The 56489-nt window shown below is 64.2% G+C and carries 57 protein-coding genes, 1 pseudogene and 2 riboswitches (1 of these 60 running past the window's edge); of the genes and pseudogenes, 28 read left to right on the top strand and 30 right to left on the bottom strand.

The genetic code is table 11. From position 1 onward, the window contains the following. From eno to OXR60_RS13365, 24 genes are all read right to left on the bottom strand, one after another. Positions 1 to 858, bottom strand: the 5' portion of a protein-coding gene (gene eno, locus OXR60_RS13480; protein WP_267396433.1) for a phosphopyruvate hydratase. 444 nt of this gene lie to the left of the window's left edge; 858 of the gene's 1302 nt are visible here — the first part of the coding sequence; the start codon lies at positions 856 to 858; its stop codon lies beyond the left edge, outside the window. A 14-nt stretch (positions 859 to 872) separates the two neighbouring features. Further along, positions 873 to 1496: a 2,3-bisphosphoglycerate-dependent phosphoglycerate mutase gene (locus OXR60_RS13475; RefSeq protein ID WP_267396432.1), complete on the bottom strand. Its 624-nt coding sequence runs from the start codon at positions 1494 to 1496 to the stop codon at positions 873 to 875. Between the two features lie 9 nt (positions 1497 to 1505). Further along, positions 1506 to 2321: a universal stress protein gene (locus tag OXR60_RS13470; RefSeq protein ID WP_267396431.1), complete on the bottom strand. Its 816-nt coding sequence runs from the start codon at positions 2319 to 2321 to the stop codon at positions 1506 to 1508. Positions 2322 to 2481: 160 nt separating this feature from the next. Further along, a complete protein-coding gene (locus OXR60_RS13465) occupies positions 2482 to 3060 on the bottom strand; it encodes a histidine phosphatase family protein (protein WP_267396430.1) in 579 nt (192 codons plus the stop codon). Then, positions 3057 to 4886, bottom strand: coding sequence for an alkaline phosphatase family protein (locus OXR60_RS13460; RefSeq protein WP_267396429.1), 1830 nt, complete (start codon positions 4884 to 4886; stop codon positions 3057 to 3059). Before OXR60_RS13460 ends, OXR60_RS13465 begins: the two co-directional genes overlap by 4 nt. A 49-nt stretch (positions 4887 to 4935) precedes the next feature. Further along, on the bottom strand, positions 4936 to 5373 hold the full coding sequence (locus OXR60_RS13455) for an EamA family transporter (RefSeq protein ID WP_267396428.1): 438 nt from the start codon (positions 5371 to 5373) through the stop codon (positions 4936 to 4938). Between the two features lie 8 nt (positions 5374 to 5381). Then, on the bottom strand, positions 5382 to 5804 hold the full coding sequence (locus tag OXR60_RS13450) for a DUF190 domain-containing protein (RefSeq protein ID WP_267396427.1): 423 nt from the start codon (positions 5802 to 5804) through the stop codon (positions 5382 to 5384). Continuing rightward, positions 5804 to 7204, bottom strand: a complete 1401-nt coding sequence (locus OXR60_RS13445) for a voltage-gated chloride channel family protein (protein WP_267396426.1) — start codon at positions 7202 to 7204, stop codon at positions 5804 to 5806. Before OXR60_RS13445 ends, OXR60_RS13450 begins: the two co-directional genes overlap by 1 nt. Before the next feature lie 23 nt (positions 7205 to 7227). Next, positions 7228 to 7305: riboswitch (Fluoride riboswitch) on the bottom strand. 118 nt (positions 7306 to 7423) lie between these two features. After that, positions 7424 to 7624, bottom strand: a complete 201-nt coding sequence (locus OXR60_RS13440; protein ID WP_267396425.1) for a hypothetical protein — start codon at positions 7622 to 7624, stop codon at positions 7424 to 7426. A 407-nt stretch (positions 7625 to 8031) separates the two neighbouring features. Continuing rightward, complete coding sequence (locus OXR60_RS13435) at positions 8032 to 9957, bottom strand: type IV secretory system conjugative DNA transfer family protein (protein ID WP_267396424.1); 1926 nt, start codon at positions 9955 to 9957, stop codon at positions 8032 to 8034. A gap of 12 nt (positions 9958 to 9969) precedes the next feature. Beyond that, complete coding sequence (gene virB11, locus OXR60_RS13430) at positions 9970 to 10992, bottom strand: P-type DNA transfer ATPase VirB11 (RefSeq protein WP_267396423.1); 1023 nt, start codon at positions 10990 to 10992, stop codon at positions 9970 to 9972. Between the two features lie 3 nt (positions 10993 to 10995). Beyond that, positions 10996 to 12312: a type IV secretion system protein VirB10 gene (gene virB10, locus OXR60_RS13425; protein ID WP_267396422.1), complete on the bottom strand. Its 1317-nt coding sequence runs from the start codon at positions 12310 to 12312 to the stop codon at positions 10996 to 10998. Position 12313: 1 nt separating this feature from the next. After that, positions 12314 to 13321 (bottom strand): TrbG/VirB9 family P-type conjugative transfer protein, encoded by a 1008-nt coding sequence (locus OXR60_RS13420; RefSeq protein ID WP_267396421.1) that lies wholly within the window; start codon positions 13319 to 13321, stop codon positions 12314 to 12316. A 1-nt stretch (position 13322) separates the two neighbouring features. Continuing rightward, the gene (locus tag OXR60_RS13415) at positions 13323 to 14000 is read right to left on the bottom strand and encodes a type IV secretion system protein (protein WP_267396420.1); all 678 of its coding nucleotides are present in this window, start codon (positions 13998 to 14000) and stop codon (positions 13323 to 13325) included. Between the two features lie 429 nt (positions 14001 to 14429). Continuing rightward, on the bottom strand, positions 14430 to 15476 hold the full coding sequence (locus OXR60_RS13410) for a type IV secretion system protein (RefSeq protein WP_267396419.1): 1047 nt from the start codon (positions 15474 to 15476) through the stop codon (positions 14430 to 14432). 60 nt (positions 15477 to 15536) lie between these two features. Then, complete coding sequence (locus tag OXR60_RS13405) at positions 15537 to 15746, bottom strand: hypothetical protein (RefSeq protein WP_267396418.1); 210 nt, start codon at positions 15744 to 15746, stop codon at positions 15537 to 15539. 71 nt (positions 15747 to 15817) lie between these two features. After that, positions 15818 to 16540, bottom strand: coding sequence for a type IV secretion system protein (locus OXR60_RS13400; protein ID WP_267396417.1), 723 nt, complete (start codon positions 16538 to 16540; stop codon positions 15818 to 15820). A 1-nt stretch (position 16541) separates the two neighbouring features. Beyond that, positions 16542 to 18908: a VirB4 family type IV secretion/conjugal transfer ATPase gene (locus OXR60_RS13395; protein ID WP_267396416.1), complete on the bottom strand. Its 2367-nt coding sequence runs from the start codon at positions 18906 to 18908 to the stop codon at positions 16542 to 16544. Further along, positions 18901 to 19236, bottom strand: coding sequence for a VirB3 family type IV secretion system protein (locus OXR60_RS13390; RefSeq protein WP_010219630.1), 336 nt, complete (start codon positions 19234 to 19236; stop codon positions 18901 to 18903). The genes OXR60_RS13395 and OXR60_RS13390 overlap by 8 nt, the downstream gene beginning before the upstream one ends. Position 19237: 1 nt before the next feature. Beyond that, the gene (locus OXR60_RS13385; RefSeq protein ID WP_267396415.1) at positions 19238 to 19558 is read right to left on the bottom strand and encodes a TrbC/VirB2 family protein; all 321 of its coding nucleotides are present in this window, start codon (positions 19556 to 19558) and stop codon (positions 19238 to 19240) included. 21 nt (positions 19559 to 19579) lie between these two features. After that, the gene (locus OXR60_RS13380) at positions 19580 to 20944 is read right to left on the bottom strand and encodes an LPD7 domain-containing protein (protein WP_267396414.1); all 1365 of its coding nucleotides are present in this window, start codon (positions 20942 to 20944) and stop codon (positions 19580 to 19582) included. Next, positions 20941 to 21537, bottom strand: a complete 597-nt coding sequence (locus OXR60_RS13375; RefSeq protein ID WP_267396413.1) for a lytic transglycosylase domain-containing protein — start codon at positions 21535 to 21537, stop codon at positions 20941 to 20943. Before OXR60_RS13375 ends, OXR60_RS13380 begins: the two co-directional genes overlap by 4 nt. After that, positions 21534 to 21887, bottom strand: a complete 354-nt coding sequence (locus tag OXR60_RS13370; protein WP_267396412.1) for a hypothetical protein — start codon at positions 21885 to 21887, stop codon at positions 21534 to 21536. The genes OXR60_RS13375 and OXR60_RS13370 overlap by 4 nt, the downstream gene beginning before the upstream one ends. Next, positions 21884 to 22624: a muramidase gene (locus OXR60_RS13365; protein WP_267396411.1), complete on the bottom strand. Its 741-nt coding sequence runs from the start codon at positions 22622 to 22624 to the stop codon at positions 21884 to 21886. Before OXR60_RS13365 ends, OXR60_RS13370 begins: the two co-directional genes overlap by 4 nt. A gap of 310 nt (positions 22625 to 22934) precedes the next feature. On the opposite strand from OXR60_RS13365, the gene OXR60_RS13360 reads away from it, so the two are divergent. Then, complete coding sequence (locus OXR60_RS13360) at positions 22935 to 23576, top strand: helix-turn-helix domain-containing protein (RefSeq protein ID WP_267396410.1); 642 nt, start codon at positions 22935 to 22937, stop codon at positions 23574 to 23576. Positions 23577 to 23863: 287 nt separating this feature from the next. On the opposite strand, the gene OXR60_RS13355 is transcribed toward OXR60_RS13360, so the two are convergent. After that, positions 23864 to 24121 carry a helix-turn-helix transcriptional regulator gene (locus tag OXR60_RS13355; RefSeq protein ID WP_267396409.1) on the bottom strand — a complete coding sequence of 86 codons (258 nt, stop codon included), beginning with the start codon at positions 24119 to 24121 and terminating at the stop codon, positions 23864 to 23866. Positions 24122 to 24523: 402 nt separating this feature from the next. Between OXR60_RS13355 and OXR60_RS13350 the strand changes: the two genes are divergently transcribed. The 13 genes from OXR60_RS13350 (at position 24524) to OXR60_RS13290 (ending at position 39215) form a co-directional block, all read left to right on the top strand. After that, positions 24524 to 25384: a replication initiator protein A gene (locus OXR60_RS13350; RefSeq protein ID WP_267396470.1), complete on the top strand. Its 861-nt coding sequence runs from the start codon at positions 24524 to 24526 to the stop codon at positions 25382 to 25384. A 450-nt stretch (positions 25385 to 25834) separates the two neighbouring features. Continuing rightward, positions 25835 to 26881: a helix-turn-helix domain-containing protein gene (locus tag OXR60_RS13345; RefSeq protein WP_267396408.1), complete on the top strand. Its 1047-nt coding sequence runs from the start codon at positions 25835 to 25837 to the stop codon at positions 26879 to 26881. A gap of 325 nt (positions 26882 to 27206) precedes the next feature. Then, a complete protein-coding gene (locus OXR60_RS13340) occupies positions 27207 to 27854 on the top strand; it encodes a hypothetical protein (RefSeq protein ID WP_267396407.1) in 648 nt (215 codons plus the stop codon). A 51-nt stretch (positions 27855 to 27905) separates the two neighbouring features. Next, the gene (locus tag OXR60_RS13335) at positions 27906 to 28232 is read left to right on the top strand and encodes a single-stranded DNA-binding protein (RefSeq protein WP_267396406.1); all 327 of its coding nucleotides are present in this window, start codon (positions 27906 to 27908) and stop codon (positions 28230 to 28232) included. Between the two features lie 233 nt (positions 28233 to 28465). Beyond that, complete coding sequence (locus OXR60_RS13330; protein ID WP_267396405.1) at positions 28466 to 28693, top strand: hypothetical protein; 228 nt, start codon at positions 28466 to 28468, stop codon at positions 28691 to 28693. 69 nt (positions 28694 to 28762) lie between these two features. After that, entirely contained in the window at positions 28763 to 29206 is a 444-nt protein-coding gene (locus OXR60_RS13325; protein ID WP_267396404.1) for a hypothetical protein, read from the top strand. A 144-nt stretch (positions 29207 to 29350) separates the two neighbouring features. After that, positions 29351 to 30229, top strand: coding sequence for a toprim domain-containing protein (locus tag OXR60_RS13320; protein ID WP_346015435.1), 879 nt, complete (start codon positions 29351 to 29353; stop codon positions 30227 to 30229). Positions 30230 to 30323: 94 nt separating this feature from the next. Then, a complete protein-coding gene (locus tag OXR60_RS13315; protein ID WP_267396402.1) occupies positions 30324 to 30716 on the top strand; it encodes a hypothetical protein in 393 nt (130 codons plus the stop codon). A gap of 8 nt (positions 30717 to 30724) precedes the next feature. After that, entirely contained in the window at positions 30725 to 31267 is a 543-nt protein-coding gene (locus tag OXR60_RS13310) for a hypothetical protein (RefSeq protein ID WP_267396401.1), read from the top strand. Positions 31268 to 31361: 94 nt separating this feature from the next. Beyond that, complete coding sequence (locus OXR60_RS13305) at positions 31362 to 31658, top strand: hypothetical protein (RefSeq protein WP_267396400.1); 297 nt, start codon at positions 31362 to 31364, stop codon at positions 31656 to 31658. A gap of 72 nt (positions 31659 to 31730) precedes the next feature. Next, positions 31731 to 35954: a strawberry notch-like NTP hydrolase domain-containing protein gene (locus tag OXR60_RS13300; protein WP_267396399.1), complete on the top strand. Its 4224-nt coding sequence runs from the start codon at positions 31731 to 31733 to the stop codon at positions 35952 to 35954. Positions 35955 to 36079: 125 nt separating this feature from the next. Beyond that, positions 36080 to 38155, top strand: a complete 2076-nt coding sequence (locus OXR60_RS13295) for a ParB/RepB/Spo0J family partition protein (RefSeq protein ID WP_267396398.1) — start codon at positions 36080 to 36082, stop codon at positions 38153 to 38155. 136 nt (positions 38156 to 38291) lie between these two features. Beyond that, entirely contained in the window at positions 38292 to 39215 is a 924-nt protein-coding gene (locus OXR60_RS13290) for a zincin-like metallopeptidase domain-containing protein (RefSeq protein ID WP_267419142.1), read from the top strand. Between the two features lie 31 nt (positions 39216 to 39246). Here the strand turns inward: OXR60_RS13290 and OXR60_RS13285 are convergent, their stop codons facing one another. Further along, a complete protein-coding gene (locus OXR60_RS13285; protein WP_267396396.1) occupies positions 39247 to 39369 on the bottom strand; it encodes a hypothetical protein in 123 nt (40 codons plus the stop codon). Positions 39370 to 39381: 12 nt separating this feature from the next. Here OXR60_RS13285 and OXR60_RS13280 point away from each other — a divergent pair, with 12 nt between their 5' ends. The 5 genes from OXR60_RS13280 to OXR60_RS13260 all read left to right on the top strand — a co-directional run bounded on the left by OXR60_RS13280 (position 39382) and on the right by OXR60_RS13260 (position 43029). Further along, positions 39382 to 40182: a phosphoadenosine phosphosulfate reductase family protein gene (locus OXR60_RS13280; RefSeq protein ID WP_267396395.1), complete on the top strand. Its 801-nt coding sequence runs from the start codon at positions 39382 to 39384 to the stop codon at positions 40180 to 40182. 495 nt (positions 40183 to 40677) lie between these two features. Further along, on the top strand, positions 40678 to 40989 hold the full coding sequence (locus OXR60_RS13275; RefSeq protein WP_267396394.1) for a hypothetical protein: 312 nt from the start codon (positions 40678 to 40680) through the stop codon (positions 40987 to 40989). Between the two features lie 50 nt (positions 40990 to 41039). Beyond that, positions 41040 to 41528 (top strand): hypothetical protein, encoded by a 489-nt coding sequence (locus tag OXR60_RS13270; protein WP_267396393.1) that lies wholly within the window; start codon positions 41040 to 41042, stop codon positions 41526 to 41528. Between the two features lie 226 nt (positions 41529 to 41754). Continuing rightward, on the top strand, positions 41755 to 42714 hold the full coding sequence (locus OXR60_RS13265) for a DUF2493 domain-containing protein (RefSeq protein ID WP_267396469.1): 960 nt from the start codon (positions 41755 to 41757) through the stop codon (positions 42712 to 42714). A 90-nt stretch (positions 42715 to 42804) separates the two neighbouring features. Then, complete coding sequence (locus tag OXR60_RS13260) at positions 42805 to 43029, top strand: hypothetical protein (RefSeq protein ID WP_267396392.1); 225 nt, start codon at positions 42805 to 42807, stop codon at positions 43027 to 43029. A 206-nt stretch (positions 43030 to 43235) separates the two neighbouring features. Here OXR60_RS13260 and OXR60_RS13255 read toward each other — a convergent pair. Beyond that, positions 43236 to 45650 (bottom strand): annotated as a pseudogene (locus OXR60_RS13255) (Tn3 family transposase); the annotation flags it as partial. A gap of 14 nt (positions 45651 to 45664) precedes the next feature. Between OXR60_RS13255 and OXR60_RS13250 the strand changes: the two are divergent. The 5 genes from OXR60_RS13250 to OXR60_RS13230 all read left to right on the top strand — a co-directional run bounded on the left by OXR60_RS13250 (position 45665) and on the right by OXR60_RS13230 (position 50342). Then, on the top strand, positions 45665 to 46393 hold the full coding sequence (locus OXR60_RS13250; RefSeq protein ID WP_267396391.1) for a malate dehydrogenase: 729 nt from the start codon (positions 45665 to 45667) through the stop codon (positions 46391 to 46393). Between the two features lie 88 nt (positions 46394 to 46481). Continuing rightward, entirely contained in the window at positions 46482 to 47354 is an 873-nt protein-coding gene (locus OXR60_RS13245) for a LysR family transcriptional regulator (protein ID WP_019054677.1), read from the top strand. Beyond that, complete coding sequence (locus OXR60_RS13240) at positions 47351 to 48502, top strand: TDT family transporter (RefSeq protein WP_107955916.1); 1152 nt, start codon at positions 47351 to 47353, stop codon at positions 48500 to 48502. The genes OXR60_RS13245 and OXR60_RS13240 overlap by 4 nt, the downstream gene beginning before the upstream one ends. A 106-nt stretch (positions 48503 to 48608) precedes the next feature. Next, positions 48609 to 49853 (top strand): molybdopterin-dependent oxidoreductase, encoded by a 1245-nt coding sequence (locus tag OXR60_RS13235; RefSeq protein WP_267396390.1) that lies wholly within the window; start codon positions 48609 to 48611, stop codon positions 49851 to 49853. A 12-nt stretch (positions 49854 to 49865) separates the two neighbouring features. Further along, positions 49866 to 50342, top strand: coding sequence for a hypothetical protein (locus OXR60_RS13230; protein ID WP_267396389.1), 477 nt, complete (start codon positions 49866 to 49868; stop codon positions 50340 to 50342). A 9-nt stretch (positions 50343 to 50351) separates the two neighbouring features. On the opposite strand, the gene OXR60_RS13225 is transcribed toward OXR60_RS13230, so the two are convergent. The 3 genes from OXR60_RS13225 to OXR60_RS13215 form a co-directional block, all read right to left on the bottom strand. Continuing rightward, the gene (locus OXR60_RS13225; RefSeq protein ID WP_267396388.1) at positions 50352 to 51716 is read right to left on the bottom strand and encodes a voltage-gated chloride channel family protein; all 1365 of its coding nucleotides are present in this window, start codon (positions 51714 to 51716) and stop codon (positions 50352 to 50354) included. Between the two features lie 23 nt (positions 51717 to 51739). Continuing rightward, positions 51740 to 51816: riboswitch (Fluoride riboswitch) on the bottom strand. A gap of 240 nt (positions 51817 to 52056) precedes the next feature. Beyond that, positions 52057 to 52497 carry a DUF202 domain-containing protein gene (locus OXR60_RS13220; protein WP_267396387.1) on the bottom strand — a complete coding sequence of 147 codons (441 nt, stop codon included), beginning with the start codon at positions 52495 to 52497 and terminating at the stop codon, positions 52057 to 52059. Next, positions 52497 to 53582: a sulfite oxidase gene (locus OXR60_RS13215; protein ID WP_267396386.1), complete on the bottom strand. Its 1086-nt coding sequence runs from the start codon at positions 53580 to 53582 to the stop codon at positions 52497 to 52499. Before OXR60_RS13215 ends, OXR60_RS13220 begins: the two co-directional genes overlap by 1 nt. 500 nt (positions 53583 to 54082) lie before the next feature. Between OXR60_RS13215 and OXR60_RS13210 the strand changes: the two genes are divergently transcribed. The 4 genes from OXR60_RS13210 to OXR60_RS13195 all read left to right on the top strand — a co-directional run bounded on the left by OXR60_RS13210 (position 54083) and on the right by OXR60_RS13195 (position 55836). Then, positions 54083 to 54583 (top strand): hypothetical protein, encoded by a 501-nt coding sequence (locus tag OXR60_RS13210; RefSeq protein WP_267396385.1) that lies wholly within the window; start codon positions 54083 to 54085, stop codon positions 54581 to 54583. 190 nt (positions 54584 to 54773) lie between these two features. Further along, complete coding sequence (locus OXR60_RS13205; protein WP_267396384.1) at positions 54774 to 55049, top strand: hypothetical protein; 276 nt, start codon at positions 54774 to 54776, stop codon at positions 55047 to 55049. Between the two features lie 12 nt (positions 55050 to 55061). Beyond that, positions 55062 to 55355 carry a hypothetical protein gene (locus OXR60_RS13200; RefSeq protein WP_267396383.1) on the top strand — a complete coding sequence of 98 codons (294 nt, stop codon included), beginning with the start codon at positions 55062 to 55064 and terminating at the stop codon, positions 55353 to 55355. Between the two features lie 7 nt (positions 55356 to 55362). Continuing rightward, entirely contained in the window at positions 55363 to 55836 is a 474-nt protein-coding gene (locus OXR60_RS13195; RefSeq protein ID WP_267396382.1) for a DUF6884 domain-containing protein, read from the top strand. Positions 55837 to 56489 lie beyond the last annotated feature (653 nt).

Here is a 56489-nt window from a genome sequence, read left to right as displayed (position 1 = left end):
TACGATCGGATATGCGTCGATCCAGCGCCCATAGAGCAAGAGCAAATCTGCGCGGTCGAGCAGGCCCGTGCCCGACCGCGCCAGATCGTATCGCTCCCCATCCGAGAAAGAAGATGCCGCTGGATCGAGCGCGATGGCGATGTCCGTGCCCGGTCGATAACCCGCAGCTTCGATCGCATCGACGATCAACTCGCAGGCGGCCTCGTTGCTTTTGAGGTTAGGGGCAAATCCGCCTTCGTCGCCGACTGCCGTCTTGAGGCCGCGACCATGGAGGAGGTCGCGCAATGCGGCATAGGTTTCCGCACCATAGCGCATCGCTTCGGCGAAGCTGGAGGCTCCCACCGGAACGATCATGAATTCCTGAAAGTCGAGGCTGCTATCGGCATGCTTGCCACCATTCAGGACGTTCATGCACGGCATCGGAAGGAGGTGATCGGTCGTACCGGCCAGCGTCTCGTAAAGCGGCCGCCCGAGCACCGATGATGCGGCGCGCGCAACCGCCATCGAAACACCCAGAATCGCATTGCCGCCAAGCCGCGCCTTGTTCGGCGTGGCATCGCGTTCGATCATCACCCGGTCGATGTCCGGCTGCGCGCAGACATCCATTCCGATGATCGCGCTGCCGATCTCGCCTTCGACGTTCTGCAGGGCTTGCCGAACACCCTTTCCGGCGAAACGATCGGGGTTGTTGTCGCGGAGCTCGACCGCCTCATGTGCGCCTGTCGACGCACCCGACGGCACCGATGCCGATGCTGTGATGCCGTTGTCCAAGGTCACGGTGACGGACAAAGTCGGATAGCCTCGGGAGTCGAGGATCTCGAGGGCACGGAGGCCGGTGATGTGGCTGCTGGCCGGCATGGTCGGAGTCCTTGTCACTGAAGGATGGCGCGATCGATGATCGCGGTCGTGGAACTAAAATCGTAGAGGATCGCGCCTCCGGTCGGGATATCGAGGGTCTCGACCCGGGCGGCGTCTAGGCCGTCGAGCGCCATGACCAGCGCCCGCAACGCGTTGCCGTGGGAGACGACGAGTGTCGTGCCGCCACTCATCACGGCAGGCAGCATCGTTCGAACGTAATAGGCGAGCACGCGCGCGGCGGTGTCGCGCAGGCTCTCGCCGTGTGGCGGTGCAGCCGCATAGGAGCGTCGCCATTGAAGGACTTGGTCTTCACCGTAGCGATCCGACGCCTCGGTCTTGTTGAGACCGGTGAGCGCACCGTAATCGCGCTCGTTGAGCGACCGGTCTGCCGTGATAGGGACATCTGGTGCGCCCATCACGGCAGTGACGATAGCCGTCGTGTCCGCGCAACGCCGAAGGGTAGAGCGGAAAATCCGTGCCGGCCGAATGCCCTGCGCGATCAGGCGGTGTGCGATCGCCTCGGCCTGACGGTGCCCCAGAGGCGTTAGAGCCGGATCCGCAGAACCGGTAAATCGGTTGGCTGCGTTGGCTTCGCTTTCGCCGTGCCGGACGAGGACCAGACGCGCGTGCGGGAGCATCGTCACCCCTCAGTGCGCCATCAGCAGAGGTATATCGGCAGCGGCGAGGATGTGGCGCGTTGTGCCGCCCATGAACCACTCGATGATCTGGTTGTGCCGATAGGCGCCGGTTACGAGAAGCTCCGCGCCGATCGCCTTCGCCTCGGCGACGAGCTGGGCACCCAGATTGTCGCTAGAGCGCGGGACCACATGCAATTCGTGACCAACACAGATTTCGTCGAGCAAGGCTTCCAAGCCCAGCGCCGGATCGGTTTCTTCGCCGATGCGGATTGCCGTGACACGCCTGGCGACACGAAGCCACGGGGCGGCCTCCTCAATGGCGTGGCGCGCTGTGTCACTGTCGCTGAGCCCGACGGCCATGTGCTCGAAGCCGGTTTGCGCGCCGGCTCTCCACCCAGCCGGGACGATGAGGACGGGCTTGTCGGTCGAAAAAATTGCGGCGTGCAGGGCGTCGCCGCCGTCCATCGTCTGCTCGCGCGCGATGACGATCAGCGCATCGACATTTGCGGCCTCCTGTTTGACCGTCGCTTCTTCGGTGCCGACGATCGAGCGCCAGGCGACCTCGGGTGTGTCGTCGCTGGCACCTGCGGTCCAGGCAACGAAGGCGGCCCGCGCCGCATCCGCACGCTCTTGGGCTGTCCCCTCGTCGCGCACGCGTAGGCGTTGAAAGTCGATCTCCTCGCTCGCAACCGCGATCTGCTCGGGATCGACGACGACATTGAGCGCCTCGATCGATGGCTCGCCAAGAGATCTGGCGGCGAGAACCGCCGCATCGAGGCAGGCGGCAGCGCTGTCGGCACCGACAATCACGGCAAGCAGTTTCATGGCATCGTCTCCCGGGCGGGGGTGAAGGCGTGTGTGAAGTTTCCGGATTGCTGGGCACCGGATCGTTTGAACCCTTGCGACGGCGCAGGGTGGCTCTTCCCCGCCCATCCCATCCAGGCACCCTGTTTTGGGTATTCGAGGTATCGCGTCACGGTGCGCATCATGACTGGTTCCACGACCGAACGACCGGCTCGTCGCTATCATGCTCGTACCCGAGGACGCTGATGCTGGCCGTATCGAGCAGGAAATAGGCAGCGGCCCCGACAGGTAAGCCGAGCCAACGCGCTGCCAGCACACGGAGAATATGAGCACTCGAGAAGATCAGGACATCGGCGTTGCGCCCACGCAGCGATGCGATAACGCGATCGGCTCGGGCGGCGACCGCCTCCGGGGTCTCTCCTTGCGGGCAGCCATCGCGGAACAGCTTCCAGTCCGGACGATCGGCGAGGATCTCCTTCGTGGTTCGTCCCTCGTAGGCGCCGTAATCCCATTCCACGAGATCGTCGGCGGGCACCAGGCGGTTTGCGAAACCGGCCAATTCCCCGGTGCGGCGCGCCCGTATCGAAGGGCTCGACCAGACGGCAGCAAAGTCCAGATCGGGCAGACGTTCGGCTATTCGTTGCGCCGCGGCTTCGCCTGCCTCGGTCAGCGGGATGTCACTTCGTCCGGTATGCTGCCGCAAAACGCTCCACGCGGTTTCACCGTGACGGACGAGCCAAATCTGTGGGAGCCGGTTCATCGCCGCATCGCCTTTTCACCCGATGGGAAGGAAGCTGTTCCGATACCTAGCGTCCGATCGGGGAAGCCGCCGGCATCGAGATAGCGGATGCCGCCCAGCTGCTGATATTGCAGGACGGTCACGAGGCCGTTGGCAGCAGGCTGCGAGCGCTCTTCGCGACCCTCGTAGCGCGGGACCGTTCCTCCCGGCATCGCCTCACGCAGTACCCGGCCGGTGAGATGGCCGCGCGGGGTGGGGGTGAGGTTGAGCAACGCCATCATGGTGCGGCCCACGTCGACATTGCTGACCGGTGCCGGATCGACAAAGCCGCGCTTGAAATCCGGCCCGGTCGCTGCGGTAAAGTTCAACGTGTCACCGCGGCCGAAGCTGCCGTGCATGCCCTGACCCTGCTGGAGGGTCGTATCGGAGACCTCGATCTGGCAGTTCGTCGCAATCGCGCAACCGATGCTGGCGGATCGGAAGTTGACGACGATCGACGGCACCGGCGGCAGTGCCGCGCCCTTCAGATTGATCGCGGAAAGCGGCAGTGTTCCGGCGATCGCTCCCAAGCGGTCATCGACGAAGATGCCGCTGACATAGTCCTGATCCAGCAGTGCGGAAACGACCCGCGCCGCGAGGGCAGGATCGCGAGTCGGTAGATAGAGGAGGTCAGACCCGCCATTTGCCGCCACCACTATGTCAGGTCTCGTCGCATCGGCGCCGAGCAGCGCGTTGCCGCGACTCGGATGCTTGCCGTCCGCCACCCGCGTGTTGCCCGCTTCCGGATCGAAGACGGGCATGTTCAAGGCGGACGCTAGGTCGAGCGCGAGGAAGCCGGGCGGCAGGAAACCTTCGGGAACATCTGCATACTGCCCGCGTGCTGCGGAGCTGGTGCGGCTTTGTTTGGAGATCGTCGAGAAGCCGTGATCCGACGTGACGATGATATCGGTCGTCTCCGCAAGGCCCAGACGATCGAGTGCCGCGCGCAGCTTCGCCAGATCGTCGTCGACGTTGCGGATCGCCGCGAAGGTCGTGGGACCGTTGATGCCCGGCGTCAGCCGATTGAGGCTGTCGCCCTGATTGTGCTGCGTGCCATCGGGATCGCGCGACCAGAACACCATGGCGAACGGCCGGTGCTGCTTTCGGAAGGCCGGCAAAGCAACTTGGGTCGCGACGTCGATGAAATAGTCCTGCTGCGCGCGATTGGCACTCGTCGTTCCGGGGGTTCGGGCATCCCCGGACCGTCCGTTACTGCCGCGGTCGGGTGCTTGCAGCGCGAGCCCTGCCTGCGTGAGGCGAGCGGCGACGTCAGCAGACAGCGGAATCCCGCCAGGACGCCCGGTTGAATCGTCGATGATGAGTGTGGTGGCTCCGTCGCGTGCACGATGATCCTGGATCAATGCGGGACCGAGCTTGCCGATCGCGGCCGTGCCGTACCCTGCATGCCGCGCCGCTTCGAGAACGGTGGTCTCGTTGAGGTAATTGCCGCCGAAATGCTCATCGACCTCGCCCAGAACAGCGTCGTTCTCGAGGAAGGGCGTCACGCTGCCGGCGGCTGCCGCAATCGGCGCACGGGTCCATATCGTGTTGCTGAAGTCTCCGGTGTCGCCGAGCTGGTGACCGGTTGCGAGCGCCGACGCATTGGCGGTGGTGAACGTCGGGAAGACCGAGTGGCTGTTGGGAAAATAGGTGCCGGTGTCCCGCAATTGCGCGAGCGTCGGTGCGCTTTGGGGGGTGACGATCTTGCCTCGCAGGCCATCGATCACGACAAGAATGACATTGTGGGGCGCCGGGTGGCGCTTCGGCGTGCGCGCCTGAACCGCAGGCGAGGCGGTGAGAACCAGCATCGCAGAGAGTGTCGCAAGGAGGCGCATTGATGGGCTCCGGGTTCGAGGTTCAGGCAAGGGCGACGAGCACGGCTCCGGCGCCGATCAAGACGATCCCAAGCCAGCCGCGGGTGGAAAGATGCTCCCCGAGAAACGCCACGCCGAGCACCGCGACGAGGACGACGCTCAGCTTGTCGATCGGTGCGACGCGGGCGGCATCGCCGATCTTCAAGGCGCGGAAATAGCAAAGCCAGGAGGCACCCGTCGCAAGACCCGACAGGGCAAGGAACAGCCAGCTTCGCGGACTGATCGCATCGAGCGGCTGGAACTTGCCCGTGACCGCGAGAAGGACGGTGAGCACGGCAACGATCACCAGCGTCCGAAAGAGCGTGGCCAGATCGGAGTCGATCCCTTCGACGCCGATCTTGGCGAAAATCGCCGTCATCGCGGCGAAGCCGGCAGAGCCCAATGCCCAGAAAAGCCAGGACGCTGAAGCGGCGCCTTCCATCCTCGTGCTCACTCCGGCTCTGCCGCGAGGATCGCGGGCGCTGCATCTTCGTGACGGATACCGCTAGGGCCGATGCTCCAGTGTTCGAGATGCTTGTAGACAATGACCTTGCCGCCAAGGATCTCGCCATGTGCTTCGCAGAAGCGTTCCAGTTCGTGGCGCTGACCGATCAACTCGACGCACATGGTCAGGTGCGGATCAGCAATTTCGGAACCGTTCTCGCGCACCGGACCGTGGTTGCTGTAGCCGTAGTGCGTGTTGTGAGCGACCGCGTTCATGATGCCGTCGCGCTTCGCTTGCGCAACCAACTCGCGGTAGAGCGGCTTGCGCGACCAGAAACTGCGCGATCCGGTCGCGATCTTGTCGGATGGCTTCAGATAAATGCGGATCATGCCGATCTCGCTCGGCGTGACCTTATGCTGTTGAGGCATCAGTCGTGCTCCTTGGTGATGACAGGGGTCGGGGATGGACGGGGGCCGCGCCGTGACGCGCGAGCGTCGCGCAGGGTCGCAGCCCCGGTATGGGCGCGAGACACGCGCTTCGGCACCGCGATCCGCTGCGACAGGTAGATGCCGTTATGGCCCGAGCAGATGTAGGCGATGAAACAGGCAACCGCGATCGGGACGGCGTGGGCCGCTCCGAACAGTTCGATCCCCATGATCGTGCAGGCGAGCGGCGTATTGGCCGCGCCAGCGAACACCGCAACGAAGCCCAGTCCCGCAAATAGGTCGAGCGGCGCACCGAGCAGCCAACCGAGCGCATTACCGAGCGCTGCGCCGATGAAAAATAGTGGCGTCACCTCGCCGCCCTTGAAGCCCGCGCTGAGCGTCACGACCGTGAACAGCATCTTCAGCGCCCAGCTCCACCGATCGGCGGGGCCGGTGAAAAAGCCGGCGATCGTGGGATCACCGGGAATGGCCGACCACACGCCCAGGCCGAGATACGCGCGTGTACCGACGATCCAGACCAGCGCGATGACCAGAACGCCACCCAGCGCTGCGCGCGCGGGGCCGTAGGGAATACGGCGCTTCAGTAATCCGCCGAAGGCGTGATTGGCTTCCGCGAACATCAGCCCGGCGAGACCGAACGCAACGCCGGCGATCGCCGCCTTTAAGAGCAACAGCGGCTCGACGAACAAGGCACCGCTCGCGGACGCCACATAGGTGATGTGGTAAGGCGTATGGTGGATGCCCCAGGCATGACACGCCCAATCGCCGACGAGCGCGGCTAACAGACATGGGATAATACCGCCGTATTCGACACGCCCAAGGGCCAACACCTCGAGAGCGAACACCGCCCCCGCGAGCGGCGTCCCGAAGACCGCCCCGAAGCCAGCCGCGACACCCGCCATAAGCAACACCCGGATGCTGGCAGGATCGAGCCGGAAGAGGCTAGCGACCGCGCTGGCGAGACTGCCGCCAAGCTGTACCGCGGTGCCCTCACGTCCCGCGGAACCACCAAAGAGGTGGGTGGCGATCGTTCCGACGAAGACGAGCGGGGCCATGCGCAGCGGGACGCCGCCTCCAGGCTCGTGTATCTGTTCGACGATGAGGTTGTTGCCCGCTTCGACCGAACGGCCGGTATGGTGATAGAGCCATGCGATTGCTGCTCCGCCCACGGGTAGGAGGTACAGCAGCCAGGGATAGTCGAACCGTGCCTGCGTCGCGGCGTCGAGGCTCCATAGAAAGGCAGCGCAGAGCGTTCCAACCAGCGCCGCCATCGGCACGAGGATCAGCGTCCAGCGCAGCACCGACATGGCATGGTCATGGCGATCGCGGAAAAACGCGGCCACATTGAATTCGTCGTAGAGATTGCGAAACGTCGCGCGCACGATTCCTCCTTGCTGCCTTGCGGCGCCGGGTAGGAATCATCGGCCCTTGCGAGGGCGGTTCGGCCAACGTGACCAGGCGGAAATCCATCGCCTTAAGCTGCTCTATGTCGCCGCGGTGCAGCAACGTCAACCAAAGATGTCGCGCATCAATTTGCTACGCCATGCACGGTCGAAGTGACGCGACCTGGAGATATTTCTAAGTCGCGTACACCCCCGCCACTACTGTTCGACCGCCTTCAGGCCCGATCCCACCCGCACCAGGTTGGTCAAAAACTCAGCGAAAACGCGACCCTCGTCCATGTCCTCGAAGCCTTCCTTGTCTGGATCTTCGATACGGTCCAGCCAGTCCCGAACCCTCATGCGATAGATATGGGCATTTTCTCGCTCCACCAGCGCACTGGCGATCGCTGCCGCCTGCATTGAGTAGCCGTAACCAGGCAGTCCCGAAGGGCACCGAGCGGTTTCCATAGTCATTTCCTTTCTCGAATTGAGCCGAAGGCGATGCGCGCATCGACTTCTGGCCCTCGCCGAGAGCGGGGGTGAATGGGCAAAACCGGGGCCGATCGAGGGGGAGGGGGATCACCCGATCTGCACCAGAGCGCAGCGCCGGGAAGATTGGGGATACCCCCTCGGTCGCCAAGCGGAGCGCTCGCGCGGAGACGGTCTAGCCCTTGCCCAGAGGGGGGCTGCGCCCCCTTCCTTCCGCGCCGACGCATCGGCGCCCACAGAAACGTCGGCAGACAGCCGCCAGCTCGACGTCGAGCGCCTGGTCGTAGCAAAGTGAAGGCCAGACAGAAGCGACCGCGCCCAGCGCGGCCGCCAGCTTGCTACGCGGCTTTGGACTGCTTCACGACGAGGAGGCGATTAAACAGGATGCTGGTGCGCTGCTGAACAGGCGCAGCTCTCGCCGCATCAACCGCACTTTGATTATACGGAGCCGCTGACCGGCGCGGAGTGATGCTCGCGGTTTCGTTTTCGGACTCAGAAGCCGGCGTAGGCGCGGAGGCATCTGTATTCGCTTCCCCGCCGGCTGCAGACGCCTCGATCACGCGGAGACTGTTGGCGGCGATCGCCGGATCGACGCGGATCGGAGGCATTTCCGGCGCCGGGATCTTGGTCCGCTCGGCGAGCTTCTTCTCGGCATAGTAACGGACCTTCTTGCCATAGGTCGCGTACATGCCACGCCGGAAGACGATGAGGTCATTCTCCGGCAGCAGCTCGACCTCCTGCGGCAGCATCAGCGGCCGGCGCTGATCGGAATCGGATGTGGAGCCGCCACCACCACCCCACGTCCCCATCGAGCGCGAGCGCGCGCGGAACGTGTAGCTCCCGAGCTGGTCGGAAATCTTCTTGGCCTCCGCCAGCCCGGCCGGCCGGAGGACGAGGCGCACCGCGCAGTTTCGTTCGATGTCGGCCGCCACCTTGTCGCCATAGACGCCCTGGATCTGCTCGAGCGACTGGAACGCCGGCAACATACGCAGCCCGTAGCCAGCGACGTAGCTGAAGGCGTTCGCCAGCACAGTGCATTTGCCGAGGCTGGCAAACTCGTCGAGCGCAAGAAGAACCTTGATCTGGTGCTTGTCGCCCTTTGGCAGCTCGCGCACGTTGCGGTCGATGAGCTGCTGGAACAGGAGACCATAGATCGGCGCGACCCGGTCCAGATCGTCCGGCGACACGCCGAGATAGAGCGAGATCCGCTTGTCGCGGAAATCGCTCAGATCGAAATCGCTCTCCGACGTGGCGGCGTCTACATAGGGGTTTAGCCAGCCGTTGATCTTCGACGTGACGGACTGGCGCAGGCCGGAGAACGTGTTTGCGGACGATCCGGTATAATCCTTGATCGCCGAAACGCACCCTTCCGACAGGGGCTTACCGGCCTTCTTGCGGTCGGCGATGATCTTCGGGAACCGGCGCTGGGCATCACCGGCCGCAAACTGGCGATAAACCTCGCCAAGCGTGAAGGGGAGCGCGTCCTCGCCATCATCGACGGTCGCCGCGATATAGGCCGCGATGCCGAGGAACGCCGTTCGCGCGCCTTCGGCCCAGAACTTCTCGCCGGTCAGAGGATCGGGATAGAGCATCGCTGCGATCTTCTGCAGCTCGTTGATGACCTCAACGGGATCGCGCCGGTTGATGTAGCTGAGTGGGTTCCAGCGCACGGTCCGACCGGTTGAATCGAGCGGGTTGAAGAGCAGGACCTGCTGGCCGAGCACCTTCAGCCGATACCCGGCCGTGTTGTCGTAATTCTCCTGTTTGATGTCCAGAACGACGAGGGAATCGGGCCAGTCGAGCAAGTTGGGGATGATGACGCCTACGCCCTTACCGGCGCGGGTCGGCGCCTCGAGCATGACATGCTCGGGTCCGCCAAAGCGCATGACCTTACCCCCGAACTTCCCCAGGACGATGCCGGCAGGCGCCAGCATCTTGCCCCTGCGGACTTCGCCCACACGCGCAAAGCGCGCTTCGCCGTGGAGCTTCTGCCGCTGGAACAGCGTCGAGACGATGGTGATGACGGTCAGGACCAGGCCGATCCCGAACCCAACCATGAAGGGCTTATAGACGATCGGGTAGCCCTTCATCGCCCAGAGGGCGGCCGGCACCTTGCGCCACGGGGTATGGACGCTGAGGAGGTGCGAACTCCACAGCACCGCGATCGCGCCGACGCCCGCGCTCACCGCTAGGCCGATCAGGGCCAGGAACACGATAGCGCCCGGCTGCGATCCCTCGTCGCTACGAACCCACTTACCGCTCATAGTGGCATCCTCTCAGTCGTTCGGCTTGCTCGCTGGATCGAACCAGACTTCCGTCATGCGATAGCGGGCTGGCCGTCCGTCGCCGGGCGGCAGGCGGTGCATCTGCACGACAATATCGACCAGCGAACGCAGCAACGCGCGTATGTCGTGACGGTCGAGGTCGTTGCCGCCTTCCGATTCCTTGACCAGCAGCGTGAGCTGCTCGAGCGCGCCCTCGGCCGTGTTGGCGTGAACCGTCGTGATCGACCCGGGATGGCCGCTGTTGACGTTGCGCAGGTAGAAAAAGGCCGTGCCGTCGCGCAGCTCCTGAAGGAGGATGCGATCGGGCCGCATACGCAGTGCCGACTCCAGCAATTCCTTCGCACCGGCCTTCTGGAGGCTCTTTCCGTCCTTGGCGTACATCATGTGGACGTGATTGCGCTGGGGCACGACGAGCTCGCGCGTGTCCTCGATCGTGAGGATCCGCTCATAGTCCGGGATCAGCTTGATGAGCCCCTTGGAGAAGCTCGTCTTGCCCGACCCTGTGGCGCCCGAGATCAGGATGTTCTTGCGAGCCTCGACGGCGAGCTTGAAGAACGCTTTCCAGTGGCCGGCATCGCGATACCTCAGCAACTCCCCATCGACGTCCGCGTGCAGGCCATGCGCGCGAACCTCGCTGAAGAGGCCGGCGCGCTCGAAATCGTCGATGTTCATCGTCACGCCTGACGCTTTGCGGATCGTGATCGAGATGAAGCCTTGCTCGACGGCCGGGGGCACCACGACCTGCGCGCGCTCGCCACCCGGCAGGACCGACGAACAGATCGGATATTCCGAGTTGATGTCCTGCTTGGTCAGACCCGCGATCAGCTTCGCCAGCGTCATGAGCGCGGCGTTGTCCAACGCCGGCTCCTCGTGCCACTCCCACCCCTCACGGGTCTCGAGGCCGATCATACCTGGCCCATTGATAACCAGCTCAGTCACGTCGTCGCGTTCGAGGTGCCGCTGGATCGGCGCCGCATTATGCTCGTAGATCAGCGACGTGACATTGGAAGCCATCGCTTAGCGCCTCAATCCCACGTCATAGACCGAGCGGAAATCGAAGTCCTTGGCGACAAAGATCGCGGCTGTGTCGCCCTGGTTCTTCTTGAGGATCGGCCTGATCTGCATCGTCTGGTTAAGGACCGTCGATCCCGTGTTGCTAGGAACCTGGGTGGTGTTGCTGCCCTCACCGGCCAGCGACCGGCTTGCGATCTGCGAGGCATCCTCCAGCACCGAGATTACCAACCCCACCCCGAACCGTGCCCAGAACTGGGTATCAACACCGCCGGCCAAGCCGGCGCGGCCGAGGCTATCAGCCGCGGGCGACCCGAGATCGATCGCTACGCCGCGAGGCGTCAGCGCGCGCGTCCACAGGACGAAAAGCCGCGCCTGACCCTGTGTGATACCGCCCGAATATTGGCCGAGCACCTTGGTCCCCTTGTCGAGGAGGACGATGCGGCCGTTCTCGGAATAGACGTCGTGATTGATGACGCACGACACAAAGCCCGCCTGGGTCGAATTGATCGCCGTCTGGAGCGTGCAGGGGATAACCGTACCTGCGCTCAGGAGGAGATTGCGATCGGCGACCATCGTCGCCCGCACCGTCTGGATCGACGCATGGCCGAGCTGATCGCTGAAATCGGTTGTACCCTTGCCCGCCGGTCCGGATTCCTCATTGGGAGCGCCAAAGCCACTAGCCCCGAAGCCCTGCCGTCCAGCGGTCGTTTGACCACCTGGCCGGCCCTGGCCATCTTCTTGGCCCGCCCCATGTTGCTGGGGCTGCGCCTCGGCCATCGATGTGCCCGGAAGCGCCGCTGCCGAGGTGCCGGTAGTGCCGAACGCCATGATCGGCGACCGGCGAGCGGCATCCGCCATCGTTCGCGCCGCCTCGGCGCGACGCTGCTCGGGAGACTGCTGTCCGTTCGCGGGCGTCGTCGACGTCGATGTCGCCGTAGCCGGCACGACGCTGCCATCAGCGGCGACAGTCGGCTGTCCCGGCGTCGGGCGGATGGGCCGGCCAAAAATATCGGTCTGGACGCCCGGTTGGCCAAGTTGCCCTGCCAGTGCCGCCCGCTGCGCGTTCTGCGAGCCCATCACGTCGTCAACCGACCGCTCGCTTGCCTTGGCCGGCTGCGCCGCGGCCGTGGCACTGGCGCTGTGGTGAAACGCGCTATAGCCGATCATGATACCGCCCATCGCGCCCAAGAGGCCGATGCCGGCGCCGATGAAGGCGATATTGCCCCAACCGCCGCTGCGCGCGACTACGGTATCCTGCTCGCCGGGGGGAACGGTGTCGACGGCGACATCGCCGCCCCGGTCAATCACATTGCCGACCATCTTACTGCCCCTTCACTTTGCGTTCGACGACATTGGAAACGGTGCCTGTCCGGTCGCCGCGATCGTTGCGCAAAGGCGCCTCGTTGTAGACGCAAAGGACGGTCGTCCCGCGCCTGAGGCGGAGCTGCCGATAGACGGCGTGGATCACCACGAAATCCTCCCGCACATCGTAGGGGACGATCGTCTCGGTCCCATCGACGTCGACGGCGAAGATCGACGGAATGTCGGCGTGCCCGGGATACCGCAGCACCGTGAACTCGCCATTGTCGGAGATCTCGGTCGGCTGAAGCGCGGAATCGCCTTGCACGGTGTATTTCATGTTCCGCGTTCCCTCGATCACGGCATGATCGAGCGCCGCTTGCGCCACGTTGGTCTCTACAGACTTTGCGGCCTGGGCCTGGGCGAGCTGAACTTGCAGCGCCGCCATCGCACGCTCCTCGCGCGGGTAGCGGAAGCGTACGCCGTACATGGTCTCGCCAGTGCCAAGCGTCAGGTTGAAGTGGTAGGTCCGCGGCGCTCCGCCCGCGTTCGTGACAACGATCAGGTTCGTCCCGCCCGCCCGCTCGCGCGGCTTCAGGAAGACGATGTTGCCGACCGGCGCGATCTGCCAGGAAACCGTGTCGCCCAAGGCGGCTTGCGTGACCGTCTCACCGGGGCCGAACTGGATCTCGATCGCATGGCGGAAGCTGCCGACGATCGTCACCACCTGGTCGGGATCATAATCCACATTGCGGACGCGCGCGTCCTTGCCCCCGGACACAGGCGTCTCAGAGGCGTATGCGGCGTGCGGCAACAACGTGACCGCCGCGGCTCCGACAACCGAGAAGGCGACTAGCCGGTGCCAGATCGCACCGACGCCGCGCCAAAAGCGGCTCCTCGCGCCGCTGTCCGTGACCACCAGCTTGGTCGCCGGCGGCGATAGACGCGCGCCGAGCTTCTTACGCATCGCGGGCATGAAGGGAACGACGACACGATCGCCATCGTCCGAGGTGTTCGGCTGATTGCTCATGTCACGCCTCCGGGTCAGAGCGGTAGTTGACGACCTGGAAGCCGAGCGGATTGATGTTTCGATCCTTCTCGTGCTCCGGCGCCGTGGTGTATTTGAAGGTCATGATCGCGTTCCAATTCTGCGCGACCGGCGTGTTTTGACCAAAATTGATGATCTTGGTGTAGCGGACCTGCGCGACCGTCGGGCTCAGGAAGCTGATCGACCGGATCGCGATCGAGACGTACCCTTTGTCGCTATAGATATTGGAGGGCGCGTTCTTGTTGCCCGACTGGACGCTGTTCAGGTAGCGCCCGCTCTCGGCCTGATCGCTCATTAGCATTACGGCGTAGGCGTTCTCGCGGGCAGCATCGTTCAGCCAGCCCTCGCGCAACCGCACATATTGCGAGATGAAGTAGCGGTTGACCGCGTCCTCATAGGTCCGCGGCTGCGGGCCCTTGAGGGCGGTCACGACCTCCGTTTCGCCGGAGGTCTTGTCGACCCGGATCACATAGGGTTCGACAGTCTTCAACGGTGCCAGCATTGCGACCGCGCCGACCGACACCACCGCAAGAGCGCAAGCGCCTGTCGCGATGCCCCAGGCGAGGCGCTTCGACTGGATCGCCGCGCGCATCCGGTCGTATTCCCACGTCCGAGACGTCTCGAAATATTTCTCTTTATCTTCGACCTTCACCGCGCCCATCGCGTCGATCCCTTCAGCACGAGAAGTAGGTAGGCGCAGCGTCCCGTAGGGACGTGCGCGGCGCCGATCGCGGCACGTTCATCGCACCTGGCGCTGACGTGGCTGACGGGGTGCTTCCGGTGCCTGGAGCAGGGCTAGAGGCCGGCGCGGGAGCCGGAGCCGGCGCACCCGTTGGCGGTGCCACCATGGATTGCCCGACGCCTTGCTGCGATGCCGGCAGCGGCACCGGCAGGCTTGGCAGAATGGAGCCGTAGAGGTTGGCCGGACGACGATGCTTGCCGTCACAAACCGCAGGCGACTTGATGTGAGTCCCGGTGCAGCCGCTAAGTGCGAGCGCACCTAACGCCACGATAGTAAGCCTTTTCATACGGTCTCCGTTCGTATCGTTCCGCGCGGGCGGCTCCGAAGTTGATGAGTGAAAAGTGATGCTCAGCCCCCCCGGCCAGAGCGCGACGCCGACCCCCCGGTGCTGCCCGAACTCGCGGTCGCCCGAGGTTGGGTGGCGCGACGGAACATGAGACGATTGGTCATCATGTTCGCGCCGGTTTGCAGGAAGCCATGACCGCCCGAGGACGCGCCGCCCGCAATGCCTGCGGCGATCGCCGGCGACTGGAAGAAGAAGATCGTTCCGACGATGTAGATCGCGCAGCAGCACAGCGTTGCGACGATCATGACACCCGCTTTCAGCGTGATGTAGTCGTTCTCCATGACGAGGAACGATGATCCGTCAGCAGGGATCGAGCCCATAATGCCATCCATCGTGGCCTCTTGCAGCCCGACGATGAACTTCGTCATGATCGCCATAACGACCATGAGAAGGACAAAATTGACGGTCTGCTTGAGCCAGCCATCGAACAGCCAGCGTGACGAATTGAATAGCAAGGAGGCGAGCGCGAGCGGCGCAAGCGCTACGCATATCGCTACCGACAGCTTCGCAAATATGACGATACAGAAGCCGATGCACGCCGACGCAAAGGCAAAGGCATAAAGCACACCGACGCATAGATAGGTGACGAGGGTTGCCCCGAGCTGGATCACAGGCGTCCGAAAGTCGGTGAAGCCCTTCTGTTCTTGCGACTGAACCTGCCCGTTCGCGGCGATCAATTTCCCCGCCACCTTGCCGGTATCGGAGACATACGTGTCGAAGGTCGTGCCCGGGTTGGTGACGGGCGTGCCGGATCCTGCGGCGATGATCTCGCTTGGCAGATTTGTGACCACATTGACGACAAAGGCCGAGTACCCGACCGCACTGGCGGCAGCGAGAGCGAACCCGACCTTACCCGCCTGAAACACCAGCTCGCGGAGCGGCGCCTGAATTGCGCCGCGAAGCACGGCGAAGCCGAGCAGCAGGAAGTAGATGGTCGCCGCGAGCGCCAGCGGCGCCGCGACGAAGCTCACCAGTCCCGACCCGAAACTCGCGACGGCCGTTGTTATGGCGCTCTCGACATACGTATACATCGTCGTGAACACGGTCATGAGATTGGTGGCAGGCATCGTGTCGGGTTCCGATCTTCAGCGATCCAGGCTCAGCGCGAGCTATTTCTTTCTTCGAGTGTTCTGCTCGAAGAAGTCGGCCTCCTCGTTGGTGGCCTTAGTTACTGACAGGGATCGCGCAGCTTCGCGGGTCGTGAAGCAGAGGTTGTCTTTTTGATCGGCTGGAAGATGGCTATACTCTCCCGTGTCGCACTTCGCCCGCCACTCAGAAAGCAGTTGCGGGTTCGCCTTCAACTCCTTGGTCGTGGGCACCACGACGTCTTGCTTTTGTTGGCACCCACAAACGACAAGCAGGGCACAGAGGAGGAGTATATTGCGCATCATCACTTCCTGATTGTGTTGGCTTCGAAAAATGCCGCCTCATCACGCGTCGCGGCGACTTGTGACGCGCTTATCTGCAAGTTCGCCTGACCGGCCTGCGCCATCTGGATCGCCTGCATCTTGAGCATGTCGTTTTGGAGCTGTGCCTGCTCGACCGAGATCCGCGCTTGCAGATCCATCACGTCCTTGGGATCCTTGGCGCTGGAGAGTTGTTCGCGGAGCTGATCGAGGCCCTGCATCCGCGTTTGCGTCAGACTGAGCGTGTTTTCGCCGAGCGCAGCGGTTGCAGCGGACGAACCCGTCGCATCCTTCAGCGCCTGAGCGTAAGCCGCGTCTGCGGTCGAGCCCGTCGACGACAGCCCGTATTTAGCCTGCATACTCGTCGCCAGCGAGCTGAGCGAACCGAGCTTCGTCAGATCCCCGCTCAACAAGGTCGAGGCATCGATCGTGGTATTCGGCAGGATGTTGCGAACCTGCGAATTGAGGAGCTGCGGCGCGATGTTGTTCACGTTGGTCAGCTTCGAGAGCGAGTTGAACGTGTTCGTCGCCTGCGTGATCTGCTGCTCACCCTGCTGGATCATCGTGGCGGTGTGCTGCACCGTCGCGAGCGCCTGGAGGTAGCTCGAGGAATCGAACACAGGGATGCCCTGGGCCGAGGCCGGTGATGCGAAGGAAGCGAGCGCAACCGGCGCGCTCGCGAACATGATGATGCGCTTGAACGACATGTCAGCTTCTCCTCTGGTTGGCATAGAAGTGCGGCAGCCACGCCGCGGGATCGGTGCCCGCATGGGCAATGGCCTCCTCCATGGCGACGAGCGTTTCCTCGCGGCCAGAAAGCACTTTCAACTCATTGGGCATCCCGCCGAGGTCGAGCTTAGCGACGATCGACGTGTGCCCCTGCTTCACCAGAAAGGTCCGACTTTCCGGCGTCAGATCCTCGCGGATGAGCCGGTACTCAGCGTCCGTCAGACCAAGCCCATCGCAATAATCCGACCGCTTGGCTTCCGAGTTTGGCAGCAGGATCTTGGTCGCCGACTGTTCGATAATCGAGTGCGCGATCGGCGAGCGCAGCGCGTCGGCCGGCGACTGCGTGCCGAAGACCATGAAGGCGTTGCGCTTACGGAAGGTCTTGAGGCCATCCTGCGCGAACGCACGGAAAGCCTCGTCCTCCAGCGCCTTCCAGAACTCGTCTACGTCGACGACGACCCGCTGGCCATTCAGCAGCTCGTCGACGCGGTGGAAGAGATACAGCATCGTCGGCGTGCGGATCTCCGGGTTCTCCAGGAAATCCGTCATGTCGAAGCCGACGAACCGCGCAGCCATCGACACTTCGTCTGCCGGGCCATCGAACGCCCAGCCGAGCGGGCCACCCAGGCACCAGCGTTCTAGCCGCGCACCGATGCCCTCGGCATCTGAGTAGCCCAGCATCTCGCGCAGCGCGCTGAAGGAGCGCGATGGCGCCGGCAGCCGCATCACGGCCTCGATGCCCTCGTCGATCATTCGCTCCTCGGCAACGCTCAACGGGCGGTGTTCGCGACGCACCAGCACGCGGATAAACTGGCGCAGGAAGGCGATGTTATCGGGGGTAGGTGAAAGACCTTTGAGCGGCGCAAATCCGGTCGGCTCGCCGTTGCGCAGCGCAAGGTACGTCCCCCCGCAGGCACGGACGAAAATCTCGGCGCCCCGGTCCTTGTCGAAGAAGACCTGCTTGGCGCCGGTCTTCTCGAGCTGCGCCTGCAGGAAGTTTTGCAACACGGTCTTACCGCCGCCCGTCGGTCCGATGATGAGCGTGTGACCGATGTCGGCGCGGTGGAAATTAAACCAGAAGGAGGAACCGGCGCGCGTCTTGAGCAGCGTGACCGCTTCGCCCCAATGGTTCCCGGACTTTCGCCCTGCAGGGAACGTGTAGAACGGGCTCAGCGCCGCGAAATTGCGGCTGTTGATGACCGCTGGCCGCGCTCGCATTTTGAAGTTGCCCGGGAGCTGCGCCCAGAACGCGGCTTCCAGCGCCACGTCCTCGCGCGCCATCACCATGCCGGTATCGGCCGCAGCCGATCGCGCAATGGACAGGCGCTCCAGCAGCCGCTTCGGGTTCTCGTCGATCACCGCGATCGACAGGTGATGCTCACCCATCGCGAAGCGGTTCGCCATGAGATCGTCCACGCCGTCGAGAAGCTCTTCGGCCTGGCTGACGCCGGCGTCGTCGGACGACACCATCTGCTTGTACTTTTTCGTGAACCGCTCGCTCGCAACCGACTTCACCAGCGGCGCGAAACTCTGCGTCAGCACAAACGGGAAATCGAGCGTCAGCAGGCTATTGAACTGCCCGGTCCGCGTTGACGCGACATACTCGCGCACCCCGAACATACCGAGGTAATGCGACTTGTGGGGCAGACGGATTTCGGCCGCCTCGCGTCCGAAAACCACCCGTGACGTGTAGAGCGCCTGACCCAACCGACCATCGAGCAGGGGCACACGGATGCGGTCGCCGGTCAGGATGAAGTGCAGCACCTCCATCGGACGTGAAAACATCACGCCATTATGCTCGTAGAGCGACAGCGGCTCGGGCGAAACATCGGCGAGAAGGGATTCGAAGTCGCGGCACTTGTCCGCCATGATCGTCAGCGCGCGGTCATCGATCTCGCCGCTCGCGCTGCGCTTCGTGAAGATCTTCAGCAACTGGTCGCCAGCCATCTGCGACGGCCGCACGAGGATCGTGACATAGAACTCGTTGTGGTAGAGGACCTTCTCCTTCAGCGTCTCGGCGTAGCGCTCCTGCAAGCCGCGCGCGAAATCGGAGTGAAACTCCCCTTCGAGGATCGGATCGGTCGCCGTTCGAACGAGATGGGTCCAGAGCGCAACGCGATCGTCTCCGATCGAGCGCCACGCGATGTTGAGCTTGTTATGCCAAGTATTGAGGTCGGCAATGTCGCTGGTCTCGAACGGCCGCCCATCGACGCGATACATGCGCATGAGCGAGCCGTCTTCGAGAGCGACAAGCGTGTCGTCGATGTGCCGCGTGTACGGGATGAACTTGATGTCATCCGCCTCGCGAACGGCGATCTTCTTATGCTTTAGCTTGAACTCAGTCATTGCCGAACTGCTTCCGCTTCACGCCTTTGGCGAGGCGGACGGGAGAGTAGCTCCCGCCTCCCCAGAACTTGCGATTTTTGGACAGGAAGCCGGTCTGGAACCACAGGCCCCACAGCCGGAACGCATTGAAGTCGTAGTGAGCGATCATGCGCGCCGGGAAGTAGAGCGCCCCGAACAGGGCCAGAGGGTAGAAGGGATTATGCATCACCCCCCAGAACACCATGCAGACCATGATGATCGGTAGGATTGCCTCGAGCGGCAATCCCATGAACACCGACGGCCTGGTCAGAGCGAGGAAGACCTTATCCTCAGCGAGCCTGTCTTCCATCTCAGGTTCCCGTTCCGCCCATCCAGGTGATGATGGTGGTCGCCGAGAAGATGATGCCGATGCCGATCAGCACCGTCACCGCGCGACCCCAATCCATCCGGCCGGTCAGCTTGGCGTAGCCGACCGCCATAATCGCGATCACGCCCACGACCGAGGCGACCGTGGTCATCCAGGTCTTGATCGTGCCGAGGCCGGTCTCGATGGACGTCTGTGCAAGAGCGGGCTGCGCGATCGAGATCAGAGCAAGCGCGCCGGCGAAACCGACAACCTGCCGAGCACGGGCATCCGACATCAGCCGGCCCATATTCGTAGTGAATTTCATACGACTCTCCATGGCTTGGGTTTACCTCTCCAGGTCGGGGGTGCGCTGGGGTGGTTCGATTTGCCGAACTGGCGTCGGCTCACGCACCGAGACATCAAGGCCGCGCCGAAGCACGTCCGAGATCATTTGACGGCTCTCGAGGGTGGCGGCCGTCACGCGGCTCGCATCACCATCGAAGGCCTGACTGAGGTGCTTTTCCATGGTCGCCTGCGCCTCAAGCGCACTGGCGAGCCTCGGCTCGGCCGAGATCCGCTCGGCCGCGCCATGTAGAAACAGCTCCGCTAACTCTTCGCTCTCATGCCGCCGCTCGGCCGCGGCGTCGTGCTCGCGCTCTTCCCGGACGATCTGCGGCTCGGAGGCAGGCTCCCGCTCCGGCGCGCGTGTCGATTCAGCGACTTGCGCGTCTTCGCGATCCGCGACCAATTCATCGGCTGCGCTAAGGCCCGCACCATCTTTGGCGATGTCGTGCCGATTTCGCCCGGAGCGAACGAGGTAGACCGCATCCGCGACCTCGTTGTCCCACGCCCCCTCACGCGCCAACTGCCTCAGATCGTCGGGCTCGTATCCCGACTTGGAGAAGGAGCTGACCAGCGTTGGGCTTTCGAGCGCCCGCTCTAGCGCGCCTTCGAGCGCCTCACGGTTCAGGTCGAGGCGCTCGTACTGAAACTCGCGCTCCATCGGGTCCATGCCCTCGCGCACGTTCTCGGTTAGCGCCTTGCGGTCCTGGGTGAAGCTGCTCAGCGTCAGCAGCAGTCGGCGATCGCTGTCCGACAGCTCCACGCCGTTGCTCGCCGTCGCGCGATCCTGCGGGTCCGCAACGCGATCAGGATCGACCGGCCTCGCAGCAACGGTCGGCTCACCAACCTCGATCGCGGATTTCGGCACCCCTTGCTCAGGCGTAGGCGCCGGTGCGGCTTGTTCGGGCGCCGGGGTCGGCGCTTCAGGTGCAGCTCGGTCGCGACGCGCAGCGTCGGAGCGGCGCAACTCTTCCATGCGTGCCTGCTCGCCGAACTCGGGCTCATAGCCACGGACGGTCAAACCCTCGCGCGAACCTGCCGCCCACACGGCTTTGCGAAACTCGGGCGATCCATCGACGTCGATGCCCTCCCAGCCATTGTGCTTGGCGATCTTCACCAGCGCGGCGATCGTCTCCGGATCCTCGTTGCGCGCGACGATGCGATCGCCATTCCCCCCGATTTCGATCGACGGAATGTCGCGATCCTTGGGCAGGAACATCCCGACGCGGCGCTCGCTGCCGTCGGTCGGCTCGATCACACGCACTTGGTACTGGGACGCCAGATCGGGCGGCAGTTGGAAATTGGACGGCTGCTCGGCAGTCGCCTCCGGATTGCGGCCGCCCCGCGAGGCGGTATTCTCGGTGCTCACTTGAACACCTCGACGTCGGTAGAGGCGATCTGCCCAACTACCCAGCTCTCGCTCTGCGAGGGCGCTTTGGATGGAGCGGCAGTCGCAACGCCGCTCGGCAATGTTGGGATCGGAGGCGGCGCGGCAATCGAGCCCATGCCGCTCGCGGCCGACCAGACCCTGCCAACATAGCCGTTGCGGAAGCCGCGCGTTAGCGTGCCGGTGTTGTAGAGCGAATAGGTCGCTGAGATTGCGTCCAACCCGCTGTAGTGCCGGCTCGCCAGCCCATAACCCTCCTGCAGCATCGACGAGGCGAGCCGCAGGTTCGTGCAGGGTTCGAACGCCTGCTCGACAGTGACGCCGAGCCGCGTGAAATTGGCCGAGTTTACCTGGGCCAACCCCACGTCGACCGTGTAGCCCGCTGCCATGTAGTGGCGCACCAGCGCGGCGCCTTCCGCGACCGTGCTGGCGCGTACGCGCGGCCCGCGATTGACGTTGATCGACAGATCGTCGCCGCCACTCTCGGTCACAACCAGCGGCACCACCGCCTCGGTTGCGACTTCAGGCGCGCATTGCTGCGCGAGCGCAGTGATGGCGGCGACAGCATGGATCATTGCTGCGTGACCGTCTGGTAGCGGGTGTCGAGCGAATAGCGCGACGTGGTGCCGTCGGTCTGCGTCACGGTCATGGTGTACCCGTGCTTTGCCGACTTAGTTTTGATGCCGACCCCCGTGCAGGAGGGAAACCCACCGCCCGTCGCCAGCGCGTTCCAGAGTTTCGTGATCGGAGGTACGCACTCCGCGTACTTGGTCGGCGATCCCGGCGTCGCGAGGCAGAGCACCACCTGGCACCCCCAATCCGAGGCGTAGGCAGGTTGCGGTGCCGCAACCGTCACTACGCCGGCCGCGCACAGCGCGAGCGCGCCCGTGCCGCCTCCCAGCTTGTTCATCAGACGTCCGATCATGAGCCACCTCCATGAGCTGCGCGCCATTCCTCGCTCGCGAACACGTCCCATTGCGGGGGCGCCTTCACAGCGGAGACGAGAGCCGAGGCGGGCGCAGGGGGCGCCTCAGGATCCAGGGGCGTCGTCGAGGACGGTTCGTCGGCTTGTGCGACGTTGACAATCCAGTCCTCGTCCTCCTCGATTGGCCGCGTCCGGTCGATGACCTGTCCGGGCCGCGCAAAGGCGACATGCCAGTGATTTGAGTGGCCACGATCGCCCGGCCCCAGCAGCTCAATCAGGCGAATGCCGCTTTGCCCCATGAGCGCGCGGATCTGGTCGCGGTTGATCGAGTTGACCCCGCCCGCAGGCACAAAATCGACCGCCTGGCCGTATTTGTGCCAGCTATACCGCGCGCCGTAGCTCGCGTTCATCGGACGGATCGTGTCGGTGATCCGCGCGCCAAAGGTGCGGCGGACAAGAGCCGCCACGTTCGAGACTGACGGCGTGCCCAATGGGCCAGCAGGGGATTGGCCGTCATCGATGTGCGCGAGCGCGCAGGCATCAAAGACGGACGCGGGTGTGATACCGTAGGTCGCAAAGTCGCGACCCGCGATCTCCAATGGCCCTGCGGTAAAGTCGGCGCCCAGCGCAATCAGATCACGCACCGTCGCCTCAGCGTCGGCTGCATTAACCGGCTCTCGGCTCAAGGTCGCGCCGGTGTGAACGGTGATCGCAAAGGCCGTGGGTGGCGGGCTCATAGCGGCCCCAAACCCCGCTGCGCAGAGCTGAATCGCCTTTGCCGTGAGCCCTACTGGAAGCAAGACTGCTTCTCCGTCACCCTGTGCAGGAATGTCTTATGATCGAAGGTGTACGGCGTTGCAACACCCATTCCGGACGAGCCGGCATGATTGCCATTGGCTTACCGGTACGGAATCAGCCGAAAGGAGGTGTCGTGGTGAGGTTGCTCAACGGTGCCGTGTCGCATAGGAAATGGCCCTTTAAGAGAGTCCGGACCGACAGGATTCCGCGCTCTCGCAAGCTGAGGCGTCTCGGGCAAAGGGCAGAAAGTTGAGAACTACGGTCGCTTTCCTCGCCGAAACCCCAGGCTCGGCGTCCGTCCAATCTCAAGAAATATGTCTCAAGCCGGACGACGTTCGGATCTTCGCTGGCCGCAAGACCTTCAACCAACTCGGCGACATACTCGCCCGCAAAGGCATCCGGCTCGCACCAGGCGATCGGGTAAAGGTCCACGACCTCTCGTGCCTTTCCCAGACGACCCCCATGCTCATTCGCGCGGTCGCCAAGCTCCTCAAAGCCGGCGTCAGCTTTGAGCTTTGCTCCCCTGCGATCGTCATAGAACCCAACGGCGACGATCGGCTGCACACCCTACTCGACGCGCTGGATACGCATTATCGGCACATGCACGGTATCAAGACGCACCCGCCCGAAATGGCGCAGGCCGGCCGAAAACGTATCCTTAGTCCAGACAAGCTGCCTGAGATCCGCGCGAAGTTGAACGAGCCGGGTGCCACGACGACAGATGTCGCGAAGGCGCTAGGAGTGGGACGATCCACCCTGTTCAACTATCTCGAACGGTACGACCTCGATCGGCGCGTCAACCGGCAGAAAAAGAGCGTAGGCAGCGGTCCCGAGGACAGCAGCGATCAAGTCGAGGTCCCGGGACCTGACCCGCACAGGACGCGCGTCTAAGATTGCTACGACCTGTTTGGCGGGAAGTTCGACTTTTTCCGTTAGATCCTGAGCGGAGAGACCCCTTGCCTTGAGTAAAGTTCGGATGCGGTCCGCGACAAGGGACCGCCATTCTACGCTAGCCGCCACACCAACTCCCTCGGTTTCCCCCCAGGGTCCCCAGGATTCGACCTCCCAGAAGGGCGTCTTTTGTGAGCGCCGCTAAGTTGCTAATGTTTCTAATTATGTCCCGGCGCGTCGGCAACGAAAAAGAATTGCCTTAAAACCTTCATACTGGATGCTTTTTGTCAGGCGCTCTGTTCGGTCTCGGGACGCAGCATGTCCCAGATTTGTAAACCGACGGTATCGGCCAGCTTCACCATCATATCGATCGTCGGGTTTGCGCGGCCATTTTCGATGTAAGAAATGTAACCCGGAGCGATCCCCGTTCGCTCAAAAAGCTGGGCCTGGGACAGCCCAAGTTCTTTCCGGCGCTTCTTAAGCCGCAAGCCGAAAATAACGGCAGCCGGCTGAGTAATCTCCTCTAGGTGGAGACATTTGGGCATTGAACGTATCTCATATATCGAAGTGGCCACTGCCATAGGGCCGTGTTCTCGCAAGCACTCTATACCGAAACGACCCTGTTGGCACCTGAATTAAGCTTAACGCTGCGTTCGCCAGCGTCGTTTCGAGCGTCCAGAATCGAACAAATGACATTGTAGGACTAACCAATAAGCTGCTATGCTCCTCGGCATGACGCCGTTTGAGATCCAATCCCTTGAGCAGGAGCGAAACACGCCTTGCGCCAACGGTTGGCGAAAACACGAAGGCCGCCAGAGACATCTTCAAACGGTTGCCGAAAGCACGAACTTTCGCGCTCGAATCCCCGTTTTAGGAGGGCTATGGTCGCGGGGCAGGTCAATCTTCGTGTTTTCGCCAACCGATTGGCTGCCACCCGGAAGCGAACCATGAGCCAAGCCGTAATACCCCAAGGCGACCTTTTCGCTCTCGACAGCCCGCTGCTGACCGAGGTCCGTGGCGAGCAGTCGCTCATGGCCTTCCCTTTCTTCGCGCTCAGCAAGGGCAAATGGACCAAGCCACTCGCCTATAAGAGCGATGCGGTGTCGATCGAGATCACCGCGACGGCCAAGGGCGTCGCGACCATCTACGACAAGGAAGTCCTCCTCTACATCGCCAGCCTGATGGTGGCGAAGCTAGAGGCTGGCGTTGATGTCAGCCAGGAGTTCTACTTCACCGCCCACGACCTGTTCCGGATCACCGGGGTCAGTGGATCGGCCCGATCCTACTCAAGGCTTTCAGACGCCTTGGAGCGCCTTCAGGGCACCCAGATAAAAACCAACATCGAGGCCGGAGGCGAAGGCCAAGCCGGCTTCTTCTCATGGCTCTCCGAAGCGCAACTCCATTATTCCAAGACCAAGACCGGGGTTAAGCGCCTCAAAGCCGTCAAAGTGCGGCTATGCGACTGGCTATACCGCGCGATTCTGCGCGATCGACGTGTTCTTGATTATGCCTCGAGTTACTTTCAACTCGGCCCGGTCGAGCGCCGCCTGTACGAGGTAGCGCGTTCCGCGTGCGTGCATGGCGCGATCGACGTCGATCTGGACGAGCTTCGCCTCCAGCTCGGTTATCAAAGCCCGCTCAAGAGCTTCCGCTTCGAGCTGAAGCGGATTGCCGATGAAGACGTCATTCCTGGCTACGCGTTCGATCTTGTGGAAAGCGCAGCAACATCGCCCAGCGGCCGAACACGTCGAAATGCTGGCGCGATGCGTGTGAAGATCACGCCACGCGCACTACTCGCGGCGGCTTAAACAAACCTCGCGCCGAATCACGAATCGGATTGCGGGCTGCCGGCTCTCGACTGGTTGTCAAAAGCACGAACTTGGGTCCGCGAAAGCACGAACCTCGGTTATCGAAAGCACGAACTCGCGGCTGAACGGTCATCGAAAGCACGAACTTTTTCTGCGATCGGTCGTCGAAAACACGAATCATAGCCGTTTCGCCGGCGCTTCGACTTCTCCACAATCGAAACTGGACTGGATGCATGGCGCGTTCGGCCAAAAGGGACGCGGCCGTGACCACATAAACGAATGCCCGGCACGGAGGCCGGGCACCCTGGAACGTGTTGAGCGATGCTTGGCGGCATCGATCGGGTCGTAGAACACCCCTCTTTTACTCGTTCCTGAGCTTCGGTTCAAGGGAGCGCGCTTCGCGCCACGCTCTAGTTTTGCCTGGTTCCGGCTCCCAGACGGGGACGGAAAATGGGGTTCATCAAGCAAGACCTGATCGAGCTATCGGGCTCGGTCGTCGACGACCTGCGCGCCGAGGGCGTCTCCTACGAGAACATCCGCACCGCGCTGGACCTCCAGGCCACCCAACGACGCCACGGCGTCCCGGTGCTGCCGCTTCGCGTCATCTGCGGATTGGAGAAACCACAGCATCGCAACGATCGCGTCATCCTCGAGACCACCCATGCGCTGCTCATGGTGCCTCGCCGTGGCGGCCGCCCGAGGGGCGGGCTGCACATCACGCGCCGGAAAATCTGGGCGAACAGCGTCAAGACCGAAAGCCCGGAAGAAGCCGAGTTCATGCGGCCGCTCGGCACGGTTCTGCGGACACGGCTGTATCGCGCCAAGCGCAGCCTGTTCAAATACGCGCAGAAGCTTGCCTGTGAAGCGCGCCAGAAGGTGCGCGACCTCACCGAGCGCGAGCAGCTCGTCGTCCAATTCACCCAGTCATGCGAACGCATCCTCGACCGGCTCTTGCACGAAGAGCGGGGCCGCAAGGGCTGGCTGACGCCCGACTACGAGACAATCATGGACTGGACGGGCTTGTCGCGCTCGACTGTCCACCGCACCCTGAACCTCCTGAAGGACATCGGCCTCCTGGAGTGGATCCGGCGCTTCAACTATTCGACGGACAGCGAAACCGGCGCGCGATCGGAGCAAACGTCCAATCTCTACCGCCTCACCCTCCCCGTGTGGCTTGAGAAGATGCTCGGCCTCCATACACCAACCCCTGTCGACGAGGAGCATCGCCGCGAGCGGATGCTTGAAGATCATGCCGCCATGCTGGCAGGTGTCCCCCTAAGCGAGCGCCGGCGTTACATGCCCGACGATCCCGCCGTTTGCGCAGCACTCAATAGCGCCGCCCTGCGTCTCGATCGGCGCACTGGCGCTGATCTCAGAGCCCGTGAGTGTCAGGAAAACATTGCTCCTCAAATGGATTCTATATTTTCTAAGATGAGACAAAAAGAATCGGCCTGGTCGGCCGATACTCGAGGCCCTGACGGGCTCGGATTTGCCTAACCGACATCACGCCAAACCGCCGTCATCGAAATGCGAAGATACGGGACCGTCGCCTTCGGCGCCGGAATGCTCCCCGATGGGAGCAAGCGGCTTGCTCCGTCCTCAAATAGCCGCCGTCGTGCCCGGTGCTCGCGTTTTTTCGGGCTCAGCTCGCTGAAAGGGCGCGTCGCGAACCCGCACCGTGAAGGACGTTCTTCAAAAGCCGTTGTCCATCTTCGATTAAAGGTTATTATGGGACAATGGCACGGACGCCTCATCTTCCCCGCGTCATCGCGGGCATCGTGGCAGCCCACCGCCGCGCGCCCGCCCCGTTAGCGAGCCTCGCTTGAGAGCGCGCGCCATACTGGGCGGGGCCGCGATCCTCGCCGTGGTTGCCCTATGGCACCGTCCTTCGGCTGACCATCGGACATCCACCGGCAGCGCTTTCGGTTGCACCGCAGCCGGCGACGGCTCGATCTGCGATGCTGTCGCGAGCCTATCAAAGGTCGCACATAACCCGCTCCTTCCGACCAACGTCGCGACCCGCCTTCCGCCGCGCGAAACTCCCGGTGCGACGGATCCCGCTATCACCCAGGACAACATTGACGAGACGATCTGCCGCCCGGGCTACGCCCGGGCGGCGCGTCCCACCTATGCGATCACCAGCCCGCTCAAGCGCCGCCTGATGGATGCGCAGCATCCAGGCGAAGCGATGGCCGATTATGAGCTGGACCATCTGATCCCGATCTCGATCGGCGGCGCGCCGCTCGACCGGCGCGATCTCTGGCTGCAACCGCGGAGCGGTCAAGCGAACGCCGGCGACAAGAACGTACTTGCCTATGTGCTGTGGCGCTTAGTCTGCACCCATCAGGTGCCGCTCGCAACGGCCCAGCGCGAGATAAGCCACGACTGGACGCGGGCGTACCAGCTCTACGCGACGCCTGAAAACATCGCGAAATACCACTTTCGGCACGCCGAGGAGCAGCGCGACTAGCGCGTCTGTACCGCGCGGATTCTGCATTTCACCCCAGCAAAGGAGAAGACGATGCCCCAGAATATCGCGGAGTTTCGGATCATCGGCCGGATCGGCAAGATCACGGTGCGCGAGCGCGTGAGCTACGTAAGTGTGGCGGCGAACTACAATCGACGCGACGGGGACGACTGGAAAACCGACGTCCATTGGAACAGTGTCGTGTGCTTCTCGAACGTCGCCAGCCAGGTCGAAGGCGCTGGAAAGGGCGATCTGGTCCACATCACCGGCCGCGTTCGTGAGAGCAATCACCAAGGCGAAAGCAACGATATTTCGTACCGCACCGAGCTGATTGCGGACACGTTTTCGGTCCTGACCAAGGCCGAACCTGAGCAAAGCTGATGAAGCGCGGGGGCGGCCTTCGGCACGGCTCTATCGCGGCTTCACCGCGACCGAACCCGCAGGCGCGGTTTCGGCCCTACCGGGTGACGATCCTCGCCTGCTCAGGAGGGCGGACCTTCGGTCAAGCCCTTCGACTTCAGCTGCTTCAGCCAGTGATTGCGACGGCCGCGAACTCTACCCCGAGCGTCGCGAGACGGGATGCCTGATCGAAATCAACAGCCAAGGGATCGCCCATGAACCGCCCTACCCTCATTGTTCTGATTGCCGGCACCGCCATCATCGCCGGATGTAACAAGCAACCCGCCAAGCAGTCGGTCGGGGATTATTACCGCGACAATCCTGAAGTCCCTAATCCGCGAGCTGGCTCCTACGCCAAATCGAAGCCCGGCACCTATGAGTATGTCACGCCGACCGACAATGGATCGAGCACCGGCAACTCTGCGGCGCCGTCCAAACCGTGACGGAGAATATTGCCGCTCCCGGCAATTTTCTCCTTTCGTTCCGGTACGGCATGATTCAGAATCTGCCTTATGCCGATCCGCCCGGAACATCGTTGGCTTTATCCGATCGACTGGCCGGAGATCAGCAACATCGTGCGCTTTACGCGCGCGGGCGGCCGGTGCGAGCATTGCCGGCGCCCTCACGGCCGGTACATCACCTTCCTCGCTGGCGCGAATGGCGTGTGGTGGGACGTGGAGATCCACGCCTGGCGCGATGGTCGCGGACGTCGGCTCCGCTACGCACCCGCCTTCGTGCCGCTCGAGGCGATCCGGATGACGCGCAAGCCCGTCTATCTCGCAACCGCGCATCTCAATCACGACCCGACCTACAGCGGCCCCCGCTGGCGCAACCTCGCGGCACTCTGCCAGCGATGCCACATGATCCACGACGCGGCCGAGCATCGCCGGCGCCGCTGGTGGAACGCCTTTCGCGTGCGGGCGATCGGCGACCTCTTTTCCGGCCTCTACAACTAGGAAACGCGACGTCCGCGAGGACGCGGAGTCGGGCGGCTATCGCCGCCTTGGAGGGGAGGATGCCGGCTGCTCTTCGGTTCAATTTTGCCGGAGGCACCCGTGACCGAGATCCATCACAACCACAGGACGATCGCGATGGCGAGACTGCCCCTGGACGCTGAAATCCGCGCCAAGAGCATCGTCGAACAGCTCGGCGGTGTGTGGCGCGGCACGCGCGGCGAATGCCGCTGTCCCGCGCACGATGACGGCTCCCCGAGCCTGTCCGTCCGCCTCGGTGATACCGCGATCCTGTTCCATTGCTTCGCCGGCTGCACCACGGTCGACGTGATGAAGGCTCTGCAGCGCCGCAAGCTCCACGATCGCGGCCCTCTGTCGATGCCCGAAGCCAAACCCAAGCGCGACATGGGCGCGCTGGCGCTGCGGCTTTGGAAGGCGAGTGTCCCGATAGCGGGTACGCTCGCCGAGGAGTACCTCCTTGCGCGCGGGCTGTCCGGTCCCTTTCCCAAGGCGCTACGCTTCAACCCGTCGACGATTCTCGGCTCCGGCCCGGACAAGCGCATGATGCCCGCGATGATCGCCGCTGTCGAAAACGACCTTGGCCTGGTCGCTGTCCAGCGCACCTTCCTCGATCCCGACAACGTGCTGCGCAAGCCGATGGCGAAGCCCAAGGTTTCGCTCGGCTTACTCGGCACTGCCGCGATCCGGCTCGCGCCCCCCACGGACGAGCTGGGCCTCGCCGAAGGCATCGAGGACGCGCACTCTGCAATGGAATTGTTCGGCACGCCGACCTGGGCGCTGGGCGGCGTGGAGCGGCTCGCCTTCGTCGCTATCCCGGAAAAAGTGCGCCGCGTGATCGTCTATGGCGATCGTGGCCATGCTGCCGAGCGCCTGCTGAAAAAGGCGTTCGATCATCTCACTGCCAATGGTCGGGAGCTCGTCAGCCGCATCCCCGAGCATCATGACGACTGGAACGACGCATGGAGAGCGCATCTCCAAAACGAGGCTTCTAGCCGTTCTGCTTGACCGGAACGGCCTAGCAGCAGAGCCTCGCCGGATGTCTAATCGTCACAGCACGACCGAAAACGAAGCTCCTGTGATGCTTCGTAATCACTCAGGAATGGATGACCTTTCGGGTTATATAAACCAGATCATTGTGCCGACGTTCGAGGAGTTCCGCTGCAACCCTCGATCGGGAAGACATGCGTATCTCGCGTGTGTAGCAACTTTCCACGCGGTCGACCGTGCGAAAAAGGGTAAGCTCAAGCCCGCAAGTTTGCGTCAGAAATGGCGAAAAGAATCGTTTGAATTTCTGATCGTGGACATGATTGCGCACCATCTCAAGCATGTGCGGAGCAGTGACGAACGCGGCCTGCATTCAGAAAAGGCAATACCGCTTAGCAGCGCGGTATTCGATTATGGCCGCGGTGATCCTGAAGCTCTCAACCTTGATCTCCACAACCTTCAATATCTGCTTCGAGACGCTATCTGCTTCATCCGTAAGCAAGCCTAGAGGGTAGGATGCTCGCACTGACAACGCCCCAAAGCCTCAGCACATTCGTACTTCAGACTGCTTCAAAGCTAAGCAGCAATGTCCCGATGTATGTGGATTACGAACCGATCGAAGGGGCAGAGGAGCAGCGATGCTTCCCGAACGTAGACGCCGCGGTTGAGCGACATGGTGGCGAACGCCTCATTGGGTGGATGTTATGGGAGATGCCTGGCGCATTCATCGAGGCCATTCATCACGCTGTTTGGAAGAAGCCGAGTGGCGAGATCGTGGACATAACACCGAAAATCGATGGCGAGCTTCGAATAGTTTTTGTCATCGATCCTGCCGCCACCTACGAAGGCAAGTTCATCGACCCGAGACGTTTCCCAGCATTCGGCAACAGACTTGCGCGTGATTTTATTAGAGTTCGAGGTGAGCAAGAGGCGCTGGTCGAACCGTTCCGCAAAGTGGGCCGCTACGTTGTGCCCTATGATATTGCAGAGAGGGCGCATCGCAAGTTGGACCGCTCAAACAGGCTGTTTAATCGGCTAAAAGCCGGTGAGAAAAAATAGGTGTGCGTTGCGCGTCTCGCCGTCGAGCAAAACGATTGCGCTGTGGAAATCCACCGCCGGTTCGGGATAAACCCTCCTCAGCGGAGGAGCGTCTGTGACCAAGATCGTGCCCATAGTCTTGATCGTCATCGGTCTGTTCATGTGGCGCTTGCCAGCGCGGTCCCGCTTCAACCGCACCAATCAGTATGGCGTCGAGCAGTTTAAGTCCTACAGCCATATGCGCGGGCGTCGGCTTTTTGAGGGCTTAGCCCGCTTTTCTGGCGCCATTCTGATCCTCTTCGGGATCGGGCAATTCATCGTGCCCGAGAAATACAGCTACTCGCACATAGGCCAGCCGGTCAGCGAAGAGCCTGTTTCCGAGGAACCCGCCCGACACCACGGCCACGGCTAAGCGATAGAGGAGAGGGAGCCTTCGGCTTGTTGATCCGGTGATGAGCACCGGGCGACATAACGGAGGCCCTCGATGCGCACCTCAGCCGCAGCTCTCGAACTCGATTTCACCGAACCGTCGATCACCGCTGCCAAGGCGGTCGCCGACACGATCGCCAGGAATGGATCCCTCCAGCGCAGCACGCTGCTGTGGGTCATGGAGCAAGCCTACGGCGCTTCGTCTGCCGACGGTCGCTGGTCGCTCCGTGACGCCTACGACATGCTCGAACTCGCCGAGGTCATGTACCTCGCAAAAGCAGACCTTCCGGCCGATCCAGGCGCTTGTGTCGCTGCGCTTACCGAGCTGGTCGCCAACCTGCCGACCCACACTGTTCGCAGCGAAGAGCAAATCGAACTCCAGCAATTCTCGACACCGGCGCCGATCGCTTACCTCGCCGCGCTCGCTGCGCGCATCGCACCCACGGACCTGGTGCTCGAGCCCTCTGCCGGCACTGGCCTCCTCGCTGCGTTCGCCTCCCGCGCCGGCGCGCGTCTCGTCCTCAACGAGATTGATCCGGCTCGCGCCGAGATGCTTGGTGCCGCCTTCCCCGGGGTCGCCGTCACGCGCCACGACGCCGAGCTGATCCACGACCTGCTGGCGCCGAGCGTCCAGCCTACGGCCGTCCTTATGAATCCGCCCTTCTCGCGCAGCATCGGCCGCCACGCCGATCCCCTTGCCGCCTTCCGGCATCTTCGAGCTGCGCTGATGCGGCTCGGAGCCGGAGGCCGCTGCGCCGTCATCTTGCCCGATCGAGTCGACACGTCGAGCCGCGCCTGGGCCAAGGTGACCGAGGGTTGCACGCTGACGCTCCACCTCGAGCTGCCGGCGAACGCCTATGCCAAGCATGGCACCAGCCAGGCCGTGAAGATCATGGTGCTGGAGAAAGGCACTGGCGACCATGCCGAGCTGATCCGGTGCAGCTCGCTCGCCGAGGCGCGGGCCGCGATCGCGGCCCGCGCCGTCCTCCCCGCACCAACTGTCGCGACGCGCGTGTCGGCCCTTCAGCTCTCCCGCCCAAACGGGCGTGGCTCGCTGCTAGGCGGCCTCGCCAGCAAGCCGCGGCTCGCCGCGCCCATGCCCAAATCCGCGCAGTCGCTTGTCGCGCGTCCGATCGACTACACCGTGTTCGCCGAGCCGGTCCCGACCGGCGAAGCCGTGGGCGTGTACCTGCCCTACCGGCCGAGCCGGATCGCGATCCCGTGCGCGTCCGCGCATCCGACCGCGCTGGTGGAGTCGATCGCCATGGGTTCGATCACGGCGCCACGGCCGTCCTACATCCCAACCCTCTCGCAGTCCGTCGTCGACGCGAAGACGCTCTCGGACGCCCAGCTCGAGACGCTGATCTATGCCGGCGACGCTTTCGAGCGCGACATTCCAGGCCTGTTCAAACCCGTTGAAGAGGGCCTGTCGCTCACGCCCGACAAGGAAGGCCGTCCCTATCGGACCGGCTTCTTCCTCGGTGACGGCACTGGCGCCGGCAAAGGCCGCCAGGTCGCCGCGATCATCCTCGACCAGTGGCTGCGCGGACACCGCAAGCACATCTGGATCTCGAAGACGGAAACGCTGCTCGAGGACGCGCGTCGTGACTGGACCGCCGTTGGCGGCCTCGCGCTCGACATCCAGCACCTCAACCAGTGGAAGCTCGGCACTCCGATCGGCGCCGGCGAAGGCATCCTCTTCCTGACCTATGCAACGCTGCGCTCCAATCGCGGCGATAAGGGCACCCGGCTCCAGCAGATCCTCGAATGGGTCGGCGACGATCATGATGGCATGATCGTGTTTGACGAGGCGCACGAAATGGCCGGTGTCGCAGGCGGCGAAGGCCGCTTTGGCACCAAGGACGGCTCCGACCAGGGGATCGCAGGCGTCCGCCTGCAGAACCTCCTGCCCCGCGCCCGCGTCCTCTACGTGTCGGCAACCGGCGCGTCAGACGTCAACAATCTCGCCTATGCGACCCGGCTCGGCCTGTGGGGTCCGGGCACGGCGTTCGCCGATCGCAAGGCGTTCGTCGAAAGCCTGCGCCGTGGCGGGATCGCGGCGATGGAGCTGATCGCCCGCGACCTGAAGATGCAGGGGCTCTACGTCGCCCGCGCGCTGTCCTTCGCCGGCGTCGAATACGACATCCTCGAACACCAGCTTACGCCCGACCAGATCGAGGTGTACGACGCCTATGCCGACGCATGGGCGATCATCCACGCGAACCTGCGCGCTGCGCTTGACGCGACCCGCGTCACCGACAGCTTCTCGAACGACACCTACAATAGCGGCGCCAAGGCCGCGGCGCTCTCGATCTTCGAGTCCACCAAGCAACGGTTCTTCTGCCAACTGCTGATCGGCATGAAGCTGCCCGCCCTGGTGCCCGCGATCCGCGCCGACCTCGACCGCGGCGAGAGTGTCGTCATCCAGCTCGTCTCCACCTCAGAAGCGATGCTCAACCGCGCATTGGCGGCGCTGACGGTCGAAGAACGCGCAAACCTCGACATCGAGTTGTCGCCGCGCGAGTTCGTCATGTCCTATCTGACGGCCGCTTTCCCGGTCCGGCAGATGAAGACCTATGTCGACGACACCGGCAAGACCCGCTCCGAACCGATGTCGGACGAGGAAGGCCGCCCCGTGTTCAGCCAGGAAGCGCTCGAGATGCGCGACACCCTGGTCGAGCAGCTCTGCGCCCTCCCGATCGTCGGCTCTGCCCTCGATCATATCATCGGGCATTTCGGCACCGATGCCGTTGCCGAGGTCACGGGGCGCAGCCGGCGCGTCATCATGGACGCCCACGGCCGCCAGCGCGTCGAAAGCCGCAGTCCGCGGACCAACCTTGCCGAGACCGATGCCTTCATGCGCGGCGCCAAGAAGATCCTGATCTTCTCCGATGCTGGCGGAACCGGCCGCAGCTATCACGCGAGCCTCACGGCCGAGAACCAGTCGCGGCGTAATCACTACCTCCTCGAGCCCGGTTGGCGCGCTGACGCCGCCATCCAAGGCCTCGGGCGCACGCACCGCACGCATCAGGCGACCGCACCACTGTTCCGGCCCGTCTCGACTGACTGCCGGGGCGAACGTCGCTTCATCTCGACGATCGCGCGCCGTCTCGACAGCTTGGGCGCGCTCACCCGCGGTCAGCGGCAGACGGGCGGACAGGGCCTCTTCAATCCGCGTGATAACCTCGAAAGCGATTACGCCAAGGAGTCGCTCGAACAGTGGTTCCGGCTGCTTTCCAACGGCAAGCTGCGCTCCACCACGCTCAAGCAATTCCAGGAATTGACCGGGCTCGAGCTGGAGGGCGACGGTGGTGGCCTCAAGGAGGAGCTGCCGCCCATCCAACGCTGGCTCAACCGTATTCTGGCGTTGCGCATCGCGCTCCAGAACGCGATCTTCGACGAGTACCTGGGTCTGATCGAGGCGCGCATTGAGGCGGCCAAGGAAGCTGGCACGCTCGATCTTGGCGTCGAAAGCATCAACGCCGAGCGCATCACGATCCTCGATCGCACCGTGATCCGGCGCGACCAGACCACCGGCGCCGAGACCGAGATCCTCCGGCTTGAGACCGAGGAACGCTACAAGCCGCTGGCGCTCGACCGCGCGCTGCGCGTTCTTGGCGACGACGCCCGCCCGATCGTCAACCGCAAGTCTGGCAAGGCCGCGATCCGGTGCAGCACCTACTCGCTGACCGATGATGATGGCGAGATCGTGCGCCGCTATGAATTGGTGCGGCCGACCCGCACCGAGCGGATGCGCCAGGACCTCCTCGTCGAGACGATGTGGGAGGACGCGAGCGAGGAGGAGTTTGCCGCGCTGTGGCAAGCCGAGGTAGAGGAGATGTCGGGCAAGACCCGCACCAGCACGCTCTACCTTGTCACTGGCCTCCTCTTGCCCGTGTGGGACCGCCTCCCCGACGATCACGTCCAGGTCTGGCGGCTCAACACCGATGACGGTCAGTCCTTCCTCGGCCGCATCGTCCCCGCCCCACTTGTAACCAAGCTCGCGGACGCCTTCGGCATCGCCGCCACCATCACCGTGTCGGGTGCCGACACCGCCAAACACGTCATGGGCACCGGCGAGATTTCGGCCGTGGGCGCCTATCGCCTCAAGCGCAGCCTGGTCGCGTCCCAGCAGCGCCTCGAACTGCTCGATTGGCCGCACACGCGTCTCGCCGAGCTGAAGGCGGCCGGGTGCTTCACCGAGATCATCCAGCACAAAACGCGGATGTTCATCCCCGTCGCGACCGCCGCGGCCGTGATCGACCGCATCACCGCCTGACCGACACCGGGCTCTCTTCCCGATCATCAAAGGGAGGGGAGGGAGCCTTCGGCTTTGTGAGCTTGATGAGCAGGCTCGCGTGACCGTCGGACAACGGCGCGCTGATCTCGAATGGAGTATGACCGATGATCCAGTCCGTGAAGGTCAAGAACCTGACGCTGTCGAAGGACAATGTGCGCAAATCCAACCGTGACGCAGGGATCGACACCCTCGCCGCGAACATCGCAGCCCAGGGGCTGTTGCAGAACCTGATCGTCACCCCGCTCAAGAAGGCGGGTACGTTCACCGTGAAGGCGGGCGGTCGGCGCTTGCGCGCGCTCCAGCTCCTAATCCAGCAGGGCACCCTCCCCGCTGACCACACCGTTCCGGTCCTCGTGCTGAGCGACGACGACAACTCGATCGAGGCAAGCCTCGCCGAGAACTTCCAGCGCGTGCCGATGAATCCGGCCGACGAATGCACCGCGTTCAACTTCCTGATCCAGAAGGGTATGACGGCCGAGGACGTCGCCAAGCGCCAGGGCGTCACTACCCGCTTCGTAGAGCAGCGCGTGCGCCTCGCCGAGCTGGCACCTTGCGTCTTCGAGGCGCTCGCAGCCGGCGAGATCACGCTCGGCGTTGCACAGGCTTACGCCGTCACCACCGACGTCGACCGCCAGGCCCGCGTGTTCGCCCAGATGAGCAGCGCCTACTACGGCGACAATCCCGACAACATCCGCCGCGCTATCCTGAACGGCACCGTCAAGGCGAACGACGCCAAGGCGCGCTTCGTGGGGCGCGAAGCCTATCTCGCCGCAGGCGGTCGCATCGAGGGCGACCTGTTCGCGACCGAGGGCGACGAGAACTGGATCGACGTCGACGTCATCGAGACGCTTGCGGTCAAGAAGCTGGAAGCGGCCGCGGCCGAGCTGGCGCAGGCCGAGGGTCTCGCCTTCGTCACGCCGATCGCGGCGACGCACGTCCCCTACGACCTCGAGCGGCAGCTTCACGAGTTTCATGCGCCCGCACGTCACCTCACCGAGGAGGAGACCGCGCGCGTGCAGGAACTGTCGAGCGAGAACGACGCCCTCGTCGCCCAGCTCGAGCAGGAACTCTCCGAAGGCAGCGCCGAGGCGGAAACCGCCGAAGCGCGTATCGAGGCGATCGAGCGCGAGCTGGACGAGATCGACGACGCACGGCACGACATCGATCCCGCGCTGAAGGCGCAGATCGGCACGTTCGTGTATATCGGCGGTGACGGCGAGCCCCGTGTCCACACGCGCCTGTTCAGCGAAAAGCCGGTCGTGGACCCGAACGCACCTCCTACGGGTAATCCAGGCAATGCCGGTAATACCGATAATGGCGACGACGCTGACAGCGGCCCGAAGCTCAGCGTCACGCTGGTCGACGAGCTGGCGACCCAGCGCCGCCAGATCCTCGTCGCCCACGTCGCCAGCGACCCGGCGATGGCGCTAGACCTGACCATCTTCCTGATGGCGCAGAACGTCGTCTTCGAGCAGAGCCACATCCCGAACCACTCGACGCTCAAGTCGGGCGCTGCGGGCTTCCCGATCTTCAGCTTCCGCGACGAGGGCTCGATGGCGTCGCAGACCATCGACGATCAGCGGCAGCGCCTGGACACGAGTTGGGCCGGCCACAAGACCATGACCGAGCGGTTCGACGCCTTCCGCTCGCTCGATGACGAGGCCCGGGGCGCGTGGGTGGCGTTCTCGATCGCGCGCACGCTGGAGCCCACGCTTAACGTCGCCGAGGGCTACCGCAGCAACGGCTTCCACGACCATCTCGGCCGCCTCCTCGACATCCAGGTCGAGAATTGGTGGCGCCCGACGGCCGAGAACTTCTTCGGCCGGGTCAAGAAGACCGTCATGCTCGACGCACTCGAGGAGATTGGCGGCCCGATCCTGCGCGGCCGCTACAAGGACGCCAAGAAGGGCGACCTCGCCGGCACCTGTGCCTCGCTCTGCAACGGCCAGGGCATCGTCGAAGCGGAGATCCGCGAGAAGGCGACGGCCTGGTTGCCCGAGGCGATGCGCTTCGACGGCATCGAGAAACCGGCAAGGACGCCGCTGCGCTCCACCTTCACCGAAGACGTCGAGGACACCGATCCTGCCGAGGATGAAGATCCCGGCGAGGAGGGTGACGACGCGATCGCGCCCGAGGAGGACGATGACCACGGGTCCGAGGATTTGAGCCAAGCGGCCTGACGCGGGCTCGCACATTTCGAGGCGACTGGGGGCGGCATTCTTCGCGGAGTGTCGCCCCTCTTTTGTGACCCGCCACCACCCCCGAGAGGGAAGGATGCTTGACCGGGTTCGCCTCAACAAAATCAGGAGAACCACCGTGGCAAAGACCACCGATAAACCGTCGCCCGCCGACATCATCACAAACACCATCATCGACAAGCTCGAGGCCGGCGTGCGCCCCTGGGTCAAGCCGTGGCGCCCCGGACTTGGGGGCCGTCCGCTACGCGCGACCGGCGACCCCTACAAGGGCATCAACTGCTTCTGGCTGTGGCTGTGCGCCGAAGGCGCCGGGTACAACTCGCGCACCTGGATGACGTACAAGCAGGCGCAGGCCCTTGGGGGCCAGGTCCGCGAAGGCGAACGCTCGCAGATCGCCATCTTCTACAAATCTTACAGCAAGACCGTCGAATCCGTCGTCACCGGCGACGCGACCGACGAGATGCGCCGCGTGCTACGCTCCTACGCCGTGTTCAACTGCGACCAGATCGACGGCCTGTCTCCGGACTTCTACCCGAGCCCGGTCAATGTCGTACCTCCGGCCGACACCCTCCCCGAGCGCGCCCAGCGCTTCATCGACGCGCTGCCGGCGACCGTCCACATGCGCGGCGATCGTGCGTTCTACGATCGCACGGCCGACAGCATCACAATGCCCCCGGTCGAGCTGTTCTCCTCGCGCGCCTTCTTCGCGTCGACCCTCGCCCACGAGGCCGGCCACTGGAGCGGCCACCCCGACCGGCTCGATCGCGAGTTCGGCAAGCGGTTCGGCGACGACGCCTATGCTTTCGAGGAGCTTTGCGCCGAGATGACCTCCGCGCTGCTTGGTGCGGATCTCGGCCTTCCCACTTCGCACCTCGACGACCACGCCGCCTATATCGGCTCGTGGCTGAAGGTGCTGCGCAAGGACAGCCGCGCGATCATGACCGCTGCCGCCAAGGCCGAAGCCGCTGCCGGCTATCTGCTCCGCGCGACGGGGCTGGACGTCTCGGCCGAGCCCGAGGACGAGATCCGTGAAGCGGCATGATCGCTCCGGCCGCCCTCCAAGACCTCGGCGCCTACCGGCGCTTCGTCGTGGCGTTCAGTGGCGGCAAGGACACCTTGCCGCCCTCCTGCACCTCCTCAGTCTTGGCGTGCCCGCGCACGCGATCGAGCTGCATCACCATGATGTCGACGGCCAAGGGCCGACCTTCATGGATTGGCCCTGCACGCCGGCCTATGTTCGGGCGATCGCCGACCATCTCGGCATCGCGCTCTACGTCTCGTGGCGCGAAGGCGGCTTCGCTCGTGAGCTGGCACGCGACGACACGCCGACCGCTCCGATCCTGTTCGAGACGCCGAGCGGGATCGGCTGTGCCGGAGGCAACGGCCCTCCCGGCACGCGTGGGCTTTTCCCGCAGACCTCCCCGGACCTTCGTGTACGCTGGTGCAGTCCGGCGCTGAAGATCGACGTTCTCGCGGCCGCGATCCGCAATCAGCCGCGTTTCCTTGATGGCCGCACCCTCGTCATCACCGGGGAGCGTGCCGAAGAAAGCCCTGCGCGCGCGCGTTACGCCGCGTTCGAACCGCACCGAACGTCGACCCTCGCGCGCGCGGTCGACCACTGGCGTCCCGTCCATGACTGGAACGAGTGCCAGGTATGGGACGTGATCGCGCGTTCGCGGATCCGGCCACACCCGGCTTACGTCCTGGGGTGGGGCCGCCTGTCCTGCCGCGCCTGCATCTTCGGGTCGCCTGACCAATGGGCGACGCTCCGCCTCATCTTCCCCGCAGCGTTCCTGACGATCGCAGCACGCGAAGCCGCGAGTGGTAAAACGATTCATCGTTCGCTGAGCGTCGTGCAGCTCGCCGACCGCGGCACGGCGTATCAAGCCGCTACGCTCCATGATGACGAGCGTGTACAGGCCGATGATCCGGCCTGGCGTCTCTCGATCCTCGTGGATCGCTGGGCGCTTCCTGCTGGCGCCTTCGGCGACCATGCAGGTCCGCCATGACGCAAACACCTAAGTGGGTACAACTACGGCCGGCCAACTCCAGTGCGTATAGAGAAATGGCGTGCCGTCCTCCTTGGTAACTTCCTTGGCGTAGATGCGGAAGCGCGTCCCAAGCGGGTGCTGTTTCCGCATGTCACGGGAGCATTCCACATTCATGGTCACCGGGTAAAATTGGTCCGGTATCGGCCGCGCGCGGACACTTCCATGAGCGCCGCGTGCTGGACCGGCGTAGGTTTCGATCACAATTTGCCTATAAGATGACCAAGGCTTCGCTATCGACATGCGCGCTCCAGATTAGCCGCTGAATCGGACCCTCAGTCGTCGCGGGTACGCCGCCCCGCAAGATCATCCTCGCGACCGTCGCGAAATATGCGCCCAACCGCCAGCGCTGGATCGCCGCTGGCTGGCGCGTGATCGACTGAAACAGCCACCCGGAGGGGAGGCGTCCTTTGGACAGATGAGCCTTTGGCTCCTGGTTGAGAAAGGATCATCATCATGCGCAGCGTTGCCGTTTACCTCACCCAACGGCTCTATGGCGGCCCCGAGGAAGGTGGCTGGTGGTACGACACCGGTGAACTCTGCACCGACCCGGTGCTGACGGCCTTCGGCGTCACCTTCCCCGACGGTCACGAGGACCGTGCCCGGCGAATGTCGGTCGAGGTTCAGGCGCATCTCGATCGCGACTGGAACACCGGCGACCACGCGCGACCGATCAGCAGCGTCCTCTCCGCTGGGCGTTTCGAGGCCCGCGTCCACGATGGCTGGCCCCCTCTCGCCTATCCGGCCGAGCGTCCCCGCTACGAATGACCCGAACCGCTTGGGTCTCCCATTTTGCCAACCTTCAGGAGTCCGGTCCCATGAAGACCTTCACCGTCCACTGCGAATACCCTGCCCATTACCGTGTGGAAATCACGGTCGAGGCGGAGGATGTCGTCAGCGCCTGCCGCTCCGCGATCGATGCGTCACACACGACCGACGGGTGGAAGAGCCTGGATACGGAGCATCCCACCTACGTCAGCGCAATCGCAGAAGGAGCCGACGTCGATCCTTGGCGCTTCGTCCCCGATGGAGGCGACGCCTCCGTCCTGCCCGTCCCGGGCGTGTTCTCTGACGTGGCGGCCTGCGCGGGCTATGCCGCGACCCGGAGCGAAGATCTGGTCGACCAGCTCCGTATCATGGTCGACGCGATCGGCGCCGATGGAGGGTTGAGGATCACCCCAGTGGCGATGGTACGCCTGTGCGGAACGGGGCAGGCCATTCTCGACGACATCGCGCGGTGTGGGTTGAGCCCGACAGGTTCGAAGGCGGCAGCAATCATGGTCCCGGCTGCGCCCGACGCCACCTGACGCCCGACAGCCTTCCGCCAGAGAGATGCGGCACATGGGCGGCCGCGAGACCCCCGCAACCGCAAAAATCCGGCCCGAGTTGCCGCTGCGCGGCTGCCCGCACCACCCCGGTTTTTGCGGTTTCCCTTCGCTGCGCTCCGGTGCGGAGGCCTCTTATTCAGCCGCCCAGGAGGTGCGCATCCGGCGGATAGGCCGCCGGCCTCGATCAGATGAAGGGCTTGACCCCATGACCACTTCCCTCGCTGCCGCACTCTCCGCACTGGAGCTGGGACACCTTGAACCCCGCGCCGAAGATGTCTCGGGCATGTGCCCTCCCTCGACTGACGCACTTGAGCAGACCACCACCGCTATCTGGAGCGACCTCTTCGCAACCCTCCAGAACACGTCGCTCGAGCGCGACATCGAGGAGATGGGCTGGGGCCTGGTCAATCTCTTCCACCGGGCCGCGGCCAAGAAGCACGCGACGATCGACCGCCTCACCGATGAGATCAGGCTGCTGATTGCCGAGCAGGACGGTTCGGAGATCAACACCTCCAACCTCGAGGACAAGATCGACCTTGCCAAGAAGATCGAGGAAGCCGCCACCTGCTACGAAGTGATGCGCGACACCGCAGCGGCGCACTACATCCGCGAGACCGGCCGTTCCTGGATCCCGTCGACGGGCAACCGCATTTCGCTCGGGGTAACGTCAGCGATCGTTGACGGCCGAGCATTCCTCCAAGCTCGCCGTGAACGCGTCCGCGACGCCAACACGGCACAGGGCACTCCCGTCGTGTTTGCCGGAGGCCGGTTGACCTTCCGGACTGACGAGGACATGAAGGCGTTTGGCGACAACCTGCTGCGCACCCTCAACGCGGTTCGGGAACGCGTCGGCGACATGTATCTCGTCCATGGTGGCGACATGAAGGGGATCGAGCGCATCGCTGCCTCGTGGGCCGAACAGCACGGTGTCCAGCAGGTCCGCTTCGGTCTCGATCGCAAACTCGGAGACCGGGCTGGCTTCCGTCGCAACGAGCAGATGCTCTCGCTGAAGCCCCGCTACGTCATCGCCTTCCAAGGCAACGGCGTGACCGAGCGACTGGTGATCGACGCGAAGAAGGCAGGCATCCGCGTGGTGGATCGCCGCGGCCCGCTCGGCACACCACCCGCAGCACAGAACGCTCAGCGCGACCGCAAGGTCGCCTGAGCTTCGGCTCGGCCGCTGGCTGACGCCAGCGGCCTCGCCCTTGCGGCTTCGCCGCAGGGCTCCCCCACTTCACCCTCCAAGGAGAGTATCATGCCACGCCCGAACCCCTTCCAGACCGCCGCCCATTGCTGGCGCTTCGCTTGGCGCAGGGCGACGGCTGACGGCGACACCTTTCACATCGTCACGACCGGCAATCCCGCCGCTCCGCGTGCGGTCCTGTCCGATCGCGACCTGTTCGCACGCGCGGATCTGACGCCGGAGGACATCGAGGCATCCGTCGATCCCTTCTTGTCGGACATCGGAAACGCCGGCTAGTCAGAGACTTCGCGGCGAGGCCATTCGACAACCCTTCCCCTTAATGGGAGAGATCAGCCATGAAATCGCTCCGTAGCGGCACTGACGTCATGGGCGTGCCTATCGACCGCGACACCCGGCGCGCGCGGCTTCTCGCCGCGCGGCGCAAACCCGTAGGCAGCCTCAACCGAAAGGGGGTCGGTACATAGAACGGACCCAGATATACGCTAAGGTTTCGCCGGGCCTTCTACGGCGCGGGTCTGGCGGAGCGGCCTGAGGGCTTTCGATGGCGCGTCGGGATCGGTCCAGAGATAATCGCCGGTGAGGTTGATGTGCTGCCAGCCGAGCGGCGAAAGGTGTTGCAGCAGGTCCGGGGAGACCGGCCGGCCGAGGTTGGCGAGATGCTTCCGGGCGGCTTGCAGGTAGGTCGTGTTCCACAGGACGATGGCACCTGCGACGAGATTGAGCGCGCTCGCCCGATGGCTCTGCGCTTGCAGCGCATGGTCGCGGATACGGCCGATCCGGTGGAAGAAGATGGCGCGTTTCAGCGCATTTTCGGCCTCGCCCTTGTTGAGTTCGCGGGTAGCGCGACGCCGCTGTTCGGGCTGCTCGATCCAGTCGAGCGTGAACAGGGTACGCTCGACGCGGCCGATCTCGCGCAATGCGAGTGCCAGGCCGTTGGCGCGGGGATAGGAGCCGAGCCGTTCGAGCATGATCGACGCGCTCACGACGCCGGTGCGGATCGATGTTCCCAGACGCAGCACGTCGTTCCAGTGCGCGGCAATCAGGGCTTCGTCTATCCCGCCCGCGACCAGCGGCGCGATATCGGGTCCGGGCTCAATGCCGTCGAACAGGTGCAGACGGCGCGCGGCGATGTTCGGGATGCGCGGCGCGAATCGAAATCCGAGCAGATGGCATAGCGCGAACACATGATCCGACACGCCCCCGCCATCGACGTGGTGCTCCTCAATATGCAGATCGGCACCGTGGTGGAGCAGCCCGTCCAACACCTGCGCGGCCTCGCTCGCGGACGCCGAGATGACGGTGGAATGGAACGGCGCGTAGCGATCCGAGACATGGCTGTAGAAGGAGACGGCAGGCTCTGCCCCCTTGTGCGGATTGACCGCGCCGGTTGCCTGGGCGCGGCGATCGAGCGGGAAGTTCTGACCGTCCGAACTGGACGAGGTGCCGGACCCGAACAGGGCGGCGAGTGGCGCGGTATGCTGGGCGTCGACCAGACGAGCGAGAGCGCGACCGTAGGTTTCCTCGCGCAGATGCCATGAGGCGAGCCAACCAAGCTGGCGCTGGGTCACGACATTGCAGGCTTCCGCCATGCGCGTGTGGCCCAGATTGGTCGCATCCGCGAGCACCGCCGTCAGGATCGCACGCGGTTCATCGGCGACACGGCCACTTTGCAGATGCGTGAAGCACTGGCTGAATCCGGTCCATCGATCGACTTCAGCAAGAAGGTCGGTGATGCGGATCGCGGGCAGATGGGCATAAAGCGGTGCGAGCGCGGTATCGGCTTCTTCGGGCGTGATCGCCTTCAACGGCGAAATCCGCAGCCTGCCGAGGCTGAGCTGCACGTCTTCCAGCGCGTCCGTCTCCGCCTTTCGCTCGACCTCGGCCAATCGACGGGCAAGGCGGGCGCGTCGTTCGGCCAGCCAGACACCGGCCGTATCCGGTGCCGGGATCGGCAAGGGACCGGCCGCGCGCATGGCAGCGAAGACGGGACCGGAAATGAGTTGTTGTTCGACGGCACGATAGCGCCGGCTTCCCTCGACCCACATGTCGCCGGCGCGCAGCCGGTCGCGAAGCTCCACCAGCACGCACAGTTCATAGGTCCGGCGATCAGGAAGGCCGGAGCCGATCGTCCGACGCCAGGCCTGTCGGATGAAGCCGACCGGCGCATCGGACGGCAGTTTTCGCAAACGACCGAGATGAAGGTCGCGGATGATCGCAACCGCTCGCGCGAGCGCATGGCAGGCCGGCACCGCCCCGAACGTGAACGACGCGATGAATGAGGGGCCGACCTGTCGGAGAACGGGGTAGTGGGTCGCGGCGATCGTGACGGGATCGACGGCATCGGGGCGGATCAGCTTGCGGGCTTCATCGACCTCACGGCCGAGATCGTCCCATCCGATCGCGGCCTCGACCGCAGCGGCGATGTCGCCGCCCGACACCCTGGCGGCAAGCAGGGCATCGCCGAGCCGGGCGAGCAGCCGGATCTTGCCGTTGATGGTGCGCCGGTCGCGCTTGGGCGCGGTGTCCGCGCTGTTCTGCTCGCGCCGGAACATCTGCCCCAACAGGCGGTCGAACATCAGCACCGCATCGTCGGTGAGCGTGACGATAGTTTCGAGTATCGTCGCCACCAGGACCGCGCGACGCCGCGTCGCTTGCAACGTTCGGACATGTTGCGCGGTCAGCCGCGCCCCTTGCTGACAGAGGCGTCGCAGGCGCTCAGGGTGGATGCCCGTAGCGATATCGGGATCGATCCCGATATCGCGGAGCAGCGCGAGCCGCTGGGCGATGATGGCGAACGTCTTACGGCCCGGCTTGCCGGGTGGCTGTCGCACCCATCCGAGGCTGCTCATGTTCGTACCGGCATGATGCAGGAGAAGGGCATCGAGCAGACGGCATTGACATCGATGCGGCCATGCTGGTCGGGTCTCGTCCCCGCTCGAAGGGCATGGAGCGCCGTGATTTGCTCGCTGCCAACGCAGCGATCTTCAAGACGCAGGGCGCAGCGCTGGACGCAGTGGCCAAACGCGACGCCAAGATCCTGGTCGTCGGTAATCCCGCCAACACAAATGCCTGGATCATTGCGCAAAGCGCACCGGGTTTCCCTGCCGAAAACATCACGTCGATGATCCGCCTCGATCACAACCGCGCGCAGGGACAGCTTGCGGCCAAGGCGGGTGTCGGTGTCGATGCGATTACAAAGCTCGTCGTCTGGGGAAACCATTCGCCGACGATGTTTGCCGACTGGGGGAATGCCGAACTCGATGGCCAAAAGCTTGCCGACCGTATCGGAAACGAGGCCTGGTACCGCGAGACCCTGATCCCCACCGTTGCGCAGCGCGGAACCGCGATCATCGAAGCACGGGGTGCGTCCTCGGCCGCGTCGGCAGCAAATGCGGCGATCGACCATCTGCGCGATTGGGTGCACGGCGCAGGCGACAATTGGGTGTCGATGGGCGTGGTGTCAGATGGCTCCTACGGTATCCCGCAAGGGCTGGTGTGCGGCGTGCCGGTGCACTGCAAAAGCGGTGGGTATGCGCGTATCGAAGGACTGATCCTCGATCCATTCCAGCGAACGATGCTTGATCGCACGATTGCCGAACTGGTCGATGAAAGTGAGGCGGTTATCGACATTCTGAAATGACCGATCGGTATATCTGATTGGAATGACCGTAATCTTTGGTTGGTGCGATTGATCTCCGTTCCCTATCATTGGGGCAAGGAGATCGGGCATGACCCTGGAACAACTCAGGATTTTCGTCGGTGTCGCTGAGCGCGAGCACATGACGCGCGCGGCCGAAGCGCTCAATGTGACGCAGTCAGCCGCAAGCGCTGCCATCGCCGCGCTGGAAGCCCGGCACGGCGTGCCGCTGTTCCACCGGGTCGGCCGTGGGATCGAACTGTCCGAAGCGGGCCGCATGTTTCTGGTCGACGCACGCGCAGTGCTTGGCCGTGCCGCCAGCGCGGAACTTGCACTGGCCGAATATGCAGGACTGGAGCGCGGCACTCTGCGGCTAGTCGCAAGCCAGACGATCGCGGGCTATTGGCTGCCCCGCCAGCTGGCCGCGTTCCATGCGCGCTACCCCGCGATCTCAATCGAACTGGCGATCGACAACACCGAGGGGGCCGCGGCGCGCGTGCTCGACGGTGCGGTCGAGCTCGGCTTCGTCGAGGGTGTGATCGACGAGCCCGCGCTCGCGCATTGGACGGTCGCGAACGACCGCATGGTGCTGGTAAGCGACCGCGCAGCCGACACGATCGACGAGGACTGGATCCGCGCCGCACGCTGGATCGTCCGCGAGCAGGGATCGGGCACGCGCTCGTCGTTCGAGGAGGTGCTGCGCCAGCGCGGCGTCGATCCGTCGGACCTCACCGTGGCGCTGATGCTACCATCGAACGAGGCGGTACGTAGCGCGGTCGAGGCCGGGGCGGGCGTCGCGGTGCTGTCGCAGCATGTCGTCGCACCTGCAATCGCGGCCGGCACGTTGCACGATCTACCGCTCGGTCTGCCGCGGCGTCCGTTCTACGCGCTGCGCCATAAAGAGCGGTATCGAACGCGGGCGGCCGATGCGCTGACCGATCTCATCAAGGAGACTGGCAAGTGACCGCCGATCTGAAACCCGTTCTCGATGGCCTGAAGCCCCTCAGCCGGCTCGACTCCCCGCGCGAGATGATCCGGCAGTTCACCCCCAACTGGTTCGCCGCGACGATGGGCACCGGCATTCTCGCGCTCGCCTTGCCGCAGGTGCCGGGCGTCGGCGCATCGCTGCACCCGGTCGGCGAGGCGCTGTGGTACTTCAACATCGCGCTCTTCACGCTGTTCGCCGGGCTCTACACCGCGCGCTGGACGATGTTCGGACACGAGGCGCGGCGGATCTTCGGGCACAACACCGTGTCGATGTTCATCGGCACGATCCCGATGGGGCTGGCGACGATCATCAACGGATGTCTCGCATTCGGCCTGCCGCAGTTCGGCGCGGGCGTGATCCCGATCGCCGAGACATTGTGGTGGATCGACGTCGCGATGTCGCTCGCCTGCGGTGTGGCGATCCCCTACCTCATGTTCACGCGGCACGAACATTCGCTCGACGGCATGACCGCGGTGTGGCTGCTGCCGGTGGTCGCGGCGGAGGTCGCAGGTGCGAGCGGCGGCCTGCTCGCCCCGCATCTGGCGGACGCGCATCACCAGTTCGTCGTGCTCGCAACGTCGTATGTGCTCTGGGCTTATTCAGTGCCGGTCGCGTTCGGCATCCTCGCGATCCTGATCCTGCGGATGGCACTGCACAAGCTGCCGCACGAGAGCATGGCCGCCTCGAGCTGGCTCGCGCTCGGTCCGATTGGCACCGGCGCGCTTGGGATGCTGGTGCTCGGCAGCAACGCGCCCGCGATCCTCGCCGCCAACGGCCTGGGGCAGATCGGCGCGGTAGCGCAGGGGATTGGCACGATTGCCGGGCTGCTGCTCTGGGGTTTCGGTCTGTGGTGGCTGGCGCTCGCGACGCTGATCACGATCCGCTACTGGCGCGCGGGCATTCCGTTCAACCTCGGCTGGTGGGGCTATACCTTCCCGCTTGGCGTCTACACGGTCGCCACCTTCAAGCTCGGCACGACGCTTCAGCTCGGCTTTTTCGGGATCGTCGGCACTGTCCTCACAGTGGCGCTCGCAGCAATGTGGCTGCTGGTCGGCGCCAAGACGGTCGCGGGCGGCTGGCGCGGGAACCTGTTCGTGTCGCCCTGCATCGCCCAAGCCAATTGATGGGCCGAACTGATCGTCCTGTCGGATCGAACCGTCGCATCCGATCGACCCGTACCGGGCAGACCGGCGGACGGGTCGCGCATAAAAGCATGACATCGAAGGGAGAATGCTGGTGGACAGCCTGGATATGAAATTGGCGCAGGCGACGAACCGCCGTCGCTTTCTCTCAGAAGCCGCGATCGGTAGCGGCGCGCTGATCGCCGCACCCGCGCTGGCGCAGAGCATGGTCGATCTGCATCTGCCAGGTGGCCCATCGGAACGGCCCATGACCAGCGCGTTCCCCGGCAAGGGCAACATGATCCTCCAGCGTATCCACCCGCCGTTGCTGGAAACGCCGATGAGCGTGTTCAATGGCGACGTCTTCACGCCGAACGACCAGTTCTTCGTCCGCTGGCACTGGGCCGACATTCCGACCGCGATCGATGTCGAGGCGTTCCGGATCAAGGTGTACGGCGCGGTCACGCGTCCGCTGTCGATCTCGCTCGCGCAACTGCTGAAGCTGCCGCGCGTCGAGTTGGCGGCAATCAACCAATGCTCGGGCAATTCGCGGGCGTTGTTCCAGCCTCCGGTGGCGGGTGCGCAGTGGCGTCACGGGGCGATGGGCAACGCCAAATGGCTCGGCGTGCGGCTGCGGGATGTGCTCGATATCGCCGGCGTGAAGCCGGGCGCGGTCGCGGTGCGGTTCGGTGCGCTCGACCAGCCGGTGGTCGCGGGCGGACCGGATTTCGCCAAGTCGCTGTCGATCGACCATGCGCGCGACGGCGAGGTGATGCTCGCCTTCGGGATGAACGGCAAACAGATGCCGCTCCTCAACGGCTTCCCGGTCCGGCTGATCGTACCCGGCTGGTATTCGACCTACTGGGTCAAGATGCTGAACGACATCGAGGTGCTTGCCGCGCCCGACGACGGTTACTGGATGGCCAAGGCGTACAAGGTGCCCGCCACGCCCGGCGCGAACGTGCGGCCTGGCCAGAAGGATTTTCCGACCGTCCCCATCAACAAGATGATCCCGCGCAGCTGGGTCACGAGCCTCGACGAGGGGCAGGCGATCGCGTTCGATCGCTCGATCCCACTGGGCGGTATTGCGATGGGGGGCGATTGCGGCGTCGCCAAGGTCGATGTGTCGACCGACAACGGCAAGACCTGGTACAAGACGACGCTCGGCCCCGATCACGGCAAATACAGTTTCCGCCGCTGGGATGCGCAGGTTCCACTCACGCATGCGGGCCCAACAAAGCTGATGTCGCGCTGCTGGAACACCGCCGGCATCGCGCAGCCGATGACGCCGATCTGGAATCCGGGCGGGTTCATGCGCGGCAACATCGAAACCACCAACATCGTCGTCGGCTGAGGAGCGCACCGCATGAAAACGCCTTCCATCGGCACGCTGTCGTTCGCGTTCGTCGGCGCGACCGTCGTTCTTCTGCTCGCGATCGGTGCCCCGAACAGCCGCGTCGCCCCGCCGCCTGCGGCCCCGACCGCACCACCGCCGCCAAGCGTCTCGGCGCGCGGCTTTTCGCTGGCGTCCACCTCGGTCGATCTTCCGACCGACGAAGGTCAATATCCCGCCGGCCCGCATGCCGATGTCATCAATGCCAACTGCACGTCGTGTCATTCGGCGAGCATGGCGCTGAACCAGCCACCACTCTCTGGCGACCAGTGGACCGCGGAGGTCACCAAGATGCGCGAGGTCTACAAGGCACCCGTCGCCGCAGCCGACGTACCGGCGATCGTCGCCTATCTGACTGCCATGAGCACGAAGCAGCCGGGCGCCGCGAAGGGCAAGGCACAGGACCCCGATCCGAAGGCTGCGCCCGACGTATCGGGAGGATCAGGTTAAGCCATCAACTCACGACACGCGGTTTTGCGCGCGAAGTGCTGTGCGGCGTGTACGTGTCTCGCGCAGTGTCGCATTGGGCGCCAGACCGTCTGCCGGCACCTTGGGTATCGCAACGCGCTGCGACAGGTAGATGCCGTTGTGGCCCGAGCAGAGATAGGCCACGAAACAGGCGACGGCGATCGGCACCGCATAGGCGGCGCCGAACAGTTCGATTCCCCTGAAGGTGCAGGCGAGCGGGGTATTGGCGGCCCCGGCAAACACCGCGACAAAGCCGATCGCGGCGAACAGGCCCGTCGGCACGCCCAAGAAAGGCGCCAGCGCGTTACCGAGCGCTGCGCCGATGAAGAACAAAGGCGTGACTTCACCGCCTTTGAAACCCGCGCCGAGCGTGACGACGGTAAACAGCAGCTTGATCGCCCAACTCCACCGATGCGTGTCCGGTCCGAAGAAGCTGGCGATGGTAAGGCTGTCGGGCCCCGCTGCCAGGACACCCAGGCCCAGATAGTCGCGCGTGCCGAACAGGAAGACGAGCGCGATAACGACGGCCCCGCCGATCACTGGACGTAGTGGACCATAGGGAACGATCCGCTTGAGCCATCCCCCGACCACGTGGTTGGCTTCGGCGAAGGCCAGACCGACCAGTCCGAATATGATCCCCGCAACACCTGCCTTCGTCACGAGCAGCGCATCGACGGGTATCAACGCACCGATCGGGTAGACACCGTGATGGATACCCCAGGCGAGGCACGTCCAATCGCCGACCAGCGCTGCAACAAGGCAAGGCACCAGCGCGGAATATTCAACGCGGCCGATCGCCAGCACTTCGAGCGCGAAGACCGCTCCTGCGATCGGCGTGCCGAAGACCGCGCCGAACCCGGCTGCGATACCCGTCATCAACAGGATGCGCGTGCCGCCCGCATCGAGGTGGAGCGCGCGGCCGAAACCGCTGGCAAGGCTTCCGCCTAATTGGACGGCGGTGCCTTCACGTCCGGCCGAGCCACCGAAAAGATGCGTCACCACTGTGCCGAAGAAGATGAGCGGCGCCATCCGCAGTGGCACACCGCCGCCCGGCTCGTGGATCTGCTCGACGATCAGGTTGTTGCCGCCTTCCACCGTGCGCCCGGTGACATGGTAAAGGAATCCGACCACGAACCCGCCCACCGGCAGCAGATAGAGCAGCCAAGGCGACGCAAACCGCAGGCGGGTAACGGTATCGAGGCTCAACAGGAACGCCGCACATAGCGTCCCGACGAGTGCCGCCATGGGCAGCAGGATCAGCGCCCAACGTACGACCGAAACGGCATGCTCGTGCCGATTGCGCATGAATGCCGCGACGTTCAGCATGTCGACGAGATTGCGAAAGGTAGCGCGCACAATTCCTCCTTGCTGCCTGACGGCGCCAAGTAGGAATCATCAGCTCATGTCAGAGCGGTTCGGCCAAATTGCCCGGCAGAAATCCAGTGCCGAGATCGATCTATGAGACGTTTGCCCCAACCGTCAATGGGCATGTTGGTCGGGCAAATGCTCGGACCTGTCAGTCGCCAGGGTCTATCTGAGCCCGTTATATGGACCGACCCGGGTACGCTACATGCGGGACCGATCGGTTTCGACCCGCGCGTCGTTTTCGGGCTGCGTCACAAGGGGCGATACCGCACGAAAGCCGCCGATGCGCTGCCGGGTCTGATCGGCCCGTAGCGTGGTTAGCGCTGCTGCGCTACGAGCGCGCCGTCCAGATGCCGACGAGCGCGGCCAGCGACACGAGCATAAGAAACCCGTTCATTACCAGGAGCAACGCCGCTGGCAGGCGCTTGATGTCGGGTCGTGGCGGCGGGGCGCCGGCACCCATCTCGCGCCACACCGCGGCGACAAAGCAAAAGGCGCTGAACAGGATCAGCATGGTCCCGGTCGCCGTCGCCAGCCACGGGAACACGACGTCCTTGAGCAGCGCGCGCGCGCCGATCCCGGAAGCGAGCGCCGCCAGTCCGGTACGCACCCAGGCGGCATAGGTGCGTTCACCGGCGAGGATTGTGCGGTCTGCGGCAAGCTCCGTGCGACGATCAGCGCTGTCCACCTGCTGGACTGCGCTGTCCTTCAGCGTGCTCGCGCTCTCCGCCAGCTTCGCATGGGCCCGATCGGCGTCGTGCGGCGCGTTCATCAGCCGGCGGTGACGGTGATGCGATGCCAAGCGGTCGAGAGATAGCCGGCGAAGTTCCAGATCGCCTCGGGTCGTTCGGGCTGCATCTGCCCGGCACCGTCGACGGCGCGCACGACCAGGACGTGGAGTCCGGGAGACAGATCGACCGTGACGTGCCACTGTGTCCAGCTCCAGGGTGCATCGGGTTCCGTGGTCAGTTCCGCCTGCAGCCAGTCGGTGCCTCCATTGACGGAGACCTCGACGCGAGAGACCGCTCGGCCGAAGGCGATCGCATAGCCCGCGATTCCGCACGCGCCGGCGCCGACATGCCCGCCGTCCACGGGCGAGCAGATCGCAGCGTTGAGCGGCATCTCCTCGATCGTCAGGCCCTCATCCCAGTCTGCGTCCTCCTTCGCTACCGATGCCGGAAAGAGTTTATAGTCCTTGGCCTGGATCGGCGCATCGGATGGGCGATCGCGCACCTCGATGCGCGTCAGCCACTTGGCGCTACGAACGCCCGCATAACCCGGCACGACGAGCCGCAGCGGTGCGCCATGTTCGGGGGCCAGCGCCTCGCCGTTCATCGCCCAGGCGATCAGCACGTCAGGCTCTAGTGCCTTGGCGATCGAGATCGAGGCACCGAACGGCGCCGTCTCACCATCGACATCGACGTCGTCGGCACCCGTAGTGCCGACGAACGACGCGCCGTCCTGGATGCCGGCCGCGGCGAGCACGTCGCGCAGTGCGACGCCGGTCCAAGCCGCATTGCCGATCGCGCCCACGTCCCAGGGATCGCCCGAAGTCTTTTCCACGTCTTGAAGATGTGCCCGACGATTGCCGGCGCACTGCATGGTCGCGGTCACTGTCCGGGTCGCAAATGCCGTTTGAAGTTCGGCGACCGTGTAGGAGCGCGGGCGGTCGACCAAGCCGTCCAGCGCTATACGATGATCGTCGGCCAGCTCCGGCGTAGGTCCGTGACTGCGGATGTAGAAATTCGCCTGCGGCGTCAGGAAGGACGTGATCAGTTTATCCGGAGGCGTTTCCGCATTGAGCGGCTCCGGACAGCGGAGGATTAGATTCTGTTCGGCGCGATCGGATGCGGTCATGCAAGCGGCCTACCATGATGAAATCAATAGCGAAATTGATCGTTTGGCTGGACGATGTCACCCAGACTCTTTCGATAGCCTATCCCTTTCTAGACGGGGGGAGCGATCGCCATGCCGTCGCGCAAGAGGCGCCGAGTGCAAGACAGCCTTTCCCGTAGATCGACTCAATGTGGCTGAGCTTGCTACGACGGCTTTGTCCCAAAAGTCGTCGCTAGGCACCAGGGATGACGGAAAACCCTATCGCCATCGCAGATGCGCGACAAACGGGTGTTTTCGGACACCCAAGCAGACCTGTCGGCGCTTAGCGTATATCTGGGTCCGTTCTATGTACCGACCCCGAAAGGGGATTCTCAGCGGGCACTGGGATGCCGGAAATGTCGTGGGAGCCTTCCGCAACGGGCGCGGCAGCTTCATCGCGAAGGCCGGGACGACGACGAACTAGCTGCTTTTCCCCGCCCGCCACGGCTTCGCCGTGAGAGAGGTGAGGACGCTTTGGCGCTTTGAGCGGCCCGATCCCCGGTCTGCTCGACCGGAGCCCCACCATGACCGAACTTTTCATCATCGGCGCCAGCCCTGCCGAGGAAGATACCGCGCAGCTCGGCCGCACGCCGGACTTTGACCGGCTCAATCGCCTCGAAGTCGACTGCTACCAGGCCGCGCTCATTGCGCACTATGGACCGCCCCCCGAGGGCGCCACCTTCGTCCGCCACGGATCGCACCACGACTTCGGCCGCTACGTCGAACTCGCCATCCGCTTCGATCCTGAAAATGAGCCGGCCTCGACCTACGCTTGCCAGCTCGACGAGGGGCTCGGCCGCTGGTTTCATGCCGGCTTCACCGCACCTGTCGAATATCCCGACAGCACGTCGCCAGTGATCCACCATGCGGATCTCGCCGCTGCGATCCGCTCCGCGATCAGCATCATGCGGCCGCCCTACCCAGACGGCGAACGTGCAATCGCCAACCTGCGCGCCCACTACCCGGAAACGGTCCTTGCCTGATGGCGCGCGACTGCATCCGGCAGCCGCGTCACGTCATCCAGCCACTCGTGATCGGGCGCCAGCCCGATCTCTTCGACGGCCCGACCGTGACGCATGAGCGCCTGCCCAAGCCGATCCCGCACACATGGAGCCGGGATTTCCTTCGCTACCTCCGGGCCACAGGCTCGAACCCAGATTGAGGACGCCGAGCATGACCGACTATTCGAAGCCCGTGCGGGTGCCGATGCCCGCGTGGTCCGACGAGGAGCTGCGTACCCTCGTCGATTTCCGGCGCCGCAACGGTCGCCGCTGGAAGAGCAAGCTGCTTGACCTCTACCTGTTCGGCAAGGATGACAGCGAGCCGAACGGTGCCGGCCTTCGACACATCCGGAACCGCCAGGGTCCAAGCCGGGTCGACGCCTTGAGCAAGGCGACGCTCGACGAGGCTGAAAAGCGCCTCGCGCCGGGCGCCGATGGCCTCGCATAGGAAGACCTCTCGATGAGCCGCCATGATTTCGAGAACGGTCCCGCCCGCGTGTCGATCGGATGGGATGCGCCGCTCGCCTCCTTCTTCCTCCAGGTCTGGACCGGCGAGGAACAGGACGAAGACGACGGTCCGTCCATCTGGCTCGGCGCCTTCTACGGCGAAGCACCGATCCCCGACCCGCTGATCGTCGTCGCTCGCCGGCACGTCCCCGATCTGCCGGCGACGCTGCACCGCCAACTCACCATCGATCAACTTGCCGCCCCGGCGCGACCGCGCCGCCCCGGCCTGATCGATCCTCCGCGATAGGCGCTTCGTGGAATCGCCGATCTATCTCGTCGCCTGCGTCTCGCAGAAGCACGATCGCCCCGCGCGCGCAGCCGATCTGTATCGCTCCGACTGGTTCCGTAAGGCACGAACCTACGTCGAGGAAACCGGCGACCGCTGGTTCGTGCTCTCGGCCGCACACGGCCTCGTGAAGCCCTCGCAACGCCTCGCCCCTTACGACGCCACCCTCCGCGACCTATCGGCCGCAGAGCGGCGTCTGTGGGGCGAGAAGACGGTCCGCCAACTACGACGCGCGATCGGACCTCGCCATGCGGGGCCGATCGTCTTCCTCGCCGGGCGTCTCTACCGCGAGCCGCTGCTCGCCTTCGCCGGCGAGCGCGCTGCCGTTCCCATGCTCGGCATGGGGATCGGCCAGCAAAAAGCATGGCTTGCCGCTCAGATCGCCGAGGGGCGCGAGCGCGCTTGGCGCGCAGCCCAACTGGATCTCTTCCCCACCTCTTAACGGAGGCTGCCATGCCATCCCGACCGTCCCGGCGTCTCGCGGTGCCGGCCGCGCCCGCGCGCGCCCAGCAACTCGAGCTATTCGGCGCGCCTGATGAGCCTCCGCCATCCTACGGCATGGCGGTCCCGCCGTGGTGTGGCCTTGCGGCCTGGCACCCGAACTCGATCGCCAATCGGCGATCATGCGACCGCGCACTCCGCTCTATCATCGGTTCGAGGCGACTGCGCGTCAGCTCACGCGCGAGCGCATCCGGGGCTCGCGCGCTGTCGCCGCGATCGCTGGCGCACCCGCATCGGATCTGAGACGCGGAGCGGCTCCTTGGCGGCGAGGCATGGGAGCCAGCCTGGCCTTCCGCCCCGGTCAGAGGGAGCGCGTCGTCGCGCAACTTGTCGTCACGGTGCCCAGCTCGCGCCCGCGTGGAAGCCTCGATCGGCATCACGACAGCGGCGCTCGATTCTAACAGCTCAGCGGCGTGGATCGCGTGAGACCGACCTATCGGCCTATCGACATCGGGTACGGCGCGCGCGCGGCGTAGGCAGGAAGGCCGGTGCCTGGTCCTCGGAGGGTGGCGGTCATCCTCCATGAAGCCCCGCGCGCCCAGCACAAGGACGTGGCGACACGGAAATCGAAACCGCCTCGGTCGAGGCATCAGG

It is taken from the genome of Sphingomonas sp. GC_Shp_5 (assembly GCF_026540855.1).
GTDB lineage: Bacteria > Pseudomonadota > Alphaproteobacteria > Sphingomonadales > Sphingomonadaceae > Sphingomonas.
This window is presented reverse-complemented; position numbering and strand designations above follow the sequence as displayed.

Coding starts and splice junctions, on each gene's coding strand:
- OXR60_RS13475 (WP_267396432.1), bottom strand. CDS start 1,496: ATGCTCCCGCACGCGCGTCTGGTCCTCGTCCGGCACGGCGAAAGCGAA.
- OXR60_RS13470 (WP_267396431.1), bottom strand. CDS start 2,321: ATGAAACTGCTTGCCGTGATTGTCGGTGCCGACAGCGCTGCCGCCTGC.
- OXR60_RS13465 (WP_267396430.1), bottom strand. CDS start 3,060: ATGAACCGGCTCCCACAGATTTGGCTCGTCCGTCACGGTGAAACCGCG.
- OXR60_RS13460 (WP_267396429.1), bottom strand. CDS start 4,886: ATGCTGGTTCTCACCGCCTCGCCTGCGGTTCAGGCGCGCACGCCGAAG.
- OXR60_RS13455 (WP_267396428.1), bottom strand. CDS start 5,373: ATGGAAGGCGCCGCTTCAGCGTCCTGGCTTTTCTGGGCATTGGGCTCT.
- OXR60_RS13450 (WP_267396427.1), bottom strand. CDS start 5,804: ATGCCTCAACAGCATAAGGTCACGCCGAGCGAGATCGGCATGATCCGC.
- OXR60_RS13440 (WP_267396425.1), bottom strand. CDS start 7,624: ATGCAGGCGGCAGCGATCGCCAGTGCGCTGGTGGAGCGAGAAAATGCC.
- OXR60_RS13435 (WP_267396424.1), bottom strand. CDS start 9,957: ATGAGCGGTAAGTGGGTTCGTAGCGACGAGGGATCGCAGCCGGGCGCT.
- virB11 (WP_267396423.1), bottom strand. CDS start 10,992: ATGGCTTCCAATGTCACGTCGCTGATCTACGAGCATAATGCGGCGCCG.
- virB10 (WP_267396422.1), bottom strand. CDS start 12,312: ATGGTCGGCAATGTGATTGACCGGGGCGGCGATGTCGCCGTCGACACC.
- OXR60_RS13420 (WP_267396421.1), bottom strand. CDS start 13,321: ATGAGCAATCAGCCGAACACCTCGGACGATGGCGATCGTGTCGTCGTT.
- OXR60_RS13415 (WP_267396420.1), bottom strand. CDS start 14,000: ATGGGCGCGGTGAAGGTCGAAGATAAAGAGAAATATTTCGAGACGTCT.
- OXR60_RS13410 (WP_267396419.1), bottom strand. CDS start 15,476: ATGACCGTGTTCACGACGATGTATACGTATGTCGAGAGCGCCATAACA.
- OXR60_RS13400 (WP_267396417.1), bottom strand. CDS start 16,540: ATGTCGTTCAAGCGCATCATCATGTTCGCGAGCGCGCCGGTTGCGCTC.
- OXR60_RS13395 (WP_267396416.1), bottom strand. CDS start 18,908: ATGACTGAGTTCAAGCTAAAGCATAAGAAGATCGCCGTTCGCGAGGCG.
- OXR60_RS13390 (WP_010219630.1), bottom strand. CDS start 19,236: ATGGAAGACAGGCTCGCTGAGGATAAGGTCTTCCTCGCTCTGACCAGG.
- OXR60_RS13385 (WP_267396415.1), bottom strand. CDS start 19,558: ATGAAATTCACTACGAATATGGGCCGGCTGATGTCGGATGCCCGTGCT.
- OXR60_RS13375 (WP_267396413.1), bottom strand. CDS start 21,537: ATGATCCATGCTGTCGCCGCCATCACTGCGCTCGCGCAGCAATGCGCG.
- OXR60_RS13370 (WP_267396412.1), bottom strand. CDS start 21,887: ATGATCGGACGTCTGATGAACAAGCTGGGAGGCGGCACGGGCGCGCTC.
- OXR60_RS13365 (WP_267396411.1), bottom strand. CDS start 22,624: ATGAGCCCGCCACCCACGGCCTTTGCGATCACCGTTCACACCGGCGCG.
- OXR60_RS13355 (WP_267396409.1), bottom strand. CDS start 24,121: ATGCCCAAATGTCTCCACCTAGAGGAGATTACTCAGCCGGCTGCCGTT.
- OXR60_RS13350 (WP_267396470.1), top strand. CDS start 24,524: ATGAGCCAAGCCGTAATACCCCAAGGCGACCTTTTCGCTCTCGACAGC.
- OXR60_RS13345 (WP_267396408.1), top strand. CDS start 25,835: ATGGGGTTCATCAAGCAAGACCTGATCGAGCTATCGGGCTCGGTCGTC.
- OXR60_RS13335 (WP_267396406.1), top strand. CDS start 27,906: ATGCCCCAGAATATCGCGGAGTTTCGGATCATCGGCCGGATCGGCAAG.
- OXR60_RS13330 (WP_267396405.1), top strand. CDS start 28,466: ATGAACCGCCCTACCCTCATTGTTCTGATTGCCGGCACCGCCATCATC.
- OXR60_RS13325 (WP_267396404.1), top strand. CDS start 28,763: ATGCCGATCCGCCCGGAACATCGTTGGCTTTATCCGATCGACTGGCCG.
- OXR60_RS13315 (WP_267396402.1), top strand. CDS start 30,324: ATGGATGACCTTTCGGGTTATATAAACCAGATCATTGTGCCGACGTTC.
- OXR60_RS13310 (WP_267396401.1), top strand. CDS start 30,725: ATGCTCGCACTGACAACGCCCCAAAGCCTCAGCACATTCGTACTTCAG.
- OXR60_RS13300 (WP_267396399.1), top strand. CDS start 31,731: ATGCGCACCTCAGCCGCAGCTCTCGAACTCGATTTCACCGAACCGTCG.
- OXR60_RS13295 (WP_267396398.1), top strand. CDS start 36,080: ATGATCCAGTCCGTGAAGGTCAAGAACCTGACGCTGTCGAAGGACAAT.
- OXR60_RS13280 (WP_267396395.1), top strand. CDS start 39,382: ATGGATTGGCCCTGCACGCCGGCCTATGTTCGGGCGATCGCCGACCAT.
- OXR60_RS13275 (WP_267396394.1), top strand. CDS start 40,678: ATGCGCAGCGTTGCCGTTTACCTCACCCAACGGCTCTATGGCGGCCCC.
- OXR60_RS13270 (WP_267396393.1), top strand. CDS start 41,040: ATGAAGACCTTCACCGTCCACTGCGAATACCCTGCCCATTACCGTGTG.
- OXR60_RS13265 (WP_267396469.1), top strand. CDS start 41,755: ATGACCACTTCCCTCGCTGCCGCACTCTCCGCACTGGAGCTGGGACAC.
- OXR60_RS13260 (WP_267396392.1), top strand. CDS start 42,805: ATGCCACGCCCGAACCCCTTCCAGACCGCCGCCCATTGCTGGCGCTTC.
- OXR60_RS13250 (WP_267396391.1), top strand. CDS start 45,665: ATGCTGGTCGGGTCTCGTCCCCGCTCGAAGGGCATGGAGCGCCGTGAT.
- OXR60_RS13245 (WP_019054677.1), top strand. CDS start 46,482: ATGACCCTGGAACAACTCAGGATTTTCGTCGGTGTCGCTGAGCGCGAG.
- OXR60_RS13235 (WP_267396390.1), top strand. CDS start 48,609: ATGCTGGTGGACAGCCTGGATATGAAATTGGCGCAGGCGACGAACCGC.
- OXR60_RS13230 (WP_267396389.1), top strand. CDS start 49,866: ATGAAAACGCCTTCCATCGGCACGCTGTCGTTCGCGTTCGTCGGCGCG.
- OXR60_RS13220 (WP_267396387.1), bottom strand. CDS start 52,497: ATGAACGCGCCGCACGACGCCGATCGGGCCCATGCGAAGCTGGCGGAG.
- OXR60_RS13215 (WP_267396386.1), bottom strand. CDS start 53,582: ATGACCGCATCCGATCGCGCCGAACAGAATCTAATCCTCCGCTGTCCG.
- OXR60_RS13205 (WP_267396384.1), top strand. CDS start 54,774: ATGACCGACTATTCGAAGCCCGTGCGGGTGCCGATGCCCGCGTGGTCC.
- OXR60_RS13200 (WP_267396383.1), top strand. CDS start 55,062: ATGAGCCGCCATGATTTCGAGAACGGTCCCGCCCGCGTGTCGATCGGA.